We start from the raw sequence: 57671 nt of genomic DNA, 5'->3' as shown, positions 1-57671 counted from the left end.
CTCCCCGGCCGGGAGCGGGAGCCGCGCCCGCAGCAGGAGGCCACCGCCGAGGGCAGTCCCGATGGAGAGTTCGCCCCCCATGGCGGCCACGCGCTCGCGCATGCCGAGCAGGCCGAACCCGTCCGCCGCCGGTGCCGGCGCGCCCCGGCCGTCGTCCTCCACGGTGAGCGTGACGACATCGCCCGCCGGACCCGTCTCACGCGCAAGGGTCAGCCGCACGCTGGAGGCACCGGCGTGCTTCGCGGCATTGGTGATGGCCTCCTGCGCGATGCGGTAGAGGCCGGCAGCGAAGGCCGGCTCCAGCGGGTCGAGCCGGCCGGTCACATCCAGGCTGAAGCGGGTGGCTGCGCCGAGCCGGCCGCTCCAGCCTGAGACCAGCCCCTCAAGGCTGGCGACGAGGCCGAGTTCCTCCACCTCCGGTGGCCGCAGGCGCAGGAGCGCGCCGCGCAGGGCCTGCATCATGGATTGGGCGGTGCGGCCGATGCTTTGACACTCGGGAACCAGCGCCGGGCAATCGCGCGCCGCCGTCTGGCCGGCGAGGGCCGCCACCGCGCCGATGGCGGCGAGGCTCTGGCCGAATTCGTCGTGCAGTTCGCGGGCGAGGGACCGCCGCTCCTCGTCCTGCACCGCGATCAGCCGGCGGGTGAGGTTGCGGCTCTCGTCAAGCGCCGCCTGAAGCCGCGCCGCCAGCGCATTGAACACCTGCCCCACCGCCGACAGCTCGGCGAGATCGAAGGCCGGCATGCGGGCGGAGAGGTCGCCGCGCGTAAGCCGATCGAGCCCCTCGCCGATGACGCGGTTGGGCCTGAGCGCCCGCGCCAAAGCGAGATAGACCAGCGCGCACAGCACCAGCAGCATGGCCGCAACCAGCGCGGCGAGGCGGCTCACCTCGCGCCACGCCCGCCCCGCCTGCGTTTCCGGGGCGAGGGTGACGGTGACGAGGCCTTCCGTCGCCCCGCCCACCGCCACCATGCGCTCGGCCGTGCCCCGCGCGCCGAACAGGCGGTCATAAAGGCGCTGGAACAGCTCCGGCGTGCGCCCGTCGTCCGGCTCGGCGCCGCTGCACAGGCGCTGCAAGCCCTCGGCGCCGGCAGGGCGGAAGGCGATGCACAGGCCCGGCGCCATCAAGGCCGGCGCGAGGCGCTGGAGATCGGGGAACACCCCCGGCGCGCCGCGCACCCATTGCATCTGCTGGCGCTGGAACGCGAGATCGCGGGCCATCAGATCGGCGATGCGGGCCACCTGCGCCTCGCCCGCACGCGCGCCATCGAAGAGCAGCCAGCCCACCGCCCCGACGAGGCAAAGCGCCATCAGACCGGCGATCTGGAGAGTCAGCCGGAGCTTGAGGTCGAGCCGGGAACGGGTCATCGGTTCACTCGCAGGCGGGCACCGGGGCGGCCACGATGCCGGTGCAGGACCTTAGGGACGTGGGCGCGCGGGCGGAAGATCGCCGCCGCACGTCGGGAAATCTTCCCGGGCCCCAGCGTGAGGCCTTCTCTGGCCGGAGGGCGATGGCGGCGGCACGCTCAGGCCATCAGACCGGAGAAACGACCATGGCGCCGCGCCCCTTCCCGCTCCTGCCCGCCCTTGCCGTTCTCGGCACACTCGCGAGCGGCGCCGCCGCTGGCGGGGAGGCGCGCGGCGTGGCGATCATCGATTTCACCTACAGCGACTCCTCCGGCGAGCCGCGCGACCAGACCGCTGAGCATCAGGCGCGACTGAAGGCCTTCATGGCCGCCCTCGCCACCGACCTGTCCTCCGGCGGGCGGCTGCGCGTGGTGACGCCGGACTGCGATCCCGCCCCCTGCACGCTCACGGCCGGCGCGGTGCCGGAGCTGGCCGAGGCGGCGAAGCAGGCCGGCGCCGACCTGCTCGTGGTCGGCGGCATCCACAAGATGAGCACGCTGGTGCAGATGGCCAAGGTGGAGGTCGTCGCGGTGAACGCCGGCCGTGTGGTGTTCCAGAAGCTCTACACCTTCCGGGGCGACAATGACGAAGCATGGCGCCGCGCGGAATCCTTCATCGCCGGCCAGATCCTCACCGTGCCGCAGGATTGAGCCGCCGCCCCGGATGGCCCCGGCAGCCGTCCTTTGCGGCACGCGCCATGCTGCTCGGGCAGGAGATGTTCAAGCACTGCCTTGACCACTAATGTCCGCGGCTCTGCATTGGGAGGAGCCGATCGTGGAACTCAGACCGTTCAATTACAGCCTTCCACCTTCGCTTCGCACCTCGGCCGTGGCGGGTGCTCTGGTAGTGGGTGCGTTGCTTGTCTCGGCGGTGGCGCAGGCCGAGGTGCCGGCCAAGGTCGTCGAGCAGCTCGGCGCGCCGGCGTCGATCAGCACGGGCTTCGGGCCGCTGACCTTCAAGGACGGCGTGCCGACGGCCGAGACGGCCGAGAAGACCTACGACATCCTCGATTTCAATCAGGCGCTCGCCGCCTACAACAACAGCTTCCGCGGCGCCTCGGCGCTGGCCCTCGTCAAGGGCTTCGAGAGCATCGGCGCCAAGCCCGGCGATGTGGTCATCTTCTCGAAGCTGATGGATTCCCATTCGCTGTTCCTGACGGCCAACGCCGACACGGTCTACTACCTGACCGGACTCGACCTGAGCAAAGGCCCGGTCGTGGTCGAGCAGCCCTCCGACGCGGTGGGCACCATCAACGACATGTGGTTCTCGTGGATCATCGATATCGGCGGGCCGGGGCCGGATCGCGGGCTCGGCGGCAAGTACCTGATCGTCGGGCCGGACTATGATGGGCCCCTGCCGGAAGGCGGCTATTTCATCGGGCGCTCGAAGACGAACTTCGCGCTCTATGCGGCGCGGGCCTATCTGAAGGACAACGACCCCAAGCCCGCTGTCGAGAACATCAGGAAGACCATGAAGGTCTATCCCTACCAGCCGGGCGCCTACGGTTCGAGCCTCGCCCAGGCGCTGGACGGGAAGGTCCGCATCGCCCCCGAGCCCAAGCTCCCCGAGACCAAGTTCATCGAGGGCAGCGGACTGTCGTTCAACACGATCCCGCCCAGCGACATCGGCTTCTTCGAGCTGATCAACGAGAACGTCCAGATGCAGCCGGCGACCAGCTACGACGTGGAGCTGGCCGGCCAGCTCGCCGCCATCGGCATCGTCCACGGCAAGCCGTTCAATCCCGATGCGCGGATGAAGAAGATCCTGTCGGACGCGGCGGCCTTCGGGCAGGCGACCGGGCGGGCACTCAACTGGCGCTATGCGATGAAGCACCCGGACTGGGCCTATTACAAGGACTCCAGATGGGGCAGCATGCTGTGGCAGGGCGGCGCCTTCTTCGAGACGCCCCCGCCCGTCTTCGAGGCGGGCGTGTTCAAGCCCCTGCCGCCGACCGGCGCGCGGACGCTCGATTCCCGCACGGCCTTCTATTACGGCTACACGCTTGATTCCCCCGGCATGATCATGCGCGTACCGGGCATCGGCTCGCAGTATCTGATGAGCTTCCTCGATCCCGAGGGGAATCCCTTCGACGGCGCGAAGACCTACAAGGTGGTGCTGCCGCCGCACATCCCGGCGGCGGCCTTCTGGTCGCTCACGCTCTACGACAACCAGACCCGCTCGATGCTGCAGACGCCCCAGAACTATCCCCGCGCCGGCAGCCAGGGCTATCCCTCCCCAGCGGCCGAGGCGGCGGCGGACGGCACGACCACCATCTGGTTCGGGCCGACCCAGCCCCAGGGCGTCGCACGCGCCAACTGGATCCAGACCATGCCCGGCAAGGGCTGGTTCACCATCCTGCGCCTTTACAGCCCGCTGCCGTCCTTCTTCGACAAGAGCTGGCGGGTGGGCGAGATCGAGGCCGTGAAGTAACCACTTTGGCCCGGGGGCGCCCTGCCTCCCGGGCCGGTTTCCAGCCCACGGCGGTCTCAGCGCCCGCGCTGGTCCCAGCGGCCGCCCATGGTGTTGACGAGGTGGACGTAGTCGAACAGGTCGCTCAGCATGAAGTGCCGGTTCTCGATGGTGGTCATGTGCGCCACCGTGTGCGGATCGCCTTCGAGATAGCGGAAGGCCGTGGTGCGGAACTGCTCAGGCAGGGCCAGATTGAACGGCGAGGGCTGGGTCAGCATGCGGCAGATCTGGTCGAACAGCAGGCGGAAGCGCTCGTCCTCGGGGTCCATGTAGACGTCCCCGAAGTCCGCCTTGTAACGCCCGAAGAGCGCGAGATAGTCGTCGGCGTCCGGCTTTTGCTGCATCGGGCTTCCTCCCTTGGCTCCGCCAGGGCGCAAACAAGTTCGATGCCAGACGCCACCGCTTCGCACGCGAGGGACACCAGGTCGCGGCCTCTCGCGTACGCGTGCCTGTCGCTGGCCCCTGCCCCGTCCCGCGCATTCGGGGGCTTGGGTGAAAAGCGCTATGCTCCCCTGCGAGAAAATGCCATTGAGGATCAACCTGTCGGCAAGCTCGGGATGCGCCTTTGAATACCGCGTTGAGGGAGAGTGAGCGGCTCAAGGCGCTAGCCAGCTTCAACATGCTGGACAGCCCGAGGGAGCGGGATTTCGACGAGATCGCCGAATTGACCTCGCGCATCTGCGAAACGCCGATCGCCGTCGTGAACTTCATCTCCGACCATCGTCAGTTCTTCAAGGCCGAGGTGGGCCTGGGGGTCCGCGAGACGCCCCTGGACAGCTCGTTCTGCGCCAAGGCGATCCTGGAACAAGAGTTTCTTCTCGTTCCTGATGCGACCCAGGACCCGCGCTTTGCCTGCAATCCCCTGGTCACGGGGGAGCCGAACCTGCGGTTCTATGCAGGCGCGTTGCTGAAGACCACCGAAGGCCATGCCATCGGCACCCTGTGCGTCTTGGATTACCGGCCCCGGCAGCTTTCCCAGCTTCAGCAGGACACCCTCAAGGTGCTCGCCCGTCAGGTGATGCGGCAGCTGGAGCTCCGGCAGGCCCTGCGCGAGCGTGACGAAGCGCAGAAGCAGCAGGCCGTCCTGAATGCCGAGATCACCCACCGGATGAAGAATACGCTGGCCATGGTTCAGGCCATTGCGACCCAGACGCTCCGGGGCGTGCAGGAGCGCGATGCCGTCGAGGCCCTCTGCCGGCGGATCGCGGCCATGGGCATCGCGCACGACCAGTTGCTCCAGCAGGACTGGATGGCCGCCTCCATGATGAGCGTCGTGCGACCGATGCTCGAACTCCATGGGGACGACGGCCGCATCGCGACATCCGGCCCCGACATCGAACTCGGTCCGAAGACCACGCTCTCGCTCTCTTTGCTCCTTCACGAGCTGGCGACGAACGCGGCCAAGCATGGGGCGCTGTCCGTACCCGGCGGCAAGGTCGACCTGTCGTGGACGATCGACGAAGAGGCCGGCGAGCCGACGCTTCGGATGACCTGGCAGGAGTCGGGTGGCCCGATGGTGAACGAGCCCGGCCGGCGAAGCTTCGGATCTCTTCTGATCGAGATGGGACTGCTCGGGAAGGGCGGCGTCGTGAAGGAGTGGATGCCGTCCGGGCTGGTGGCGCGGTTCGAAGCGCGCATGGCGGACGTTCAAAGACGCTGAGACCGCCCGCGGACGAGTCGAGGCCGCGACGCGGCCGCCGCCTGAGCCTTACGAGAGCAACCGCCCCACCAGCACACCAGCTGCCGCAGCGGAAGCGGCGATGGTCAGCGTCTCCGCCGTGGCGCGCACGATGGAGCGCTTGCCCACGATGCCGCGCCCGACACCCAGCGCCACCAGCAGCGCCGTCGTCAGCAGCAGCGAGACGATCCGCGCCTGATCCATGGGCAGGAAGGCGAAGGGCAGCACCGGGGTGAATCCGGCGAACAGGTCCGAGACGAACATCCAGAAGGCATGCGAGGTCGGGCTGGCGCCGTCATCCGCCTCGTCGAGCTCGGAGCGCAGGCCGAGGGTGGCGCGCGGCGCACGCTTCAGCGCCTCCGCCACCTGCGCCACGTCCGCCGCCGCCATGCCGCCGCGGGTGAGGGCCGCCGCGACGGTCTCCACCTGCGCTGCGGCCTCCGTCGCATCCACCGGCCCGTTGCGCCGGGCGCGGCGGGCGTCACGCACCGATTCCGCATCGAGATAGCTGCCCGCCATCATGGAGACGGCTGCTGCCGCCGCACCAGTGGCGCCAGCGATCAGCACCGCGCGGGGATCGTTGGTGCTCATGGCCACGCCGAAGACGAGGCCGAAGATGGAGACGGTGCCGTCCTCCATGCCGAACACCACATCGCCGATGGACGCCTTGAGCGAGGCAACGACGCGCGACGGCAGCGACATGATGCGTTTCTCCAGCCCGATCCTGACAGCCTCGCTGCTCATGACACGGCCGGCAAGCTGACGAAAGGGCATTCCAATTCCTTGGGCATTCCTTTCCGGAATGAAAGCCGACTGAAAGCTGAAAGGGTTTATCCGTGTTGGTGTGGAGAAGCCGGCCGTCTCATAAGCGCCGCAGGTCCACCACCAGGAAACGCGGGCGCAGGGCGCCCTCACGGGAAGGGCATCACATGCTGAAATCCTCTGCTCGCATCCTTGCGCGCGGCCGCCTGAAGGCGCTCGCCGGTGCGGCCGCTATCGCCGCGAGCCTGCTCGGCCCGGCTGCCGCCCATGCCGAGAAGCTGACCATCATCGTCGGCGGCATGGAAAAGCAGATCTACCTGCCCGCCGCCCTCACCAATGCGCTCGGCTACTTCAAGGATGAAGGGCTTGAGGTGGAGCTCATCAACTCCCGCGCCGGTGTCGAGGCGGAAAACGAACTGCTCGCCGGCGCCGTGCAGGGCGTGGTGGGCTTCTACGACCACACCATCGATCTTCAGGCCAAGGGCAAGTTCATCACCTCCGTGGTGCAGTTCAGCCAGGCGCCCGGCGAAGTGCAGATGGTGGCGACCAAATACGCCGACCAGATCAAGTCGCCGGCCGACTTCAAGGGCCATACGCTGGGCGTGACTGGCCTCGGCTCCTCCACGGACTTCCTCACCCGCTATCTCGCCTTCAAGGGCGGCCTGAAGCCGGGCGACTATTCCCTGCTGCCGGTGGGCGCGGGCAATACCTTCATCGCCGCCATGAAGCAGGACCAGATCCAGTCCGGCATGACCACCGAGCCGACCATCGGCCAGCTGGTGAAGATGGGCGTCGCCAAGATCCTCATCGACATGCGCACGCCGGAGAAGACCGTTGCGGCCCTCGGCGGCCTCTATCCGGCCGCCTCCTTCTACGTGCAGGCGAGCTGGCTGGAGAGCCATCCCGCCGAGGCGCAGAAGCTCGCCAATGCCTTCGTGCGCACCATGCGCTTCATCGCCAGCCACTCGGCGGCGGAGATCGCGGAGAAGATGCCGAAGGACTATTACGTCGGCGACAAGGACCTCTACATTCAGGGTCTGGCCGAGGGTAAGGCGCAATTCACGCCGGACGGCCGCATGCCCGCCGGTGGTCCCGAGACGGTACTGAAGGTGCTGCAGGCCTTCTCCAAGAACGTGCAGGGCAAGGCCATCGACCTGTCCAAGACCTACACCACCACCTACGTGGACAACGCCGCCAAAACGCTCGGCAACTGAGCCTCGGCACCTGACGCTCGTCTGCTGACCCCGGCGCTGCGGCCTCGTCGCGGCGCCCCTCATCACACCCCGAAAGAATTGAGGTCGCCGCGCCCCGCGCCGGCGGCGGGAGGAAACGCATGTCCCTTCAGACCCTCGATCCCGCCCGCCCGGCGGTGATCCCCGGCGCGATCGCTGCCGCCGGCCTCGGCCCGGCCATCGAGCTCGACAACGTCACCCGCCGGTTCCTGACGCCCGACGGCAAGTCCATGACGGCGCTGCGGGACTTCAACATGAGCGTGGACCGCGGCGAGTTCGCCTGCGTGGTCGGCCCCACCGGCTGCGGCAAGTCCACCACGCTCAACCTCGTCACCGGCCTCGCCAAGCCCAGCGCCGGCGAGGTGCGGGTGATGGGCCAGCCGGTCAACGGCATCCACAAGGACGTGGGCTTCGTGTTCCAGGCGGATGCGCTGTTCCCCTGGCGCTCGGTGCTCGACAACGTGGCCGCCGGCCCGCTCTATCGCGGCCTGCCCAAGTCCGTGGCCTACGAGAAGGCGCGCGACTGGATCGCCCGCGTGGGCCTCGCCCGCTTCGAGAGCCATTATCCGCACCAGCTTTCCGGTGGCATGAGGAAGCGCGTGGCGCTGGCGCAGACCTTCATCAACGAGCCGAAGATCCTGCTGATGGACGAGCCCTTCTCGGCACTCGACGTGCAGACCCGCACCAACATGCAGGACGAGTTGCTCACCCTGTGGTCCGGCTCCGGCGCGTCCGTGGTGTTCGTCACCCACGACCTCGAAGAGGCCGTTGCCCTCGCCGACAAGGTGTATGTGCTCACCGCCGGCCCGGCCACGGTGAAGAGCGTCTACACCATCGACCTGCCGCGCCCGCGGGTGATGGCGGAAATCCGCTACGACGCCGCCTTCGTCGAACGCTGCCGCACCATCTGGGACGATCTGCGCGAAGAAGTGCAGATCGGCCAGCAGCGCACCCTCGACACCGGCCACTGAACGGGAGGAACGACCAATGACCATGCAGGCAGACGCCGCTTCCGCCCCCTTCGCCGCCGCCCGCGCGGTGCCCACCGAAGCCGAGATCGAGGCCAAGGCCCGCGCCCGGCTGAAGGCCCGCCGCGCCCTCGTCATCTCGCTGCGTATCGCCATTCTCGTCGCCGTGCTCGGCATCTGGGAAATCGGCGCCCTCACCGGCTTCATCGATCCGTTCTTCTTCGCCAGCCCCTCCGGCATCGCCGAGCAGATCTGGGTGTGGATGACGGAAGGCACCTCGCAGGGCCCGCTCTGGGTGCAGATCATGGTGACGCTGGAGGAAACCATCCTCGGCTTCTTCATCGGCGCCGTGGGCGGCATCGTGTGCGGCATCGTTCTCGGTCGCAACAAGCTCTTGGCGGACGTGTTCTCCATCTACATCAAGATCGCCAATTCCATCCCGCGCGTGGTGCTGGGCTCGATCTTCATCATCGCGCTGGGCCTCGGCATGGCGTCCAAGGTGGCGCTGGCGGTGGTGATGGTGTTCTTCGTGGTGTTCGCCAATGCCTTCCAGGGCGTGCGCGAGGCCGACCGCGCCATGATCGCCAACGCCCAGATCCTCGGCGCCTCGCCCTTCCAGATCACCACTTCGGTCATCATCCCCTCGGCCATGAGCTGGATCCTGGCCTCGCTCCACGTCTCCTTCGGCTTCGCGCTGGTGGGCGCGGTGGTGGGCGAATTCCTCGGCGCCAAACAGGGCGTGGGTCTCCTGATCGCCACCGCGCAGGGCGCGTTCAACGCCAACGGCGTGTTCGCGGCCATGATCATCCTCGCGGTGGTGGCGCTGGTGATGGAATTCCTCATCACGCTGGTGGAGAACCGTCTCGTGAAGTGGCGCCCGGTGCCCTACAGCGAGCAGAACTGAGGAAAAAGGCGAGAGACAGTGATTCAGTTGCTGGACACGTAGACGATGCTGCCATTCTGATCCCGCATGGACTATATATCGTGAAATGGAGCGTCAAATTTACGATAGCCATGCGGGGTTGGCAGTGGACAATCCGGAGTTATATATCAAAAATGCGTCAAAATTGGCACTTTCTGACGCTGCTTATTTCCTGTTAAAGTTCTGTCAAAACACCTACATATCGACTATAAATCGAAAAAAACTATCAACTATAGAATATAATAATAAATTATCCGTATCAAAATATCGCCGCTTTGCGAATTATATCACCAATTTTGCCATTGAATCTATTTTAGGCAGACAGAATAGGGATATCGCTAATACAGATATGGTTTTCGATTGGCTCAAACGAGCCCACCCTACCGAAAATTTTTCCACCCTGCAGGCAGCCATTCGTTCGGCGGTGAATTTTGATCGGGACTGCACCAGATGTTTTGAATATAAAAGTGGGAGCCTCACCATCGATGCAGAAAGTGCCGTTGAGAAAGCCGCCCAGCTGAATCCGGGGTTTGGCGAGGAGACGTTTCGCCTCGCAGTGCATTGGACGTGTATTGCCATGAAATAGTGGCGATCATCCCCCCGCCACCGGCAGCCGCATCTCCACCCTCAGCCCGCCGGCCGCCGCCGTGCCGAGCAAGAGCCTTCCGCCTGCCCCGTCCACCACCTCGCGCACGATGGAGAGGCCGATGCCGGAGCCCTCGCCCGGCGTGCCCGGCACCCGGTAGAAGCGCTCGAACACCTTGTCGCGCTCTTCCGGCGGAATACCCGGCCCCGAATCCTCCACCACCAGCACAGCCTCCTCCGCCGTCCCCTCCACAGTAACAGTCACGGTGCCGCCCTTCGGCGTGTAGCGCAAAGCGTTCTCCACGAGGTTCACCACCGCCTCGCGCATCATGGCGCCGTCGCCGCGCGTGACGGCGGGGGCGTTCACGTCGAGGCCGAGGTCGATGTCCCGCTCCACCGCGAGATAGGCGAGCCCCTCCAGCACCTGCCGGGCCGACTGGGCGAGGTCGATGTCTTCGTCGCGCGGGCGACGGCTGCCCGGCTCGGCGCGGGACAAGGTGAGGAGTTGGGCGGCGAGGCGTGCGAGGCGGCGGGTGCTCTCCTCCGCCCCGGCCAATGCCTCCGCGCGCTCGGCGGCCTCCCCGGTGCGGCGGGCGAAGGCCACCTGCGTCGAGAGCAGCGCCAGCGGCGTGCGCAACTGGTGCGCGGCATTGGCGACGAAACGGCGCTGCGCCGCCATCTGCCCGGCGACGCGGCCCATATAGGTGTTGAGCGCGGCCACCAGCGGGCGCAACTCGCTCTGCACGGCATGGTCCGGCAAAGGGGAGAGATCGTCCCGCCCCTTCTCCATCACCGCCTCGCGCAGGCGCATCAGCGGCGCCAGCCCCCGCCCGAGGCCGATGATGACCAGCACGCCGGCCGCCACCAGCAGGATGAGCTGCTGGCCGAAATTGCCCACCCATAATTCCCGCACCATGGCCGCATGTCCGGCAAGCGTGACACCCACCACGACCGTCACCCGCGCGCCATCGGTGGCGCCAACCAGCGGATAGGACAGGGCCGCGAGCCGGAGGTCGCTGCCGCGATAGCTGCCGGTGAAATGCACCGGCGCGCTCGCCTGCGGCGGCGGCTCGGGCAGCGGCAGATCGGGATAGCCGCTGAGCAGGCGGCCGGCGGCGGTGTCCACCCGGTAGAACACCCGGTCCCGGTGGCCGGTGTCGAACATCTCCAGCGCCACGGGCGGGACGATGGCGTCGATGACGCCCCGGTCGATGCGCACGTCCTCGGCGATGGCGCGGACGGAGGCATCGAGGGTGCGGTCGGTGACGAGATCGGCGGTGGCGCTCGCCTGCCGCCAGCTGGTGAAGACGTTCACCGCCACGAGGCCCGCCAGCGGCAGCAGTAGCCACCGCAGAAGCTGGAGGCGGAGGCTATCCATGCGCATGCTGCAACAGATAGCCGAGCCCGCGCAGGGTCACGATCCGCACGTCGGCCCCCTCCAGCTTCTTGCGCAGGCGGTGGACATAAATCTCGATGGCGCTGGGGTCGGCGAGATCGTCGAGGCCGAAGATGCTTTGTGAAAGCTGCGCCTTGCTCACCGTCTGCCCGGCCTTGATGAGCAGGGCCTCCAGCACCGCATGCTCGCGCGGAGTCAGCGCCAAAGGCTCCGCGCCGAGGCGGAACAGGCGGGTGTTGGTGTCGAAGGCGAGCGTGCCGCAGGTGATGACCGGGTCCGGCCGGCGCGCCGAGCGGCGGAGTTGCACGCGGATGCGCGCTTCCAGCTCGGCGATGTCGAAGGGCTTGGCGAGATAGTCATCCGCCCCCTCATCCAGCCCCGCCACCCGCCCGTCGAGGCTGGCATTGGCGGTGAGGATGATGACCGGCACCGCATTGGCGCGGCTGCGCAGGCGCTTCAGAAGCTGCATCCCGCCCATGCCGGGCAGGCCGAGGTCGAGGATGACGAGATCGTAGGTCTCCAGCGCCAGCGCCTGGTCCGCCGCCTCCCCGTCATTGAGCACGTCCACGACGAAATTGTCCCGCCGCAGGATCTTGGCGAGCCAGTCGGCAAGCTCGTGATTGTCCTCGACCAGCAGGAGACGCATGAAACGGGAGCCCGGCCGCCCCGGCGGCGACGTCCCAGTCTCGCCGTGCGGCTGGGGGCGATCAAGTGCGCGGCAGCAGCATTTCCTGTGTGCACTGCAACACCTTAACCAAGGCGGCGAACGCATCGGAATGGTGGCCGACAACCGCCAGCTAAGCGTTGCGCTTAGGCCGAATCGGGAGGTAACTTCCGCAAGGTTTTCACTCGTCCGTCCTGCAACCAAAGCTGCCCCGCCGTTCCGGGAGAGGTGCGCATGTCCCGCCTGCTTGCGACCAGCCTGCTCGCCTCGACCTCTCTGCTGGCGCTCGCGCTGGCCGGCCCGGTGGCCCGTGCCGGTGACTATGTGATCCCCTCGGGCACGGTGGTGGCCGCCCCGGTGGTGGTGAGCACCTCGACGCCCGGCGCGCCCTTCGGCAGCGTTATCAACCAGGGCGGCATCGTCTATTCCGAGACAGCGAAGAATTCGTCCTTCGCGCTGACCGTGGACGCCCCCTCGCTGACGAACGGCATCCTCAATGCCGGTACCATCAGCGTCACGCAATCCCTCACCAAGCTGAGCGTCGCCGCTGGCAGCACCCAGCCCAGCACCAGTGCCGAAACCAAGGGCATCCTGATTTACCCGGCTCCCTCGCCCACCCCGCTGTCCGGCAGCATCGAGAACAGCGGCAGCATCCAGGCGAGCCGCATCATCAATGCCGCTCCGGTCATCGGTAACGGCGACGTCGCCGTCAACGAATATGCCCAAGGCATTCACGTCGCGACGTATTTCGCCGGCGGCATCGTTAACACCAATAGCGGCGTTCTCGACATCTCCAACGATGTCACCGCCGTCTACAGCCCGGTCGCCGGCAATAGCTCGATGACGCTCACCACGAACGTCTCGGCGATCGGGGTGTTGTCGGTGAGCAGCGCCGCGGCAAACAGCATCGACAACGCCGGAACCATATCCGTCCGGGCGCGCGGGGGCATCACCGAGAAACTGGTGACATCCTCGGCTGCCTGGCTGCTGGCGGCCGCCACCGCCCGCGCCATCGGCGTCCAGATGAGCCAGCTCGGCGCCAACATGCCGCCCGGCGTCTCGGGTGCCACGCTGGCGAACTCCGGCATCATCGATGTGGTGGCCTCCATCACCCACACCACCAACTTCACGGTCGCCACCACCCTGAACATCCACCCGGCTCGGCTGGTGGAATCGAGCGCGGTCGTGCTCGCCTCGGGGATCAGCACCACAGAGGCGCAGATCACGAGCTTTCAGAACACCGGCACCATTACCGTCGAAGGCTCGGCCCTGAGCGTCTCGAAGGCGAGCGTCGCCGCCTACAACACCGCGGCCCTGCTCAACTACAATGATCCCAAGACCCCGCAGACCAACCCGGAAATGGGCTCGGTGGGCGGCTCGGTGACGGCCTATGGCGTCTCCTTCGCCAACGGCAGCCTGGGCGATCTCACCAACAGCGGCAGCATCGACGTGACCGGCGTGGCCGACACCACCACGAGCGCGTCCGCCTCCGCACTCGACAAGACCCGAGTCGCGCAGCAGAATTTCGCGGCCGTCACCCTCACCGGCATCAATGTGGCCGTCGACACCCTCACCGGCCCCATCGTGAACAGCGGCGTGGTGAACCTCTCGGCCACGGCCTCGCTCCAGAGCCAGTCGACAGCCAGCTCCGACGGAGCGCCGACGAAGAAAAAGGCCGAGGTGGCGGCGAGCGGCTATCTCTACACCCACCTCGCCGGCATCAGCGTGGTCGCCAGCGGATACGCCGCCAGCGACTACAGCGCCACGGTGCGCAATTCGGGCGTCATCAAGCTGACCTCGAAAGCCACCGGCTCGCAGTCCGGCCTCGCTTTGTCGGAGCGGGAGGCGGAAGCCAACGTCACCTACAGCGCCGGCGCGAACTTCCTCTCCGGCGCCCTGCTCTTCGCCACCAATTCCGCCGCGGGCGTCTATATCAGCGCGCCGAACGTGGCCGAGGTGACGAACTCCGGCGTCATCGACGTCTCCTCCACCTATGCCTCCAACCTTTCCGCCACCGCGGGCGGCGGCAGCAAGACGGCGACGGCAACGGCCACCTCCGGCCCCTCCTCCTTCAACAGCTTCGGCCTCAACATCACCGAGGTGGCGGGCGGCCCCTCCACCGGCACGGTCGCGACCACGGGCATCACCAATTCCGGCACCATCGCCCTCGCCTCCGCCGTGGCGCTGACCAACGTCGCCGCGGCGAACGCAAGTTCCTCCGACGGCGCGGCGGTGGCCTCGGCGCTCAGCCAGTCCACGGCGCTCAGCACCGTGCCCGGGCTCGACGGCGCCATCGCCGCCAGCTACGGCATCTATGCGAGCCTCGACGGGCTTGCCGGCAACCTCACCAATTCCGGCGTGATCTCGGTCGATCAGGCGCTCACCATCACCACCGTCGGCTCGGCCGCCGGCGCGAGCGCACAGGCCACCTCCGTCGCGGACGGGCTGTCGCTGGCCATGGGCATCCTCGCCTTGCCCGGCCAGGTCAGCGGATCGCTGGTGAATTCCGGCGCCATCACCGCCGTCGCTTCCGGCACATTCGGGGCGGTCGCGAGCACAACGGCGGGAAGTGGCGAGGCCGAGGCGAAGGCGGACGCCACGGGCATCGTGCTCGCCAGCGGCATCGTCGCGTCGACGGACGGATTGGCAGGATTTTCCAACAGCGCGACGGTGCTTTCCCAGGCGAGCGCCACCACCTCGGTCTCCGCCGTCTCCAGCGGCACCGGAGAGGTGAAGACATCGGCCCACGGCGTCGGCTCGGCGCTGGCGCTGGGCGTCATGCTGTCGGGCACGCAGAAGATCTCCGGCGACGTCACCAACACCTCCATCATCGGCGCGACCGCGCTGTCCAATGTCACGGCATCGGGCAAGGGCGGCACGGTTTCCAAGGACGCGACGGCCGTCTCCTCCGCCTTCGGCCTCTTCACCGCGGCCGGCGCGGGCATCGGCGGCGATCTCGTCAACACGGGCACCATCGGCGGCAGCGCCACCGCGAACGCCACCGCCAGCGGCGGCACGGCGGATGCCTCCGCCTTCGCCTATGGCCTTGCCCTCGATGCCACCGGCGGCGTCGGCGGCAGCATCGTCAATTCCGGCATCGTGGTCGCCACCGCATCGGCCGGAGCCACCGGGGCCAGCACCAGCGCAAAGGCCGTCGCCGTGGGCCTCCAGATCGCCTCCGGCACGGTGGGTGGCGCGCTCGCCAACACCGGCGCCATCGCCGCACAGGCGACGGGCACCGACGCCACCGCCATCGGCATCGCCATCGGTTCCACGATCGACGGCATGGCCCTGGGCGCGGCGCAGGTGACGACCCTCGACACCCTCAAGGTGGACACCGCCCTCGCCACCGCCGGTGCGGTGACGCTCACCGGCGGCCTCGTGAATACGGGCGGCATCACCGCCACCACCGGCGCCACGGGCAGCGCCACCGCCATCAAGGTGGCGGGCGGCAGCAACATCGGCACGCTCACCAATCGCGGCGGCATCTACGCCATCGAGGGCAACAACGCCGGCATCGCCATCGACCTGACCGGCGAGGGCTCCGCCACCCGCGTCCTGTTGCAGGATGGAACTGTTTTCGGCGACCTTGCGCTCTCCTCCACCTATGCCGACGCCATCACCTGGAGCGGCGGCACGCTGAACGGCGATGTGCTCGGCGGCGGGCTCGGCAGCCTCACGGTGCTGGCCGGGGCGGACACGAGCTTCGTCTATTCCGGCACGCTGGAGAGCCTCGCGAGCGTCAACGTCGGCGGCGACGGCACGCCGGTGAGCCTCGCCTTCATCGGCACGGCGGTGGGCATCGGCACCTTCGCCGTGAAGGACCAGGGCACGCTGATCCTCACCGCCGACAGCGCCATCGAAACCAAGTCCTACACCCAGGCCGCCGGCGGCACGCTGGGCGTCTATCTCTCCCCGCAATGGAGTGCAGCACCCATCGTCGCGACGAGTGCCGAACTCGACGGTACGGTGGCCGTGCTGGGGGCCACGGGTATCCGGGCGAAGACCACGAGCTACGATCTCGTCTCCTCGTCCGACATCTCCGGCTCCTTCGCCGACGTGACCACCCCCAACAGCCTGCTCTCCGCCGCCGTCACCTATGATGCGGACGGGGCGACGCTGGTGCTCACCCGCAACGCCACCACCTCCCTCGCCGGCCTCTCCCTCGCGGGTCGCTCGCTGGCGGCGGGCATCGATCTCAACTACCAGCGGCTGTCTCTCTCCTCGCCGCTGAGCCCGGTGCTGGACAGCTTCTACGTCGGCACCGACGGGCAGGTGGCGAACCTCCTCAACCAGATGTCCGGTGCGCCTCTGGCCGATGCGAAGACGGCCGGCATGGCGACCTTCGGCACCATCAACGGGCAGATCAGCCAGCAGCTCGCCGCCACCCGCGGCACAGGCGCCCTGCCCAGCGGCGGCAGCGCGCTCCTCTCCTATGGTGCGGGCGAGGTGAACCTCTCCGGCAACGCCTATGCCGCCACCGGTTCCGCGTCCGGAGCCTCCAGCCCCTGGACATCCCTTGCAGCGGCCGCACCGGCGCCGCAGAACGGCGTGTGGCTGCGCCCGTTCGGCAACTGGGGCAGCACTGACACCGGCAACGGCACGGTCTCCAGCTCCGGCGGCGGCGTGCTCGGCGGCATCGAGCGGGCGTTCGGCGACGATGCACGCGGCGGCGCCGTCTTCAGCTACCAGACGGCCAACCTGGGCTTCACCACCCCGGCCTCGGGATCGGTGGACCAGTGGACCGCCTCGCTCTATGCGGAAAAGCAGTGGGGCGCCTTCTACGCCAATCTGTTCGGCACCTACGGCTACCAGACCTACGACATGAGCCGCTCCATCGCGTACGGCGGCACGCTCTTCACCGCGCGCTCGAACTTTTCGGGCAATGCGGGCGCGGTGGTGGGCGAGGCGGGCTATGACTATGCCTATGCCCCCGGCGCCAAGCTTGAGCCCTATCTGCGCCTCGCCTATGCGGCGCTGAGCACCGACACCTTCGCCGAGCGCGGGGCCGGCGTGTTCAACCTGAACGTTGCCGCCGACACCACCCAGTCGCTGCAATCCACCCTCGGCCTGCGCGTCATCCAGCCTCTGTCGCTCTCGACCCTGCCGGTGACGCTGCGGCTGGAGGCGGGCTGGCAGCACGAATATCTCGACACGGGCGCGAGCCTCGGCGCCGCCTTCCTGTCCGACAGCACCATCGCCTTCAACATCCTGTCGGGCGGGCCGAGCGATCTGGCCCTCGCCGCGGCGGGGCTCTCCTTCGCGCTCACGGCCAATATCGACGGCTACCTCGAATATCGCGGCAGCTTCGGCGACGGCTATTCCAACAGCACGGCCTCCGCACAGCTTCGGCTGCGGTTCTGAAGCATGGTCGCGGATCGCGGCGGGCCGCTGCCGACGCTGGAGCGGGCGTGGGAACTCTACCGCGCCGGCGACCTGAGCGGTGCGGAGGCGGTGGCGCGGACCATCGTCCAGCGGGCCGTGCTTGGGCAGCAGGCGGCATTGGGCGAGGCGGCGCACCTCGTCGGCGTCATCCTCGCGCAGACTGGGCGGACGGAAGAGGCCGTCAGCTTCATGGCGCGGGCGGCCGACGCCGATCCCGGCCGGGCCTCCTACCACAGCAACCTGTGCGAGATGCGCCGCCAGACCGGCGACCGGCCCGGCGCCATCGCCGCCGGGCGCGCGGCGGTCGCGGCCGATCCCGCCTATGCGGCCGGGCACAACAATCTCGGCATCGCTTTGTTCGAGACCGGCGCGCTGGAAGAAGCCCTCGCCTGCTACGGCCGGGCCATCGGCCTGCGCCCCACCTTCGCCGAGGCCCACAACAACCTCGGCAACGCTCTGCGTGCCAAGGGCCTGCCGGGCGAGGCCATCGCCGCCTTCCGTGCCGCCCTGGCCCAGCGCGGGCATTATCCGGAAGCCTGGAACAACCTCGGCAACGTGCTGCGCGAGACGGGCGATTTCCGCGAGGCGGACGCCGCCTTCCACACCGCCATCGCCCAGCGGCGGGACTATGTGGAGCCCTACAATTCCCTCGCCTTGTCCCTGTTCGCGCAGGAGCGCAGCGAGGAGGCCTTCGCGGTGCTGGCGCTGGCCATTTCGGCGGCGCCCGAGCGGCCGGAGCCTGCCTTCTATCTGGCGCAGGGCCTGCTCAACGAGCGCAAGGCGGAGGGCGCGCGCTCGGCCTGCCAGCGGGCGTTGCGCGCCAACCCGCACCATGTGCCGACGCTGGTCCTCCTCGCCCGCATCCTGCGCGATCTGGAGCGCGGCGACGAGGCGATCGACGCCGCCCGCCGGGCGCTGGCCCTCGCTCCCGATGATCTCGACGCGCTGAACGTACTCGGCCTGCTGCTGATGGAAACCGGCGACCTGCGCGGCGCCTGCGCCCTATTCGAGCGGGCGCTGGCGAACGATCCCGCCTCGGTCAACAGCCGCATCAACCTCGTCGCGGCCCGCAAGGTGCGGCCGGACGAGGATATGGTGAAGGCGCTGGAGAGCGCGCTCTCAGCCGAGACCGGCGAAGCCGAGCGCATCCCGCTCCATTATGCCCTCGGCAAGGCCTACGACGACCTCGGTCGTCACGCCGAGGCCATGGACCAGTTCATCGCCGGCGCCCGGCTGAAGCGCGCGCAGCTGACCTATGACGAGCCCGCCGCGCTCGCCACCTTCGACCGCATCCGCGCCATCTTCACCCCCGCCTTCCTCGCCGAGCGGGCCGGCATGGGGGATGCGCACGCGCGGCCGATCTTCATCGTCGGCATGCCGCGCTCGGGCAGCACGCTGGTGGAGCAGATACTCGCCAGCCATCCCGCCATCCAGGGTGGCGGCGAGATGGACCTGTTCCACCGCGCGGTGAACCGCATCGACCAGGCATTCGGTGGCATGGTCCATTATCCCGAGCTGATGCATCTCATCGAGCGGCCGGAGATGGCCGAGATCACCTCCGCCTATCTCGACGCCCTCCCCGCCCTCGCACCCGGCAAGCGGCTGGTGGCGGACAAGATGCTGAACAACTACTTCTACCTCGGCCTCATCCACATCCTGTTCCCGCGCGCCGTCATCATCCATTGCCGGCGCGATCCGGTGGACACGGCCATCTCCTGCTTCTCCAAGCTGTTCCGCGACGACCTGCCCTACAGCTACGATTTCGCCGAACTCGCCCGCCACCATGCCGCCTATGCCGGGCTGATGGCGCACTGGGACGAGGTGCTGCCGGAAGGCACCATCCTGCCCATGGACTACGAGGCAGTGGTGGCCGACATCGAGGGCTCCGCCCGGCGCCTCATCGCCACCTGCGGGGAGGCATGGGACCCGGCCTGCCTGAAATTCCACGAGACGGAGCGGCCGGTGCGCACGGCCAGCATCACCCAGGTGCGCGAGCCGCTCTATGCCACCTCGGTCGGCCGCTGGCGGCGCTACGGACCCGCCATCCAGCCGCTGCTGGATGCGCTGGGGCGCTGAGACTTCAAGGCTTGTTCCGGCGCAGGAGCCGCATCTGCACCCGCGCGAAAACGCCGGAGGCGAGGCCCTGCAGGCGCGCGATGGCGGCAAGCTGCGCGGTCGGCGCGGACATGAAGCCCCCGCGCTCGGCGGTGCGGACGAGATGCGCCGCCACCACCTGCGGCGCGAGCGGCCGGCCTGAGCCGGCGAATGGCGCGATGGCGGCGGGACGCCGCGGACGCTCCTGGGCGAGCTGCGGCGTGTCCGTATCCGGCGGCACAGAGACCGTCACGCGGACGCCCGAGCCGGCCAGCTCAATGCGCAGCGCCTCGGCGAATCCGCGCACCGCGAACTTGGACGCGCAATAGCCGGCATAGCCCGCGACCCCGAACAGCCCGGCAGCGGAGGCGACCAGGGCGATGTGCCCCTGCCCCGCCGCCACCATGGATGGCGCTGCGGCACGCACCAGATTCGCGGTGCCGAGGAAATTGGTCTCCACCTGCGCGTGCGTGGCGGCCACGTCCTGCTCCAGGAAGAAGCCGGGCTCGACGATACCGGCGCTCGCCACAACCCAGAGCGGCGTTCCGTGCGCGGCGAGAAGGGCATCCACCAGCGCGGTACAGGCCGCAAAGTCGCGCACATCGAGCGCGTGCGCGACCACCGCGATTCCCTGCGCTTCCAGTTTCTCCCGCGCCCGGGCGAGGCGCGCCGGATCACGGCCGAGAATCGCAACCGTGCAACCACGGCTTCCCAGGATTTCCGCAATGCAAAAGCCGATGCCGCTCGACCCGCCGCTGATGATGGCGAGGGGCCGGTGCGTGCGGACCACCCCTGCTGCGACCAAGTGTTCCGACATGGAGAGCTTACCCTGTTACCATATTCCCTTAGGTCGCCGACAACACCGACGGCAGCGAGACACCTTGCAACTGCACGTCCCGACTGCGCAATTTTGCGGAACAACAATGACGTGTTGCAGTACCGCAACGCTCCCTTAAACGTTGTATGGCTAGGTCGCTGTGCAGAGCGAGGGGATGTATAACAGCCCTGCTCCTCCAGCGGCGGGACCGTAGCGCGTCAATGTTGTCGGCAAATAAATTTTTCGCCTCGCTGCTGCTCGCAGCCGCAACTTGCGGCTGCACGGCACTGCCTTCCTCCGGACCGTCCCGCGTCGAGATCGAGATGGCGCAGCCATCCGACGACCAGCGGTATCTGCTGGTAGACGTCGACGACCGCACCCTTTCGCTTCTGGCGCAGGAGCGCCCCGCCACCTTGGGCGGCCGCTTCGGCGATTATCGTCCCCCCACCCGCTACGTGGTCGGCGTCGGCGACGTCATCTCCGTCACCATCTGGGAGGCGGCGGCCGGCGGCCTGTTTTCCGGCCCGGTCATCGACCGGCTCGGCACCGGCTCTCGCAGCGCAGCCATCCCCGAACAGCAGGTGGCGCAGGACGGCTCCATTACCGTGCCTTATGCCGGGCGCATCCCGGTGGCCGGGCGCACCACGGCGCAGATCGAGGCCGCGGTGGTCGAAAAGCTGAGCGGCAAGGCCATCGAGCCGCAGGTGGTCGTGGTGGTCACGCGCAGCGTCAGCAACGCCGCGACCGTGCTTGGCGAGGCAACCACCGGCGCCATCGTCCCGCTCTCCCCGCGTGGCGATCGCGTGATGGACGTGATCGCGGCGGCCGGCGGCATCAAGATTCCCGCCCATGAGGTGTTCGTGCGCCTCAGCCGCGGCGGCAACACCGTGACCGTGCCCATGCAGGCTCTGCTCAACGATCCGAAGGAGGACGTCTACGTCCGCCCGCTGGACAAGATCGTGCTGATCCGCGACCCCCAGACCTTCACCGTGTTCGGCGCCGCCGGAAATCCGACCATCGTGCCGTTCGACGCGGTGGGCATCACGCTGGAAGAAGCGGTCGCCCGTGTCGGCGGCCTGATCGATTCCCGTGCCGATCCGTCCGGCGTCTACCTGATGCGCATCGAGCCGGCGCGCTTCGCCGCCCGCCTGCGGCCGGATTCCCAGCCCTTGGAGAGCAACGGCTATGTCCGCGTGATCTACCGCTGGAACATGCGCGATCCGAACTTCGTCTTCCTCGCCCGCAGCTTCAATATCCGCAACAAGGATGCGATCTACGTCGCCAACGCGCCGCTGGCGGACCTGCAGAAGGTCACCTCGCTGTTCAACTCCGTAGCCCAGCCCGTGGTCAGCACGGTCTCGGTGGCGGCGCAATAGGGCCGGCATGGTCTCCCCGGCGCATGCAACCCGGGAGAGCGGGCACCTGGACCGGCAGAATGGCTCCATTCTGTCCCGCGGGATGCTGCACGTCCGACCCGGACCGGCGCTGAAGACCCTTGTGAAGCGATTGGCACCGGGGCTGCAGCGGCGCGAAACCGCCGTTGCAGCCCCGCGTACCGGCTTGGTCCAGCCGCAGCCCGAAAGCGCCCTAGACCGGACGACAATCCTTCAGGCGCGGCTATCGCGCGGTCAGTTCGCCGCCCTAGGCTTCCTCGTCGGCGTTTTCGTGCCCACGCTGATCGCATTTGCGTATCTGTCGATCTTCGCGGTGCCGCAGTTCCTGTCCGAGGCGCGCCTCGTCGTCCGCGGGAACCTCGAGCAGGTGGCCGGCGGTGGTTCTCCGATCGGCGGCGTTCCGCAAGTTCCGAACAGTCAGGAAGCACAGGTTATCGTTGACTACCTGCGCAGCCGCACCCTGGTCGGCATCCTGCAACAACAGATGGATCTGCGCCGCATCTTCGCCTCCGCCGACCATGATCCCATATTCGGCCTGTCCCGTACGGCCAGCGAGGATCAGCTCGTCACTTACTGGAACCGGCAGGTCAAGGTGGCGCTCGAATCGACCTCGGGCGTCATCACCGTGAAGGTGAGCGCCTTCAGTCCCCAGAGCGCTGCCATGTTGGCCGCAGCCGTCATCCGGCAGGCCGAACAGGCTGCCAATGACCTCACCATCCGCAATCGCGGCGACCGGGTCGTCCAGGCTGGTATCGAGGAGCGCGCCGCATTCACGGATCTGGCTGTCGTGCGCAGCGAACTCGAAGCCTTCAGGAACACCCAGGGTACCCTCGACCCCCTGCGCAGCGCCGTTCAGTCCTATTCCGTGATCGCCCGCCTCAGGGACCAGCGGTCCGAGATCAATACCGACCTCAGTGCGGCTCGTATGCGCCTCGATGAGAACTCGCCGGTCGTGCGAGCCCTCAAGGAGCGGCTCAGGACGGTCGATGAGCAGATTAAGACGCTCGATTCCGAACTCCTGGGTTCCTCGTCCAGTGACGCCGGATCGACGGCGAACCTGATCGCCGGAGCTGAACTGGAGGTGCACCGCCGCTTGGCTGAGCAACGGCTTCGGCAGGCGGAACTGGAACTTATGGAAGCGCGGACCCAGGAAGCCCAGAAGCAGGTCTACATCCTGACATTCATGGCCCCCACCATGCCGGACGAGAAAATCTTCCCCTCGCCCCTGCTCCAGGCCAGCATCGTGTTCGCTGTCCTCGCCACGGCCTGGGCCGTGATTTCGCTCTACGTCGGCAGCATCTACGCCCGCACCCGGTGAGCCCTCTGCCAGTCCCGCCCGGCCGGATGGGACGATCAGGTTCCTGGCGGATCCGCCGATATCACCTCTGCGGGCGCTTCCTCAACGACGTCATCGGCGCGCCGAAAAGCGTCGCCGACGTCGGCATAGACCTCGGCATCCATGGCCAGAAGCTCCTGGGCGCTCGGCCAGTCGCGCACCAGATCGGCGAGTTCCCCCACCTGGCGTGACCAGACGAGCTGTGGAGGCGGCGGCAGGGCCACTCCCAACACGGCAGCGAGCGTCTCCCAATAGACATCGACCTCGTCAGAATGACCGACCACATCTATTTCTGACAGCGTCTGCAGAGCCTTTTCGACGGCTGACGGCTCCAGCTGATCGTCTGATGTCAGACATGTCAGCAAGCGCGTGAGAGGGCTGACCAAGAGCTTGCGCTGGGCCGATGTCAGTGTCCCAAGCCAGGTCTCCAGGTCGCTCATCTCCTCGACCGTCGCACCCGCCAGGCTGTCGAGCAGCGGACGCATGGCCTCCGTGAGCACGGAATAGGCAAGGTTGGGAGTCTTTACCGCCCAACGCAGCACGAGCAATTGTTCGGCAAGCTCCTCGAACGGATCACGGATCAGCACCGAGCAGGTGAAATTGACATGCCGGAGCAATGGCTCGTAGGAGCGGAAGAAGAGCCTGCCGGTGCAATAGACCGATGACGAGAAGGGCAGCGCGATGATTGATCGCGCGGCCTCCTCGGGCGTCCGTTCCAGCCGTGTGAACACCATGTGGAACAGGTTCTGCAGCGGCTCGTTGAGCGCCGCTTGCGGCAACAGACGGGTTTCGAGCCGGAACAGCTTGCCCTCGGCAGTCGCGCTCTTCGGACGGCGGCGATAGATACGGACGTTTGTGGCCTCGTCATGCAACTCCACATCGGGAATCTGCGCGAGCCCCGGAACATGCTGCTCGTCGATGTAGAAACCGCAGATGCCCGTGTCATGCAGCCCATGCTCACGTAACAGAGGCCGCAACACGGTCGCCGGGACAACGCGGCGCATTTCGCCCCCGGTGAAGATCTTCACATGGGGCGTGGCCGAAGGATGGTCGGGCATGATCCATCCCACGATGTGGGTACCGGCATCCTCGTCGATGCTGAAGCGCAAAATTCCACTCCGGATTGGACGTACCGCGCGGAAGACCGCGCCCTTCAGCGGCGATGATCGCGAACGACTGCGACAAGAATCATGACGTTGATCCAGATAATCCCGCAGAAGACGAACACGAAGAAGCCGGTCTGCCACCAGATCGGGCCGGCCGACGTCTCCGGCAGGCTTGGCGCGATGTAGACATTGATGAACGTACTCTGTGCCCGAGCCCGGCGTTCCGCCTCCTGCAGGCCTGCGAGGGTTATGGATTGCAGGGTCTCGGCAAACCGCACATCAAGTTCCGATTCCTCGTACGCGGCGAGCGCCGCCACGGCCGTGCTGCTGCCCCCTCCGGAAAGATTCGCCTTGAAGGTGGCGATCTCGCTTTCGATGGCACGGACCCGGTCCCGCAGGACCCCGAGCGTCGGTCCGTTGGGCACTGAGAGGCGCTCAAGCGCCCGGATCTCCCGGTCCGCAGCGATACGCTCCTGCTCAAGCCGGAGCAGGCTGATGCTCAAGGCATCCGCGGCCTGGGCGGGATCGACGGCCCGACGCTTGAGGCGCCATTGCTGCTGCCGCACCAGAGCCTCGGTATAGCGCTTCGTCGCGGCATCGAGCTGTTCCTTCGCGCGGAGAACCGCATCCATCCGCGACTGCGCCGCGAGCTTGTTCAGAACACCCTCGCCGTCCAGGAGAATACGGGCCGCCAAAGTTTGCGCGGCCTCCGGGCTGAACGCCTGGACGCGCAGCAGCACGACTTCCGACCGCCGGTCGACCGTCGCGGTAACATGCTTGCCCCAATAGCGCGCCAATTGCTCCACAGTTGCGTTGCTCCGGAGTGCCGACCAGAAATCGATATCCGGGCCGGTGAAGAACTGCCGCAGCCATCCATCAGCGTCGAGCTTCGCCACATAGTCGAGGCTCGTGACGTAATTGGCGAAAACAAACGGTCCCTGTGCCCGCGAGGCCCCGCCCAGGCCGCCGAGAAGCGCCGATAGGCCGCGCGCGACACTCGCGGCCGCCCCCTTCGCCTCATTGGTGTCCAGGCCATCATAGACCGGCGTGCCAAGGGATTCCCGAATGGCAAGCCGCGCCTCAGAGACGTAGACCGGACTGGCGATGATCGTGCAGTAGACCATGCTCGCCGCGGCTGGAACGATGACCATCACGAGGAAGGTCAGGCGCAGCAGCGCAAACCACCGCGACGAGGCCGTGGCCCCGCTACCATACGTCCGTGGAAGTCTACGCCAGCGCAGCCCAGGCTTGATAAACGGGCGCACCGCAAGGGCCCGGCTGCGCTCGATCAGCGCCCGGATCGGCGGTGCCGCAGGCAATCCAGCCATCCTTACCTCGCCCTGAGCACCACAACGTCCTGAAAGTCATGCAGCGCTCCGATCCCAATATCCACGAGGTCGAAGTGCCGTGTCCATTCCGCCCTTATGTAAGGCTCGGAGATGAATGTGATGCCGTAGTCATACGTGGCGCTCGACAAGTGCCCGCTCTGGCGAATGAATCCATAACAGGGTCCGTTTGCGAACCGGCGTTCCACCTCCTCGAGGCTGGGACGCGGGATGCACAGCATATCGAAAATCATCTCCTCCCCGAGTGCCCGATCCAGAGCGCGCTGGCCATGGATCGACAACATCAGGATGGCCCCGGGCGCGCACACCCTGGCCAGTTCGCCCAGATAGAAGCGGTGATCCGCTTCGGCAAGGTGGCTGAAGACGGAGATGGAAATCACAGCGTCGAAACTGTTGTCGGCGAGCGGCAATCGCTGGCGCGGCTCGGTCTTGATAGCCTTCACATGCCCAAGGTGGCCGTTCAGCCAGGCGACCAGATCGGCATCGATATCCACGCCCACATAGGTTCCCCGGAACCCATGAAACATCCGCGCAATACGACCCGCCCCGACGCCGAAATCCAGAACCGCACGGAAATCCTTCAGGGGAACCGGGCTCAGGGCGCTGAGCGAACGCAGGAAATGCACGCCATGGCTGGCGAAACCGAACGGATCGGTCAACCCGGAGGTCCGGTACATCAAAGGCTCCGGAGGGCACGGGGCGATGGTGCCCTCTGGCGCCCAAATACCATCGACGGGGAGGTTGAGGGCAAGCCAGCTTTCCAGATCGCCGTTGATGCCTTCGCTGCTCGGCGAACCCGCCGCGACCCTGTCGCCCTCAATCGAGATAGTCATGTGGCTTGCCTCTTCGCCTGGACGCTCTCGTAGAAGCGCACAACGTCGGCGGCCATATGGCGTGACGTGCGTTCATATTGCGTCAAGGCACTCATTGCCCGTGCCAGCCCCGGCTCCGCGGCAAAGCGGCCGATGACGCGGGTCAGAGCCGCGTCCGAACCTTGGGTGAACCCGAATCCGTTGCGCCCTTCCTCGATGAACTCGTTCATTCCCTCGACGTCCGAGATCACCACCGGCGTGTGGGTGGCGAGCGCCTGGAGAAGGATCAGCGGACTGTTCTCGACCCAGGTCGATGGGATGACGAGCACATCCATGGCGGCAAGCACCTCGGCGGTCCGCTCGACTGGAAATGTCCCGCGAAAGACGACCTCCAAGCCCTCTGCGAGCTGTCGAACCTCGCGCGCATAGGCGGGGTCCATGGTCTCGTCGCCATAGACGTCCAGTGAAAACTGCTTGGAATCAAGGCGCCTCATGGCGCACAAAAGGAGGTGGAGCCCCTTGTGACGGGCCAGTTGGCCGATGAAGCCAAGCCGAGTGCGGCCGGATGGGCCTGGGGGCTTGTCCGAGCGGTCGATATCGATCCCAAAGCGGCTAAGCTCCAGCGGCACCGTGAGGCCGCTGGCCCGGTAAGCGTTCATCAGGAAACGGGTCGGCGTCAGCGCCCCCGCGTAAGCGCCATAGGCAACCGAGAGGTGCCCCGGCCGCTCCTTCAATGCGGCGACGTTGGCGCGCCAGTTCGCGGGAGCAAGGCGAGGCATCCGAGCCACCGTCTCTGAAACGGCTATGCGCGCGATGCGGCGCCCAAAACCCGCCCGCGCTCCATCATGCGAGAAATAGGCGCAGGCCACGCAATTGGAGCGGCTGCGGTTCGGTCCAGCACAGCGCGTGCCGTCCACCGTGCTCAGCTTGTTGTTGAAGCAAAAGCCGAAAAAGTCCGTGAAGGTGGCAACGACTGGCTTCCCCGTGCCTCTCGCGACATCAAGCAAGGCGGATGTGTGGTTGAGCAGGTGACACACATGGATGATGTCCGGCTGGATCTCGTCCAGGAGCGTACGGTGTACCGTGGCCAGGTCCGGCAGGTGAAAAGTGTCCCGCAGTCCCCGATCTGGAAAACGATTGCGATCGAACCGGATCACTCTGACGCCATCGATCGCGTAACGCTGGATGAAATCCTCTTGCCGCGGCTCCCCCGCAAAGGTCGCCGTGACGACCACCGGCTCATGGCCGAGTGCCAGAAGCTCCCGCGCTAGAGTTCGGGTATAGCTTTCTGTCCCGTAGAAATGTTCTGGGTAGTAGCAATGGACGAATAGGGCGATCCGCATTCCAGTTCCAGATCTGCGCGAAGCTCCGCCAGTACAAGATCAATACCCAGATCCAGGTCGATCCTCGGCACCCAGCCGAGACGCTCGCTGGCACGGTGGATGTCGAGCGTGGAGGTGGAGACATCAAAGTGGCGCGGGGCCACGTGCTGCACCTCAAGGGTCCGGTTCAGCTTCTTCTCGAGTTTGCCAATGACCTCTTTGAGCGAGTGCCCCCTGCCCGACCCCACATTGATCGGACCCGTCACCCGCCGCGCGGCTCCCGCCGCGATGAGCGCACTTACGACGTCGTCGAGATGGACGTAATCACGAACGACCTCGCCACTTCCATAGAGCTGCAGCGCCTTCCCGCTCAACGCGGCGCGCGCAAACAGGGTGACTGCGCCGAGGCCCCTGCTCTCATGCTGGCGGGCCCCATAACAGTTGCCGATCCGTACAGACATGCCATCGACGCCGTACAGATCCCGATACATCTCGATGTAACGTTCCACCGTCAGCTTGGAGACGCCATAGGCGCTGATGGGCCGGGTGGGATGATCTTCGCTGATGGGAAGGTGCTCGGGGGTGCCATAGACGCTGCCACCCGACGAAGCGAACACGATACGAAGGCCAGGCACACCGCGTGCCGCCTCCAACATCCTGACGGTGCCCACCACGTTCTCCAGAACGTCCCGCGCGGGGTCGAGCACCGCGGTGGATGGAATGGACGACCAAGCCAGATGATAAAGGGTGGAAACCCCTTTCAGCAGGTCTCCCCAGCCATCGAAGGTGGCAAGGTCGACGCTCTTCCAAGACACGCCTCGCACGTTCGGCGCGTCCGCCACGCTTCGCGATGTGGCGATGATCTGCGTTTCACGTCTTGCAAGTTCCTGACACAGCCGGCGGCCGATCAGCCCCCCGCCTCCTACAACCAATGCCCCCATCACTGCCTCGCGGCGAGGCGCACCGCGCCTCGCAAATCGTGCGGAACGAAACGCTCCGACAACGCTAGTCCAGATGGGCGGACAGCAGAACCCGCGTGCGTCAGCCGCAGCTCTTCCCTCATCGACCCGCTGCCTTTTCACAACATTAGCGGGCACCACCACCACCCGCAACTCACAAAATCACCCACCAGGGTAAAGAGCGGGTAAAAGGCGACAGCTACGCGCAGGGGGTAATTCGGCTGGCTTGAAGCGCTTCCGCATACACGGTGCCATAGGCTTCGACCATGGTTTCGACGGCGAAGACGCCCGCCCTTTCACGGTTTCGGGCACCAAGCGCATCGACCTCCGCAGGATCGTTCAGCAGCCGAAGCAGGATGTCGGCGAGTTCGGCCCTGTCGGCACCAAGGGTCTGTGAGCCGCCGAGGATTTCCGGCAACGCGCCCACCTTAAAGCCGGCCACCGCATGCCCCATCGCCATGGCGAAGGGAGAGACCTGTCCAAAGCTCTCTCGCACAACGGGGGCTACGAAAATCCGGAACCGGCTGTAGATCTCTGGCAGGTCCCCATAGGGAACCGCGCCGGTGAACTCGAAATTCTGACGAACGCCGGCATCAATGACGCGACGGAGGAAAACCGGGAGCAGATCGCCGTTGCCGACGACGAGGATACGCGTGCGCGGCCGTCTGCGGGCGACGTCGATCATCGGGTCAAGGGAGTCTTCGCTCAGTTTGTCCCGGGTCAGCCGGTACACCATGCCGATCGTATCTTCCGCTTGTGGCGCGAAACGGCGGGGCGCAAAACGATCGAGATCAATGCCTGGATGAATCACCTTCCCATTGGTCACGTCTGGAGCGAAGGTGGCGCGGATATAATTCGACACGAAGAGATACTGCCCCACCCGCGGATCACGCAGCGGCTCGACGGGCGTGTTCACGTTCTGGACGAGGGCAGCCTGCGTCGCGCGGGCCGCGGCCAGCGCGCTGAGATACCAGGGCCGATCGCTCTCGCCCCAATAATGAATGTGGATGATGTCAGGCCGCACCCGCGCGTAGGCCGCGGCAAAGTCCTCCGCCGGCGATCCGAGTGGGACGACGTCCACCTCCATCCCCTCGTGCCGGCCGTGGGGCGGCAGGGCAGCGGTGAGAACCCGCATGTCGAACCGGTGGCCGAGCCTTTCCATCAGGTCCACGACGAGCTGGGTTGAACCGCCCACGAAAACATTCGGGATGACATGCAGCACCCGGGGCCGGTCAGGCAGGGCGGGTTGTTGCAGGCGCACGCGATAGACGACGGACCGCTGTCCGAAGACCAGGCGGGAAAAGTCCCGCATCAGGTTCCGGCCGGCCTTCCCCCAGCGGACTTGCGGCTGCCAGTGGCCCGCTTCATCCCGCCGCAGTTCCGTTCCCGTGGCAACGGCGAGCGTGCCCATCTCCTTCAGGAAGGCAAGGGATGGCCCCGGCTCGAAGATAAGCGTTCCGAGCCGCGCCAGCGGCAGCGGCAGGACCGGCGTCCGCTCCTGCCGGGCCTGCAATTGCTCGATCAAGTGCAAGAGCTGGTCAGAACGGACCTGCATGTCGGCCAGCTGCTGTCGGAGGTCGGCAATCTCTTTCGCGAGGCCGCCCGCTTCTGCTGCCGCAGCCTCGCCCTCCTGACCGGCCACGGTCGCTGGTACTCCTGTGGCAAGATCCATGGCGGCGGGCGGAACGGACAGGCATGGTTTCATAGCAGACGACGGGGTCCGATCGGTATGGCAATGTGTTTGGCGCGGGCAGCATCGCGGGGGAGCGACCTCGCAGGCGCGACATCCTATGGCACCGCTGGAGCACGCGCGCCCCATAAGGTAAGATAGACATGGCAAGCATCGGAATGCTAGTAGCGGCTCTGAAGCGCACTTGAAAGTTGAAGCTCCGACGGAGCGTTACCAGAGGGAGGAAGAGGCGGTGAGCCAACCCGTCTCGCCTACACAGAATTTATCTGTACGCGACGAGCTGACCGAATCGCTGGTGAAGCGCAATGCGCGGGTACGCGAGGAGTTGCGCCAGCGGGCTCGCGAGGCACGAAGGCGACAGCCTGTGGTGCGGCGGGCGGATGCCGGCTTCTGGGGCATCGAGGCGCTTGCCGCCATCCCCCAACGGCTGCCCCTGTGGCCGAGCTTCATCGTCCTCGTCCTTGTACCCACACTGCTCGCCAGCATCTATTTCGTCTTTATCGCCTCGCGACAGTACGTCTCGGAGGCGCGATTTGCGGTGCGCACATCGGAGCATTCCGGGCTGGAGGGAATCGGCGGATTGTCCGCCCTGCAAGGACTGGCCGAGGTTCAGGATTCGCTGATCATCTCCAACTTCGTGAAAAGCCTCGCCATGGTGGAGGCACTCGACGAGAAGGTCGGCCTGCGCCAATTGCTATCCAAGCCCGACATCGACTGGTTTTCCCGCTTCAATCCGTCTCGTCCTGTGGAGCGTTTGGAGCGCGCCTGGCGGGCACAGATGGACACCAGCATCGAGGGTACGTCCGGCATCATCACGGTGCGCGTCTGGGCATTCAGTCCCGAGGATACGCTTCGCATCACCCGGGCCATCGTGAGCCTGTCGGAAGACATGGTGAACAAGCTCGGAGAGCGCACCCGGAAGGACGCCATCGCCCAGAACCAAGCGGAATTGGAACGGGCGCAGGAGCGGCTGCGCAAGGCGCGTGCCGCCATGCGCGACCTGCGCAACGAGGTCGGCGTCATAGATCCGGTGCGGACCAATGAAGGTGTAGACAAGCTCATCAGCGAGCTTGAGAGCGACCTTACGCTCGTGGACCAGCAGATCGGCACCGCGCGGCGTACCCTGAGTCCCGACGCGCCGCAGTTCACCCTGCTGGATGCACGGCGCCAGGCGATCAAGGACAACATCACAACGCTGAAGGCGCGGCTGACCACCCGCACCGGTGCCGCCGGCGATACGCTCTCTGCCGTCATGACCCGCTACGACACGCTGGAGCTGGAACGGCAGATCGCCGAACGCCAGTACACGACCGCCGCCGAGGCGCTGGAGCAGGCGCGGGTGAACGCGGAACGTCGCGGCATGTATCTGGCAGCCTTCGTCAATCCGGTTCTCGCCCAGGAGGCCGACTACCCCAACCGCTTCTGGATGCCGGTGGCGGCAGCCGCGCTGTTCTGTGTGATCTGGCTCGTGATCCTCGCCGGGTTCGAGCTGGCGCGCCAGCTGAGGAGCTAGGCGCGACATGATCGTCATCGATCGCCTCACCAAAACCTATTGGACCCACTTTCAGCGCAAGACGGTGTTCTCGAACATCTCGGTTCGCCTCAACTCCAAGCTCAGCTACGGCCTGCTGGGACAGAACGGCGCGGGAAAGTCCACATTCCTCAAGATCATCGCGGGGACCGAGGCGCCCACCTCGGGTCGGGTCTACCGCTCGGTCCGCATGTCGTGGCCGCTGGGGTTCGCGGGCGGCTTCCACCCGATGATGACGGGGCGCGAGAACATCCGCTTCCTCGCCCGCGTCTATGATGCGGACATCACCGAGGTAACCGACTTCGTGGAGGATTTCTCGGAGCTGGGGCGCGACCTCGACCTGCCGGTGAAGACCTATTCCTCGGGCATGACCTCGCGCCTTGCCTTTGCCGTCTCCATGGCCATCGAGTTCGAATTCTATCTGGTGGACGAGATCACCGCGGTGGGCGACGCGCGCTTTCAGCTGAAATGCTCTCGCGCCTTCGCCGAGCGCCGGGCGCGGGCGGGCATGATCATGGCGTCCCATTCCACCGGCACCATCAAGGACTACTGCAATGCCGGGCTGGTCCTGCAACGCGGACGGCTGATGATGTTCGAGGACATCAACGACGCCATCGAGGTCCATCGCCAGCAGATGGAAGCCTGACCATGAGCGAAACGCAGGCCCGCCTCACGCGCTTTGCCGGCGAGAGCTGGTCCACCGCGCTTTCAATGCATGCGCGCGTGGTGGGCGCCCTCGTCATGCGCGACCTTCAGACGCGGTTCGGCTCCGGCTATGCCGGCTTCCTGCTCAGTCTGGTGATGCCCCTCGGTCATCTCGGCATCGCGCTGGCGATCCTGACGGTCATCGGCCGGATCCCCCCCATCGGCGGACGTCCCCTGACCTTCCTGATGACGGGCATCCTGCCTTTCGTGCTATGGTTCTACTGCCACCGCCAGATGATGCTATCGATCCAGCAGAACAAGCCCCTGCTCTATTTCCCCGGAGTCGATTTCTTCGACATCCTTTTTGCGCGAGCGACCGTCGAGATTGCGTCAGGAACGCTGGTGGTGGTCTCAATGATCTCCACGCTCGCCATTTTCGGCTACGATGTGAGCCCGGTTCATCTACCCGGCTTCACCTATGCACTTATAGCGGCTTGGTTCCTTGGCATCGCAACCGGGCTGATCTTTGCCTCGCTCGGGCTCCTTTGGATGCCGCTCATCATGGCTGGCAGTCTTCTGGGGCCGCTGTTCTGGATATCCTCCGGCGTGTTGTATCTTCCAACCAGCTTGCCAGAACGGCTGCAGACGATCCTTCAATATTTTCCGCTATGCCAGATCGTCGACGGCGTGCGAGTCGCCTATTTCGACGAATATCAAAGTTCGTTTTACGATCCTTCCCTTCTTTTTGTTATTGTCCTCGGCATGTCTTTTTTTGGCTTGGCTCTTGTGGTTGTCGCGCGGCGGATCGGATCCGCATAGAAATGAGCACCTCGTAACCAACCATAAATATACACAACGAACGAGGACTTGAATGACCAAGCCAACCTGCATGATCTATTCATTGGCATTCGGCGCGCCAAAGCCAATGCACCGGTTTATATTCTCCAATTGGGCGAGTGCCGACTTTGCCAATTTTCGCCTGTTTACAGACCAGGCGGAGAATTGGCGTGAAATGATTCACCCAGACACATCAAATATTGAAATAATCGACACTCAATTACTGGATTGGTTTCGTGCATTTTTCCCATACTTCCACGTTTCAAGCCATGCAGAGCTGATCGAAAAATACCCCGATTTTTTTCGTGAGCAATTGACTGGGTGGAACGCTTGCTGCCTCAAGCCTCTCTTCACTCGATTTGATAATACCCCGACGCCTGCGATCTGGGGGTGGGTCGATTATGACGTCCTCCTTAACCCCTCTGCGCTAGAGCGACACCTCATCGAAAACGAGGACAAAGACCTCCTTATGTTCCCTGAAGGGGGCGGCGTATGGGAGCAGTTCAAGCTTTTCCGTTCCAATGTCGACGTGACGGACTTGTGCCAGCGCATAATCGACGCCCCTCGACCCGACCCTGCACCGCTCGATGTAATGGTATCCTACCAAATTCGAGGACTTGGCAGCCCAATGGATGATATCGCCCAAAATATGGTCGCATCACATTGGAAGTATTCTGATTGCGGCGACTTTCCGGAAAATAAATTTGGCGTCATTATTGACAATAACATGAAACTGACGAGCGACGATGGACGCGAAATATTATTTTTCATCGCCGACACAGAGACGAAATATTACACAGAAAATGATGTAAAAAAAATAAGCGAGCAATTAGACAAAGAAATGCAATATAAATTCGATTATGTACCCGCACCTTAGTATCAACACAGGTTTGGCACAAGGCATCGCCTTGCCATGCCGAATCTCAGGGAACAGATTTAAATGGCGAAGGTCCTGATTGTAGGTGCAGGCTTTGCGGGCGCCGCTCATGCGCGCGAGATTGCTGAAGCCGGCCACTCCGTCGAGGTCATCGACACGCGGCCCCATATCGGCGGCAATTGCTTCGACAGCGTCGATGAGACCGGTGTGCGCATCCACCGCTACGGGCCGCATCTTTTCCACACCTCCAACCAGCGGGTCGTGGACTGGCTCTCGCGCTTCACCGAATGGCTGACCTACGAACATCGCGTCGTCGCCCGCCTTCCGGATGGCCGGCTCGTGCCCATGCCGGTCAATCTCGATACCGTCAACGCACTGTTCGGCCTCTCACTCTCCACCCCCGAGGAAGTCGCCGGCCAGCTTGCCGCCGTGAGCGTTCCGCGCGATCCGGTGGTGAATGCGGAAGACCACCTCTTCTCCACGATCGGGCCCGAGCTGACCAACCTCTTCTTCCGCCCTTACACCAAGAAGATGTGGGACATGGACCTGACGGAGATGGACGCCGCCGTGGTCCGCCGGCTGCAGATCCGCACCACCCGCGAGGCTGGCTATTTCACCAACGACACCTTCCAGGCCATGCCGAAAGACGGCTACACCGCCATCTTCGAGCGCATCCTTGATCATCCGGCCATCACCGTGAGGCTCGGCGTGCCCTTCAGCCACGCCATGCTGGACGGCTACGATCATTGCTTCAACAGCATGGCGATCGATGAATTCTTCGGCTTCGCCCATGGCGAGTTGCCGTATCGCTCCATTCGCTTCCACACCACCAGCATTCCGACCGCCGAGGCATCGCCTCACGTCACCATCAATTATACGGATGCCGGTCCCTATACCCGCGAGACGTGGTGGCACAACATTCCGGGCCATCTGGAGGCCTCCGGCCCGCGCGTGCTGCGCACCGTCGAAGAGCCGTGCGACTACCACGACAACAATCACGAGCGCTATTATCCGGTGAAGACTCACGATGGCCGCTTCGATCGGCTCTATCGCGAGTACGAGGCCGAGGCGTCCAAGCTGCCCCACGTCACCTTCATCGGCCGCTGCGGCACCTACCAGTATTTGGACATGCACCAGGTCATCAACCAGTCGCTCCTCAGCGCGGGCCGGTGGATCGCCGCGCAGCCGGCATAGGGGTTAGGTTCCTCGCTGACCCGGCGCGCCAAATTTGGCGCGTCAGCCCGCTGTCCGGGAGAGGTGGCCGAGGCACTTCACCGGCCGGTCTCCGAGCAGGATCCAACAAGCGCTGTCAACGGACGGTACGTCCGCCGCCGGCAGCACAGCGGAAAACCCCCAGCCGATAGTCGGATCAAGACCGAACGTGCCGGCCACGTCTGCGCGGGGAAACCTCTCGCAGGCGATCGTTCGCGTCCCAACTCGGAGGAAAGCGGCCCCACCCATTGCCGCTGGCCCCTTGAGCCAACCTCGCAGCTCAATCGCGCCCCCCAAGGGTGTGACCCGATACACGCCGTCCGCATGGGTGGCGCCCGAGACGATCTCCAGTCGGGCATCCACCTCCTCGTCACGGGTCGGATGATGCAGCCCAAGCAGAATCTTGATCAGCGTGAGGCGCGACGACAGCCGGCTCTCAAGCACATGCACCCTGTTGCCGAGAATTGCCGCGTCGAAACGGGCGCGATCGACTTCCGCCGCCACCTCGCTTTTCTCGCGGGCGGCAACCCGAACGCGATCATTCAGGTTGCGGATGAGCACACCATACTCGATCAGCCGCCGCCGGAACGCACGGATCGTTGCATCATGACCGTTCATTGCGCTGCCGCCTCGATCTGACCCGGCTCTTCGACGCCGAACAGCCGCAGCACAGCTCCCCGGTGCACCTCCGCCGCATGTTTCTGCCGCAGTCGCTCCTGAGCAGCGAGTGCCAGCCTGCGCCGCCGCTCCGGCTCCTCCGCCAGCGCGATCAGCGCATCGGCATACTCTGCCGCCAGCGCCGCATCGTCGGGCCCCGATGGCAGAAGAATGCCGGTTTCGCCGTCGACCACGAACTCCGCAATGCCCCCGACGTGCGGAGCGACGGAAGGCAGGCCCCAGGCTGCGGCCTCCAGCAGGACGTTTGGAAGTCCGTCGAACACGCTGGTGTAGAGAAAGGCGAAATGCTCGGAATTCACCACATCCGCGAAGCGCGCGAACGGGCCCCCATAAGCGATGTTGGGCCTGCCGGCGAACATCGCGGCATCAAAATCAGTCCCGTCGCCACGGACGTCGATCACGATGTCCGATGCCCGAGCGGCAAGCGAATCCGCGATGGCGGCGATCAATTCCGGCCGCTTCTGCGCCACGAGTCGCGAAGCCCAGAGCACCCTCCGACCCACGCCAGCCCGCGGTTCCGACCGAACCGGCTGGGGTGCATAGATCACCGCATAGCGATCGGCGTAGGCGCCGAGCCTGCGCACATCGGCTTCGACCACGCTGCCATTGTCGCTGACGATGCGGAAGAGATGCTCGACATGCGCATCGACGAAGGAAAAGCCCCAGGGCGCCGTCACCTGTTCGCCCTTCACATAGGAGCACTCGTCACAGAAGCGGTAGAAGATCGTTCTGCGTCCGCCGAGAACGGGCGCATAGGCTGAGAAAAAACGCTCCGCATAAACCGACTGGCGCAGATGGATCGTGGCATCGCCATAGGCTTCGATCAGACGCAGGGTTATGAGATCGACGAAGCGGTCTTCAAGATCAGGCCAGATGGCCTTGAAATCGACCACCTCGCACTCAGGCGGCAGGCACTCCATGTTCAGATTGGGGTCAGCCTCCCCGAGCAGCACCAGAATTTTCCGCGCCGGATCGCCTTCGAGAAGCGCCCGCATCACATCCCCAATGTACTTCTCCGCCCCGCCATGGCGCAGGAAGGGAAACAGGAAGATATCGGTGAACGTGGCCGCTCCGATGAGACGGCAAATTTCGAAGTATGCGGCCCCGACCTCGGCGTTGGACCACTCAAGGGCAGTGAAATAGGCGGACTGGTCAATCACGGAAGGATTGACAGCCGGCTCGATGGCATTGGCGGCGAGGATGAATTCGCAGAAGACGGGATTGTCGCTCAGGGGCAGGTGGATCGCCGGACGCAAGGCCGGACGCCTGTCCGCGGCACAATATGTGTCGTAGGCGCCCGCCATCACGTCGAGGAACACGTCCGGGCGAAAGAGCAGTGTCGGCGGTGTCTGGCGTACCGATTTCGCATTCGCCTCATTGAGAAGGCTCCCCCTCCTCTTCCGGTAAAACAGCGCTGTATTGCGAACGACATGGAGGTCCATTCCCCGCGCCACCGCTTCGGCGTTGAAATGCCAGTCCTCGTAGGCATAGCCGCTGCTCACGCGCGCATCTGCATAAGGATGCGCGAGGAAATAGGAGCGCGGACCGAATACGCGCGACACGTAAGGATGGGCGGCAAGGAAAGTTAGCTTGATCTCATCGTCCAACGAATAATACTGGCCGATAAAATCCTGTGCACCAAAGCCGATGAGCAACTCAGGGAACATCAGCGTTCGCTCGCCCGCCACGCTCGCCTGGGCCAGCATCTCGGACAGCATGTTGATCGAAACGAGATCGTCGCCATCAGCCGTGGCAATGAAGGTTCCATGTGCGGCACGGACGCCTGAATTGCGTGCCGGACCGAGCGAACGATGCTCCGTCACCACATGCTCGATGGCCACGAACCCCTTGAATGGATAGGTCCGCGCGATCGTGCTCGTCAGTGGATCGGTCTCGTCATGCACGACGACGAGTTCGCAGCGATACCCGAGATCGCCGGCGTAGAGGGCAGCTGCATCGAGCGAGGCTAGGCTGCGCGTCAACAGATGGCGCTCGCCATGCACAGTCAACACGATGGAGCAATCGAACGGCGCGACGCCCTCCCGGAGAAAGCTCATATGACCCGGCCCCCGACCACACCCCAACCAACCCTGTTGATTGACCGTTGGTCACCATACGAGGCGCCCAACGTACAACTCGGGAGAGATATACCGGTGAGGTTGCAGCCGCAATCAACCAGCAGCCTCCGACATCCCCGCGCGGGGCGCGGCGACGGTCTTCCCGACCGCTGGACGTGCCTGCCCATGAGGCGCATTGCGTGGTAGCATGCTGCGCCCATCCGCCGCAGATCATTCCGTCGCCTTGACGGAACGGGCGAAACCTAAGAAGTCTACAACCCCATTCCGAGACCGGTTCGTCGATGACGCAAGTTGCCGTGCAAGCATAGCGCTGATGCAAGTGCCCAGAGGATGTCTGATAGTTCGGACATGTGTAGAGGCAAAAAGACGCCAGGTTGCAACAGTTATAATTTTGCCAAACAACCATGCGACGGTGAGGTCATTCCAGAGATCTGAAGCGGGGATATTACATTGAACGCCTGGTACTTCACTTTCGAATATCCGCCCGATTTTGGAGGCGGCCTTTCGGAATACATGCGCCAGATTACAAATCTATATCTCAAGAACGAGACCCATTCCCTCGCAATATTTGCCATTTCCCATTCGATCGATGGACTTTATCAAGAGGAATGGCTAGCCGACAACATTATCCTGATTCGCATCAATCCCAGGAAGTCGTGGCATGGGGATGAGATTGGCGAATGGGTTTCGACCTCGCTTCAGTTCTCCCGGATAGCCGAACTTCTCGCCTCCCGGGCGGGCGGTCTGTTCGCGCGCCTCGGACGTCCGTCGTTTCTCGAATTCGCCGACGGCTTCGGCATCGGCTACGTCACGATCCAAAATCGGCTGTGCCTCAACAGATATCTCAAAGACATCCCGATTGTCGTCACGGCGCACACACCGACCTATTTCATCGACCGACTCGATCAAAGGCCGATCTATCGCCTGCCCGCCTATTGGCACGGCACCATGGAGCGATGGTGCATGCTTGCGTGTGACGGGCTCGTCTCACCCTCGCAGGCTCTGCTCGATGAATTGAAGCCCGATCTGCTCACCGACTTGCCTCGGCATACGGTGATTCCCAATCCATATGAGCTCCCGCCGCCCGGGGCCGCCCCCGGCCCCAGGATAGAATACGATCACGTCTATATCGCCTCGCGCCTGACCTACTGGAAGGGCATCGAACATGCGATTCGCGGCATGTCCCTGCTCTGGGACCAGGGCGTTCGCACGCCGCTGAAGATCTACGGATCAGACACCCATTTCAGTCCGTCTGGTGGGTCCTATCTCACTTTCCTGCAGTCCCGTTTCTCCCGATATTTTTCGGACGGGCTGATCATTTACGAAGGGCTGCGACCGCGATCCTATATTGAGCAGCAGGCGCGCACCGCCTATGCCCAATTGCACCCTTCGGTATTCGATAATTTCCCTTATTCCCTGCTTCAGGCCATGGGGGCCGGGCAAGTCTGCATCGCCGGCAAGCGCGGCGGCATTCGCGAAATTGCGCAGGACAGGAAGTCAATCTACCTCTGCGATGTGGAGAACCCGCGCAGTGTGGCCGACGCCGTCTCCCAAGTGATCAAGCTTAAGCCCGCGGCGAGGGCCGCCGTTGGCGCTGCCGCAAGGGCAGCAGTCGCCGAGCATTGCGACCCCCAGAAATTCTTCGCTGCCAAGAGCGCCTTCGTCGAGACACTCTCGACGAGCCGCACACACTTCCCGTTCTCGCTGCCGTCAGATGTATCCGGGCGTGCGAGCCACAGCCAGATTGAAGGGGACGGCCCGCGACTGTCGGTTGTCATCCCCTATTTCAACATGCACGAGTTCATCGACGAGACCATTGCCAGCATCCGGAAAAGCCATCTTGAGGATTGCGAGATCATTCTCGTGAATGACGGCAGCACCAGCCCCGACGCGCTCGCCAAGCTTGACGGCCTCCATCGGCGCCACGGGCTCGGACCCGAAGTCCTCCGCATCTTCAACGTTCCCAACGGCGGCGTCGCGGCGGCCCGCAATTTTGGCGCAGGCCACGCCAAGGGCCGCTACCTGACGCTGCTGGACGCTGACGATCTCGTTTCGCCCGCCTACTACGAGCAAGCGACTGCAATCCTCGACCATTACGAGAACGTCGCATTCGTGGGATGTTGGATCGAGGATTTCAATGAGTCCGGCAGGATCCGGCATTGGGCCACATCGAATGCCGAGCCGCCCCTTCAAATCGTGATGAATCAGACGAACTGCCAATCTCTTGTCTATCGTCGGGAAGTCTTCATCGAATTCGGGCAGCATGACCCGGATTTGAGAATGTTCCTTGATGACTGGGAAGGCGTAATCAAGCTGATCGCCAACGGCCAGTACGGAATAATGATCCCGAAGGCCCTGTTTGAATACCGCATCCGGAGCAATTCGATCTTCCGGACCAAGGTCAATCTGTGGGACCTCAATTTCGAGAAAATCACCTCGAAACACAAGGCTCTCTACGACCGCTGGGGCGCCGAGCTGGTCGCCTTTCTCAATGCGAACGGTCCCAACAATTTCTACCATGTCGCTGGCAAGCCCAGCACGCTCCAAAAGTGATCCAGGCCCTTGCGGCCCGGGGGGATCGGGGCACGGGACCAAGCCCCCTTCCTGCCTTGTCGCTTAATTCGGGTGCCCGGCATGTCCCGGCCCCTCTCATCCGGACCCGATACGGGACATCCGAGCCAGCATGAATATTGGAAGGAAAGCTTCCGTGAGTGCGATTGACGCCAAGACCCTGTTCGCCGCCTCCTTTATGAACGGGCTCGCCCTGGTCGGGGACAAGCCTCGCTTTTTCCGTCAAGGGATCGATCTCACCCCTAACGTCCGGGTTGAGTTCGACGCCCAGCCGGGCCGCGAATCGGGCATCCTGATCTCGCGCAAGTCCTTCAATGGCAACGTGTTCATTGAGATCGAGCCCCGCAAGCTGGAAGACGCGAACTGGCTGACGATCGAAATCACCCTCGATATCGACGATGTTCGGGAGACTTCGACTTTCGTCTCAATCCTGGATGCCTTCTCCGTCAAATCCGTTTCGGTCTTTTCCGTCCTGAGAGTCACATATCCCGATGGGCGGTGGGTGGATTTCTCTTCCGCCGAGCTGGAGTTCAATGCCACATCCACGACCCACGCCTTCCCGGTCGTTCTCTCCCAGAAGATTCAGGACGCCCTGGCAGGAGCGTCCGGCGCAAAGCTGATCTTCTTCATCGAGAGCCGCTCGACCGTATTCGGCATCTCCGAGGTTAGAACGATAGGCATCCTGCGGGACGCGAAGCTGCTCGCGATGAGAGCGAGCAGCGATTTGTTGACCCAGCTAGAGAACCGGACGCTTGAAGGTGCCCATCGGGCGGAGCTTTCGACCGAAGCCTTGACGATAGATGCCGCAACCCGGCGCGAGGTCGCGTGCTACGCCGAAGTCGCCCCGAATGTCTGCTTCAGCTTCGGCCCTGCCGCGGAGGAGGCAGTTGCCCTCTTGAAGATGGACGACAACATCGTCGTCGATCTGACGGGATGCGCGGATTCGGACTGGCGGACGATCGAGTTCCTGTTCCATCCGACGTCCGTCGGTGCCTGCAGGGGGCTCTTGATTGATATCCAGTCCAGCTATCTTCCGCAGCCTTCGGAGGCCATCCTCGAGGGGGTCTTCCGGATATTCGTCGAGGATGGCTACCAAGATATCAGCCTTGGAGGCATAGCCATCGACACGAATGGCACAAGGACGCAACAGGCCTACCCGCTCGATCTCACGGCCTTCCAATCCAACAGGTGCCGCCTGATCCTGTTCGTGCCCCCCACGTACGCCAGCCTCCTTTTCAAGTCCCTTGCCGTGACCCTGTTGCAGGTCAAGTGACAGACACGCGGAGGCTTGAAGCGGAAATCCGCAAGCCTCCGCCTGATGGCATCAGCAATCCGACCAGAAAGGCGCCCCGTTCAGACGGTCGCCACCTGAGGGGATTGCTGCGCCTTCCCCCGTCCGAGCCGCCGCTCCCAGGCGAGTGCGTGGCGAACGATGGTGGGCAAATCGTCAAGCAGAGGCTCCCAGCCCAGTTCGTCACGAATGCGCTGCGCGCCTGCTACAAGCGTCGCCGGATCGCCGGAGCGCCGTGGAGAGATCTTCACGGGGAAATCCACCCCGGACACCTGCTTGACCACTTCAACGACGTCCCGCACCGAATAACCGCGGCCGTAGCCGCAATTAAGCGTCAGGTTTTGCCCCCCCGCGCGCAGCGCATTGAGCGCGGCCACATGGGCGCGGGCCAGGTCCGAAACATGGATGTAGTCCCTGATGCAGGTTCCATCGGGCGTGGCATAGTCGGTGCCGAATATCTCCAGCCCGGCCCGCTCGCCAGTTGCCACCTGGCTCGCCACCTTGATGAGGTGGGTGGCCTGGCGGGAGGACTGGCCGGCGCGGCCCTCCGGGTCAGCCCCCGCGACGTTGAAATAGCGAAGCACCGTGTATTGGAGGCCGTGGGCCCGGGCGGTGTCTGCCAGCATCCACTCGCTCATCAGCTTCGAGCGTCCGTAGGGATTGATGGGGGCTGCCGGATGATCCTCCGAAATCACACCCGCGCCAGGGTCGCCATAGACCGCAGCCGTAGATGAGAAAATAATGCGCTTCACCCCAGCGGCCACAGCGGCTGCGAACAGGCTGCGGGTCTTGGCCGTGTTGCCGAGATAATAGCCAAGCGGATCGGAAACCGAATCTGGAACGACGATCTTTGCCGCAAAATGAATGATTTCCGTGATTCCGTATTCGGCGACGAGGCGCGCAACGAGCGCAGCATCACTCACGTCGCCCACCACCAGCCGGGCGGCTGGATGCAAGGAATCTGCGAAGCCGGTCGAGAGATCGTCGAGAACGACGACGTCCTCGGCACGGTCGACCAAAGCGAGGACGACATGGCTTCCGATATAACCGGCTCCGCCGGTAACAAGAATGGACATTCCTAACCCACAGCACCAAGGATCAACCAACGCGCGCATTCTTGCCCGACTCACGCTGGGTCGCAAGGAGGGCTCCCATGCCAGCGTCCTTGTAGCGGTTTTCCCAGCACCCAGCACCACCGACCGCCGTCATATCAACCGGTGGCAATGCGTTAATCTCCTGTCCCACGGCTTTGGACGACAGATGACACGAAGGGAGCGGGAGAGAATTTTTATGTCTCCTACGTATAAAGTGGGATATGGATTTTCTTTTTCCATTAAAAATCGGAACATACAGAAGTATTTCTTGAATTTTGACCCACTATTTCGTCATTTTTAATTATCACACAAAACTAAAATAAGGATGAAAAGGCTGGATTCACGAACGTTGCAGCCCAACCTGGCACGTCAGATCGCCCTCATTGATTGCATCCGGTTTTTTCTCGACCTGACGGGCTTCGCACGTTATAGCTGACCCACGGGCGATGCGAGGGAGTTCATGCTCAGGTCAGGGCAGAGTACTTCGGCGTCACACGAGGCCGCATCGGGCGGAGCCGCAAGAGACAAGGCTGCATCGGGGCTATTCGCGCCGAAGCGCCGGAGTGCGCGCACCAAACCGGTGGTTCTGTCGTCTGTGGAAAATTGCATCTCCATGACGCTGGAATCTGCCCAAGCATGGCTGCGTACCCGAGCCCTCAGACCGTTTTTGACCTTTCGATAATTGGGCATGCCTGCCGCCTCCCCGGGGCCAATGACATGGCAGGGCTGTGGTCGCAGTTGATGGCCGGCACGTCCGCCGTCAGCGACCTTCCCCAAGGTCGCTGGCCAGTGGACCGGGGGCAGCACCCCCGTAAGAGCGAGCCGGGTTTCTCCTATACGTTCGCCGGCGGCTACATCGACGACCCGTTCGCTTTCGACCCCAGCGTCTTTGGCATCTCCCCGCGCGAAGCACAGCAGATTGATCCGCAGCAGCGTCTTCTGCTCGAAGTTGTGTGGGAAGCCCTGGAAGATGCCGGGCTCTCACCTTCCGCAACGGCACGTGAGCCCATCGGCGTTTATGTGGGCGCGTCGAACGTCGACTACCAGACGGCCGCATCGGGTGATCCCGCGGCCATGGAAAGCCATTTCATGACAGGGAATTCCCTGTCCATCATCTCTAACCGCGTCTCCTACATCTTCGATTGGCGAGGCCCGAGCTTCACCGTCGATTCGGCATGCTCGTCCTCCTTCGTCGCCCTTGCCCAGGCGGCCAAGGCGCTGCGTGCGGGAGAGATCGATACGGCCGTCGTGGCAGGTGTGAACCTGCTGCTGTCGCCGGCGCCCTATATCGGCTTCTCCCGTGCATCCATGCTGTCGCCCACGGGGCGCTGTCGCCCCTTTTCCGCAGGAGCGGACGGCTATGTGCGCTCGGAAGGCGCCATCGCCATCGTGCTGCGCCGATCAGACGTCGCGCGGGCCGCGGGCAACCGTTCCCATGCCACCATCGTAGGGGCGGGTGTCAATTCGGACGGCCGCACGTCCGGCATCTCGTTGCCTTCGGTCGAAGGCCAGAGGAGCCTGATCGCCCGCATCTATGAAGACCTCGGCATCGACGGCAGTGCGCTGGCATTCGTCGAGGCCCATGGTACGGGTACGCCGGTCGGCGACCCCATCGAGGCGGAAGCCATCGGCAGCGCCCTGCGTCATGGCCGTTCCACGCCCCTGCCCGTCGGCTCGGTGAAGTCCAATATCGGCCACCTCGAATGCGTGTCGGGCCTGGCCGGCCTGGCCAAGGCGACGCTGGCGGTCAAGCACGGCCTGTATCCGCGCACGCTCCATCTCGATGGACTCAATCCCAATATCGCATTCGACGCCCTGAACCTTGCGCCGGCTGCGGCGCACGTGCCGCTCGACCTGCAGAAAACGCCCTTTGCCGGTGTCTGCAACTACGGCTTCGGCGGCACCAATGCTCACGTCGTCCTCAAGGCAGCGGCTCCGGCGCCAGCGCCATCCGAACCCGCATCCGACGCGCGACTTCTTGTGGTCTCCGCCAAGTCCCAGGAAGCCCTTCGTGCCCTTGCGGAAAGCTATGCGTCGCTCCTCGATCAGGAGACCGCGCCGGCTGCCACCATCGCCGGCGGTGCACGCTATCAGAGAGAGTTGTTCGACACCCGCTTGGCCGTCCCCGTCGGCCCGGGACCGGACGTGGCGACCCAACTGCGCAGCTTCGCGCGCGGTGAAAAGACAGAGATCGCGGTCGGCAAGGCGCCCGCGCGGTCCGGCAAGGTGGCGTTCCTCTATAGCGGCAATGGCAGCCAGTGGGTCGGCATGGGTCGCGCGGCACTTGCCCGAAACGACGCTTTCCGCACGCACTTCGCGGCTGTCGATGCGGCCTATCAAAAGGTCGCTGGCTGGTCGCTGGCGGAAACCCTGGCCTCGCCTGCCCTCGCCACCCAGATCGAGAAGACCTCGGTCGCCCAGCCCCTGATCTTCGCCATCCAGATTGCCCTTACGGCAGCCCTTGGCGAAGAAGGCATCAAGCCGGACGTCGTGCTTGGTCACAGCGTGGGCGAGGTGGCGGCGGCCATGGTCTCGGGCGCTCTCGACCTCGAAGCGGCGATCCACCTCATTCACCACCGCAGCCTGCGGCAGGAGATGGTTGCAGGTCGCGGCCGGATGCTCGCGCTCGCGACGTGCGAGGAGCAGGCCGAGGCGTTCCTCGCCTCCCTCGGCCGCCAGGATCTGAACATCGCCGCCGTCAATGGCCCCCGCTCCGTCACCCTGTCCGGCACCACCGAGGCCATCGCGTTGGCGGAAAAGTCCGCGCGCCTGCAGCGGATCGCGACCGTCTCCATCGGCGTGGATTATCCGTTCCATTCGGTGCTGCTCCATGTGGCGCAGCAGGGCATTCTCGATGACCTCAAGTCGTTGAGGCCCGGCGAGACGCGCACGGATTTCGTCTCTACCGTCACAGGTGGCCCGTTGGCCGGCACCGCCCTCGATGCCACCTATTGGTGGCATAATATCCGGGAGCCGGTGCGCTTCTCGGATGCGGTGGTCGCAGCCGGCCGGCTCGGCGCCACGCATTTCATCGAGATCGGCCCGCGCCCCATCCTCACCGGCGCAGCCACAGAGACGCTCCGGCAGGCGGAACTGCCGTCTGAGTGCATCTCCAGCCTGTCCGAGCGCGACGACACCGCTGCGGGCGATCCGGTGCGCGCCATCGCGGCGCAGGCCTTCGTGCGCGGCATGGAGATCGACTCCGCGCGGGCGTTCGGACCACCGACCGCCACGCCCCTTCCGTTGCCGCATTACCCCTGGCAGCGTCAGCGCTTCGTGATGGCCAACACCACGGAGGCGCTTGAGCTTTACGGCCGCATGTTCGGTGCTGCCCCGTCTCATCCGTTGCTCGGGCGCCGGGTGAGCCAGAACGTGCCGGAATGGCGCGGCTTTGCCGACCACGAGATCGCCCCCTATCTCGCCGACCATCGCGTGGAAGGCGAGGTGGTGGTCCCGGCGGCCGCCATCGCCGAGATGATGCTGGCCGTGGGACGTGAAATCCACGGCGACGTACCGATGGAGCTGCGCGACTTCGACGTGCTGCGCGCTCTCTCCGTGCCCGAGGGCACGATGCGCGAGATTTCCACCCGCTTCGACGAGACCACGCAGACCTGCTCGGTCTGGGCGCGCCGTCGTCTCAGCGGCGCGGAGTTCCTGCTGCACGCCATCGGGCGGGTGGTGCCGGCCACCGGAACGCCGGTGCTCCAGCCAGACCCCGACCCGGCCCGCCTTCGTTACTCCGACGCCGCTGATGTCTACGCGGCCGCGACCAGCTGCGGCCTCAACTACGGGCCCAGCTTCCAGCGCGCCGTGGCGGTGGAACGCGACGGTGACAGCGGCATCACCACCCTCGCCGCCGGCACCCTGCCGCTGGGGCTGTTCACCGACCGGCACATGATCGATCCGGCCGCGCTCGACGCCTCGCTGCACGCGCTCTTTCTCGACGCGCATGTGGTGGACGGGGAGACCCGCACCAATCTCCCGGTCCGCATCCGCTCGCTCCGCCTCTGGCAGCCCGGCGTGGCGATCGCCAAATCCGTCACCCACCGGACCCACGAAAGCCGGTTCACCACCTCCGTCGACATCACCCTCCATGCCGCCGACGACAGCGTGGTCGCGGACGTGCGGGGACTGGTGCTGCGCGAGGTCGTGCTCTCCCGGCGCAGTGACGAGGAGCGGCGTTTCCGCGTCACTTACGACGCGCTGAGGCAGGCATCGGCCACGCCTGCGGGCGCGGTCGATCTCGCGGGCGTGCCTGCCGAGCCGCTGGATGCCTTCCTGCTGCTGCGCGGCTTTGTGCGTTCCCTCGTGCGCGAGACCATCGTCGCGCTGGCGGGGGGGCTCGATGTCGTGCCCGCACGCCTCATCGCCGTCGGTCGACTGGCGGCCGAGGCGGAGGGACGCCTCACCGCGCTCATGGACCAGTTCGCGGCGACCGGCCTGGCCGAGCGAACCGCGGAAGGCTGGCTCATCACTACGGCCGAGTTGCCGCCGTCAGATCTGCTCTTTCGTACGCTGGCCGAGCGTTATCCCGAGGCCAATGCAGAAGTCCGGCTCGCGGCCCAGCTGAAGGCGACGCTGGCACCGCACCTCGCGCAGGGCGCTTCTCTGGAGCTTCCGCCTTCGCTCGCCGACCTCGTCGCCGAGGACGGCATCGCTTTCTCTGCCGGCCTCGGGGCGGTCCGGGCGGCGGTGGAGGAGCGCATTGCAGCCTGCGCCCCCGTGCGTCCGCACATCCTGCTGCCGCGTCCCTGGACCGCCGGCCTGGTGCGCACGCTCCTCCCCTTCGTCCGCGAAGGCCTTGTCCAGGTGACTTTGGCCGGGGCGGACGCAGCCGGCTTCGAGAAGGTGACGTCGCGCACAGGAGCCGGTGATCTCTTCTTCCTCGACACCGCAGCCGCGGGCGGGGACGAGGCTCCCGACTTCGCTCCGGTCGATCTCGTGGCGGGGCTCGCGGCCCAGGCGCCCTTCGGCGGCGATCCGGCCGAGGCTGCGCGCATCGGCGCAATCGCCGCAGGTGCCCGGTGCCTCGTCGCCGAGCCCCCCTTCGACGGGCTCCTCGACGTCCTCGTTTCCCCGCAGCCGGCCGGCGCACAGCGAGGACAGATCGAGGTCCTTCTCGCGCACATGAACTGCGCGCCGGTAGAGGCGATCTCGCTCGCCGACGGCCTCTCCACGGCATTCAGCGGCCCTGTTGCGGCCCATTCGGACGGGCGGATGGCCGGTCCCGTTCTGGTCCTCGGCGGTAGCGGCACGGATGCGTTCGCCCAAGCGCTGACGCGCGATGGCGACACCATCATCGACGACCTGATCCTTCCTTCCGTTGAGCGGTCCGAAGCACACGGGACGGTCATTTTCCCCGTCGCGTTCGAGCCCGCCTGGGCACCCAGGGCCGCGCTGGTGCAAAGGCTGCTCGACCTCAAGCGCGTGCTGGAATGGGCGAATGCGAGCACGGGCAAGCTGACCCTTTGGCTCGTGACGGCCGGCGGCCGCCAGCTCGCCAGTGAGACCGTCGATCCCGCCGCCGTGGCCATCTCGGCCTTCTACCGCGTAGCGCTCAACGAGCATCCAGGCCTCGATCTGCGCCTCGTCGACGTAGATGCATTCGACGCCGAGGCCGCCCGCCGCGTGCGCGAGATCGTTGATCTCGACAGTGCCGAGGCCGAGCGTGTCTCCCGCACGGATGGCGAGTTCGGCGTGCGCGTCCTGCGCGGCGAAGCCATCGCCCGGGAAAAGGTGTCAGACACCCGGCGGGTTCAGCTCGACGTGCCCCAGCAGGGCGCCGTCAGCTCCATGGAATGGGTGATGCGCGATCGCGTTGCGCCTCAGGGCGACGAGGTCGAAATCGAGGTGGCAGCGACCGGCCTCAATTTCCGCGACGTGATGCTGGCGCTCGGTGCGCTCGACGACGATATCCTCGGCCCTGGCCTCACCAGCGCCTCGCTCGGCTTTGAATGCGCCGGGACGGTGGTCCGTGTGGGTCCGCAGGTTAGCCATCTCGTCGTGGGAGACCGGGTGATGGGCTTTGCCCCGGACGCCTTTGCCTCCCACGTCACGGTGCCCGGCTGGTTCGCCTTCAAGGTGCCGGATGGTGTTTCGGAGGTGGCCGCGGCCAGCATTCCGGTGGCCTTTGCCACGGCGTGGTATGGCCTCGTCGAATGTGCGCGCCTGCGCGCCAACGAGACGGTGCTCGTCCACGGCGCCGCCGGTGGCGTCGGTCTTGCCGCCGTCGAGATCGCTCTTGCACGCGGCGCACGCGTGATCGCCACCGCAGGCACGCCCGAGAAGGCGGCTCTGCTCAAGGGTCTGGGCGTCGCCGCGGTCTACAATTCCCGGGACGTTGATTTCGCAGCGGAGATCGAACGCGACTTCGGCAAGGTGGACGTGGTGCTGAATTCGCTGGCCGGTGAAGCCATGACGGCCAGCCTGCAGCTGGTGAAGCCGTTCGGCCGCTTCGTGGAACTCGGCAAGCGCGACTTCCTCGCCAACACCAGCATCGGACTGCGGCCATTCGCCCGCAATCTCAGCTATTTCGGCGTGGACCTCGACCAGCTTCTGGCACACGACCCGGAACGCGCCAAGGCCATGATGCAGGACATCAATGCCGCCTTTGCGTCCGGCGCGCTCCGACCCATCCCATATCGGCTGATGGACGGGGACGAAGTGGAGGAAGCCTTCCGCCAGATGCAGGCAGCGCGCCACGTGGGCAAGATTGTCGTGCGTCCCCCGATGCATGGCAGGGTGCGTCCGCAGATGCCCGCGCTCGCGCTGCGCGAAGGCGTCCATCTCGTGCTGGGCGGCAATGGCGGCTTCGGGCTTGAGACGGCCCTGTGGCTGGCGGCCCAGACCGCCGGCACGGTGGCCATCGCCTCGCGCTCTGGCGTGCGCGCGGCCGGCGATCTTTCCCGCATCGAGGCGGCCCGCGCGGCCGGCGCGCGGATCGTTGTCGAGCAGGCGGATGCCCGCGACGAGGCGGCGCTTGAGGCTCTGGTGGAGCGGCTCGTCGCCGCGCACGGCCCGCTTCGCAGCGTGGTCCACACCGCCATGGTGCTGCGCGACGGCGCCATTCCCAACCTTGATGCGGAGAGCCTCGACGCCGTTCTGGCGCCGAAGGTCGATGGCGTTCTGACCCTCGACCGGATCACCGAGAGGCATCCGGTCGACCATTTCGTCGTCTACTCCTCCGCCTCGGCCATGATCGGCAGTCCCGGCCAGGGCGCCTATGTCGCGGCCAACGCCTTCCTGGAAGGCGTGGTGCGCAACCGCCGCGCGCGCGGGCTTCCGGGCCTTGCGGTCGCCTGGGGTGCCATCTCCGACGCCGGCGTCATCGCCAAGGACCAGGAACTCGGCCAGAGGCTGACGCGGGCCACCGGCGTCGCCGGCATCGCCTCCGCCGAGGCGCTCGGCTTCCTCGGCCGGCTGATGGCGCAGGGCATGGCGGCGGATGTGGTGAACGTCTATGCGCAGGTGAACCGCACCGCCATCGCCAGCCAGCTGCCGGTGCTGCGCACGCCCACCTTCCCCCGCCTGTTCTCTTCCGCGGCCGATGGGGCAGCGGGGAGCGGCGAGGATCTGATGGAGCAGATCGCCGGTCTCGGCGATGCGGAGGCGCGCGTGCTTCTGCGCGAGGTGCTGGGCCGCGAGGTCGCCGGCATCCTGCGCCTGCCGCCGGACGCGGTGACGGGTTCGGCGGCGCTGTCCGAACTCGGCATGGATTCGCTGATGGCTCTGGAGTTGCGCCTGACGCTGGAGAAGAAGTTCGGCTTCGAGCTGCCCCTGCTCTCCATCGGCAGCGGACGCACGCTGGACGATCTGGCGGCCGTCGCATTGTCGAGCCTCAGGACGCCCGAGAACGCCGAACCTGCCGAGACAGCCGCCTCGGCTGTGGTTCTGGCTCCCGAGGAAGCCGCTCTTGCGGCCCGGCACGGCGTGCGGCTCGACGCGGAGTCCATCGAGGCCCTGACTGAGATGGCCGCGGCATCGCCGCGCGACACTGCGGGGACAGGTTCGTGAGGCCCGTGCCATGAGCGGGCGTCGCGGACTGTCGGACGAGGCTCTCGCGCACCTGCTGGGCGAGATGCGTGCGGGCACGGCGGCGCCAGCGCCCGCTCCCTCCCCCGCCTTCGTGGATCGGGACGGGCTGCTCTCATTCGAGAGCCTGCCGCGCTACAAGGAACTGACGGCGCAGCAAGCGGCGGCTGACATGCTGGGGCTGAAGAACCCCTACCACCGGCTGCACGAGGGACGATCCGGTGCCACCGCTCGCATCGACGGGCGCGAGGTCGTCAATTTCGCGAGCTACGATTATCTCGGCCTCAATGGCGATCCGCGCATCACCCGCGCCGTAGCCGCCGCGGTCGAGACGTGGGGCACAAGCGTCTCCGGCAGCCGCCTGTCGTCGGGTGAGCGTCCGGCGCATCTGGCGCTGGAGCGGGCGCTGGCCGACGTCTACGGGGCGCAGGATGCGGTCGCGTTCGTGAGCGGCCACGCCACCGCCATCGCCGCCCTTCCGACGCTGATGGGCCCGAAGGATCTCGTCGTCACCGACGCCTTCATGCACAACAGCGTGGTGCTCGGCGCCCAGTATTCGCCGGCCACCCGCCGCAGCTTCCCGCACAACGATCTCGATGCGCTGGAGACCATGCTGGGTCGCGAGCGCCACCGCTTCGAGCGGGTGCTGGTCGTCAGCGAGGGACTGTTCTCCATGGATGGCGACGGGCCGGACCTCGCCCGGCTGGTTGCCTTGAAGGAGCGGTTCGGCTTCTGGCTGATGATCGACGACGCGCACGGCCTCGGGGTGCTCGGCGCGACCGGACGCGGCATCGCCGAGCATGCGGGCGTCGATCCGCGGGCCGTGGATATCTGGTTCGGCACGCTGTCAAAGTCGCTGGTGAGCTGCGGCGGCTATATCGCCGGGCCGGCGGCGATGGTGAGCTATCTCAAGGCCTTCGCGCCAGGCATGGTCTACAGCGTCGGCCTGCCGGTGCCGGTGGCCGAAGCCGCGCGCACGGCGCTGGGCCTGGTGCTGGAGGAGCAGGAGCGCGTGCAGCGGCTCCAGGCCAACAGCCGGGCCTTCCGCGATGGTGCGGCCGCGCTCGGCCTCGACGTGGGGCCGTCCTGGGGTGCGGGCATCGTGCCGATCATGGTGGGCGAGACGATCCGGACCGTGATCCTCGCCCAGCGCCTGCTGGAACGCGGCATCAACGCGTTCCCGGTGCTGCCGCCGGGGGTGCCGGAACGCTCGGCGCGGCTGCGCTTCTTCCTCTCCGCATCGCATCGGCCAGAGCAGATCGACGCGGCGCTGACTGCGCTTTCTGAAGAGGCCACTGCGCTGGGCCTGATCAAGGATCGACCGCGCTGAGCGCATCGATCCACGCGGCGAAGGCGCGGTCCCAGTCAAGAAGCGGACGCTCCGCCAGTGCCCCCGCGCGAAGGACACTGCGAGCCGCCGCGTCCTCCACCAATCGTGCGGTGCCTGCGACGAAGCCGGGCACATCTCCGGGCCTGAACAACAGGCCGTTGACGCTGTTGCGCACCTGCCCGGGCAGGCCGCCGGCCTCAAGCGCGAGCACGGGAACTCCGCTCGCGAGGGCCTCGTAGACGGCAAGGCTGGCGTTCTCGAAGCGCGACAAGGTGGCGTAAAGATCGCTGTTGGCGAGAAGGACGCCAATCTCCGCGCGCGGCACCGGCCCGGCGAGGAAACCGCAGGGCAGCGCCGCGACCAGTTGCTCGACCTCCCCCCGCAGGGCGCCATCGCCGGCGACCACCACCGCCAGCGCATCGCCCAGCCTCTCGGCGAGCGCCGGCAGCACCCGCCGCCAGTCCGCCCAGCCCTTGTCGGCGGTCAGCCGGCCGGCGATCAGCATCACCGCCCGGCCATCGAGATCGGGACGGCCCCAGCGCGCGCGCCAGTAGCCGGGACGGCGCAGATCGGGACGGAAGTCCTGTGTATCCGTCCCGTTGAACCGGCCGGCGAGGCCGTTCGCGAGGCCGACACGTTGGAGCCGTGCAAGGGTGGCCGCGCTTGGGACAAGGGTGGCGTCGTAGCGATTGTAAAGCCGCGCCACCGCCCGCCAGAACGCCGCGCGCAGGGGGGCATAAAGACCGTAACGGCTGCCACCACCACCCAGATAGTCGGCGAAATTGGTGTGGAAGAAGGCGACCAGCGGCACGCGGTGGCGCCGCGCGAAGGCGTGGGCGGGAAGGCGGCGCAGGCCCAGGGCGAGACGCTCGGGCTCATCCACGTGAATGAGGTCGGGTCGGAAAGCGGCAAGCGCCCGGTCGATCTCGCCCCCGGCTTCCGGCACCACGTTGCGGTCCGACGCCGCCGCACCGAAGGGCGCACTCGGCAATCCCGCAAAGGTGACGGCCGGCGACAGACCGGCGGGTCGTGCGCCGTCCGCAGCTGCGGGCGCCAGCAGCAGCACCTCGTCGCTCCGCGCCACCAGCCGGCGAACGCGGGCATCGACGCTGACGGTGACACCATCGAGCACCGGCAGAACGCCGGAGGCGAGGATGGCGATCCTCATGCCGGCCTCCTCAAGCGGGGACCGGACTGGTGTCTGCCGGAACGGCGCCGAAGGCGCGGTACATGGCGAGAAGGTCGAGCGCCATGTCGCGCTCGGTGCGCTCGTAGGAAGTCGTCCGGCTGAGGGCCGCAGCGAGGCCGGGCTCGTCCACGAAGCGTTGGAGCACCAGAGCCAGCGCCTCGGCGTCGCCGCGCGGGAAGGAGAAGCCGTTGACGCCCTCCTCCACGAACTCGGTCATGCCCGGCACGTCGGAAACGATGACCGGCGTGTGCGTGGCGAGGGCCTTCAGCAGGGTCAGCGGTGCATTCTCGAACCAGGTGGAGGGCATGACCAGCACGTCCACCTCTGCCAGCAATCCTGCCATCTCCGCTTCCGGAAAGGTGCCGCGGAACCGCGCCGGCAAGGGCGGGACCGTCTGCTCGGCCACCGCGCGCAGATCGCGGGCATAGGCCGGTGACAGGCTCTCCGACCCCCAGATATCGACGGTGAAGGCATCGCGCGGCAGGGCCCGCAACGCCTGGAGCAGCAGGTGCGGCCCCTTGTGATAGGCGAGCTGGCCGATGAAGCCGAAGCGAACCGGACGGGCGGGCGCGACGGGCTTTGGCGTGCGGTCGATTTCGACGCCGAACGGCGAGCGGAACAGCGGCGGCCCCGCCCCATAGGCATCAAACAGCTCGGCAAGGAACGCGCTGGGCGCAAAGGCCGCCCGGCAATGGGCAAAAGCAACGCGCAGCACGTGCGCCCGGTCGCGAACAGCCCGCGCGTCGCGTCCGAGCGAGAACGGCAGCACGGGCGCGAGCGTGGCGGCCGTCACGGCGGCAGCGGAACGGACGGCGGGCTGCGCCAGAATGCGCCAGAATACGCTGTCCGGCCGCTCGGCCGACCGCGCGAGAAGGCCGCAGGACAGGCAATTGCTGCGGATCGCATTCGGCCCATGACACAGGCCGCCATCCGGCAGCTCCAGCCGGGTGGTGATGCAGAGATTGAAAAAGTCCGTCAGCGTCGCAAATGTCGGGATGCCCAGCCGCGCGGTCACATGCGGCAGAACAGCAGTGAAATTGGCGAGGTGACAGATGTGCACCACGTCCGGCGCGAGCGTGTGCAGGATGCGTTCGAGGAGCGGAGCAAGGCCGGGATGGTCGTAATCCTCACGGGCCGAGCGGGAGGGAGTCCGGTTGCGGTCGATCCGCACCACCGGAATGCCCTCGACTTCGTAGCGTACGATCTCCTCCGCCTGCTCGGGCTCGCCGGCCGACCGCGCGGTCACGACGGTAGGGGCATGTCCCAGCGCCTTGAACTGGCGCGCCAGCGCGAGCGTGTAGGCCTCGGTGCCGTAGACGTGGTCCGGATAGAAGGCGTGCACGAACAGTGCGACGCGCAATGGCCGCAGCGAGAGTCTCGGAACATCCTGCGGCACGCCGCGCATCGAATCTGAACCTCCTGCGATGCCAGCGATTGGCTTACTCTGCGTTGTGATAGCCGTGCAACCGATGTGAGATGACAACGTGTTACGGGGCCGCAACCACCCGAGGTAGACATTCGGCACGTTTTTGTTGCACCGCGAAAGGGAATGAGCGAAGGGATTGCAGACGGCTGGAGGTCAGCGCGAGCGGCGCCCGGGCGATCCTGCACGCCTGATCGCGGATTCCAGCCGCATCCAGGCCGAACTCGGCTGGCGGCCACGGTTCGACGATCTCGAGGTCATCGTCCGCTCGGCTCTGGACTGGGAAGAGACTCTGGCGCGCCGGCAGCTTCAGCCGGCCTGAGGCCTCAAGTGCCCTTCCTAGCCGCGGACGGCAGCCTCGCATAAACTGCGGCAGGCGCCCATTGATGCGCTGGCTGGATCGGGAGCGGCATGTTCGACGCGGTCATCATCGGCGGCGGTCCGGCCGGGGCGTCGTGCGCGCTCTGGCTGAAGATGCTCGGCTTCCGGCCCTGCATCGTCGAGCGCCGGCAGGTGCTGGGCGGGCTGGGAAACGACAATCCCTATCCCAACCAGTGGATCGCCCCCATCCGCGACAAGACCGGCATCGAGATTGCCGCCGAGGTCGACCGCCACCTGCGCGACCACGACATCGTCTGCCGCACCGGCGAGGCGGTGACGGAGCTGGAGGTGGTGCCCGGCGGCTTTCGCATCACCACCGCCACCGGCGAGATGGTGATGGGGCGCGCCTGCGTCCTCGCCACCGGCGTGCGGCCGGTGAAAGGGGGCTTCACCGCCTCCGAGAATGTCATCATCGGCCCCGGCCAGATCCTGTTCAATGCGGACTTCGAGGGGCGCTCGGTCGCCATCCTCGGTGGCGGCGACAATGCGTTCGAGAACTACATCTTCGTGCGCAAGCGCGGCGCCGCCCGCGTCACGCTCTTCGCCCGCACCATAAGGGCGCGGCGCGAGTTCCTGGAGAAGGTGCCACCGGCGGACGTCTGCATCGGCCCCTATCCGGTGGAGCCGGACGTGCCGGCGGTGGCGGGCGAGCGGTTCGAGCGGTTCCTCGTGCTCTATGGCTGGGAGCCCTATCTGCCCTACGCGCGCCACCTGAGCCTCGCGCGGGATGCGCGCGGCTTCGTGGAGACCAGCCTCGATTGCGAAACCTCGGTGCCCAACCTCTACGCCATCGGCGAGATCGCGCAGCGGATGCATCCGTGCTGCGTCACCTCCATGGCTGACGGGGTGGTGGCCGCCAAGGCCATCCAGCGCACGCTGGAGCAGGACGCCGTCGCCCGCTTCGCTGAACGCGTGCGCCGCGCCGCAGCCGATGCGGCACCCACATCCGTGCACAAGCCGCGCATCAAGTAGACGCCCTCAGGAGGCGGCCACCGTCGCCCTGCCCGCGAGAGAGAGACGCTCACGGGCACCGGAAACTGCAAGACACGATGCCTCGGGCGCGGAGAGGGCAGCCGCGATCTCGGGCCGGCGCAGGAGCGCGGCCGATGCCTCATAGGCCGCACCGACCGACGCGAGCATGGGCGCCTGCGTCACCTCCGCCACCACGCGAGCGGGTCGCGGCGAGAAGACGACGATCCGGTCGGCGAGGCGCACCGCCTCGGTCACGTCGTGGGTGACGAACAGCACCGCCGCCCCTGCCCCTTCCACCTCGGCCCGCAGCAGCGCCTGGAGATCGTGGCGCAGGCCCACGTCGAGGGCAGAGAACGGCTCGTCCATCAGAACGAGATCCGGCGAGAGAGCGAAGGCGCGGGCGATGGCGACCCGCTGCATCATGCCGCCCGAGAGCTGGGCAGGGCGCTTGTCCAGATCCCGCACCGAAAAGCCGAGGCGCAGCAGGATCGCCTCGGCGATGGCGCGGCGTTCGGCCTTGCCCATTCCCGCCGCCTTGAGGCCGAAGGCGGCATTGTCGCGCGCATCGGCCCAGGGCAGCAGGCGCGGGTCCTGAAACACCATGGCCACGCGGCGAAAGCCGTTCTCGACCCGTCCGGCGGTCGCCCGCTCGACCCCGGCAGCGAGGCGCAAAAGACTGGTCTTGCCGCATCCCGACGGCCCGAGCAGAACCACCAGCTCGCCCGCGCCGATATGAAGGTCGATCCCGGCGATGATCTCGGCCTCGCCGAACCTCAGCCCCAGGCCGCTCAGGGACAGCATCCTCATGCCTCCACCGAGACGGGTGCCGGATGCCCTCTCCCCGCCCTTCGACGCCGCAACGGCGCTAGGAGCAGGGCATCCGCGAGGATCAGTGCGGCGATCGCGAGGACGATCCACGCCATGGTTTCCGGCAGGTCGAAGTGGGAGCGCGCGGTGGCGATGCCGCCGCCCACCCCGTCCGCGCCGCTCAACACCTCCGCCATCACCGCTACCTTGAAGGAGAAGGCCAGCGCGGTGGCGACGGCCGGGATGAGGAAGTCCGCCAGCGCCGGCAGGACCAGATCGGTGAAGCGCATGAGGGCCGGCGCGCGATAGAGCTGCGCCATCTCGGCGAGCGCGCGGTCGCGGCTTCGGACACCCTGGAGCGTGGCGATGAACAGGATGGG

The 57671-nt window shown here is 65.8% G+C and carries 40 protein-coding genes and 1 pseudogene (2 of these 41 only partly in view); 22 read left to right on the top strand and 19 right to left on the bottom strand.

Annotated features, from left to right (window positions below; all coding sequences use genetic code 11):
• Positions 1-1368, bottom strand: the 5' portion of a protein-coding gene (locus A37E_RS0119985; protein ID WP_029558243.1) for a sensor histidine kinase. The gene continues 12 nt to the left of window position 1, outside the view; 1368 of the gene's 1380 nt are visible here — the first part of the coding sequence; it begins with the start codon at positions 1366-1368; its stop codon lies beyond the left edge, outside the window.
• 185 nt (positions 1369-1553) lie between these two features.
• Between A37E_RS0119985 and A37E_RS0119980 the strand changes: the two genes are divergently transcribed.
• Positions 1554-2057, top strand: coding sequence for a DUF2380 domain-containing protein (locus A37E_RS0119980; protein ID WP_029558242.1), 504 nt, complete (start codon positions 1554-1556; stop codon positions 2055-2057).
• Positions 2058-2181: 124 nt separating this feature from the next.
• Entirely contained in the window at positions 2182-3837 is a 1656-nt protein-coding gene (locus A37E_RS0119975; protein WP_245279388.1) for a DUF1254 domain-containing protein, read from the top strand.
• 56 nt (positions 3838-3893) lie between these two features.
• Here A37E_RS0119975 and A37E_RS0119970 read toward each other — a convergent pair whose 3' ends face one another.
• A complete protein-coding gene (locus A37E_RS0119970; protein WP_024279377.1) occupies positions 3894-4220 on the bottom strand; it encodes a hypothetical protein in 327 nt (108 codons plus the stop codon).
• Between the two features lie 221 nt (positions 4221-4441).
• Here A37E_RS0119970 and A37E_RS0119965 point away from each other — a divergent pair, with 221 nt between their 5' ends.
• Positions 4442-5536: an HWE histidine kinase domain-containing protein gene (locus A37E_RS0119965; protein WP_245279387.1), complete on the top strand. Its 1095-nt coding sequence runs from the start codon at positions 4442-4444 to the stop codon at positions 5534-5536.
• A 48-nt stretch (positions 5537-5584) separates the two neighbouring features.
• Here the strand turns inward: A37E_RS0119965 and A37E_RS26125 are convergent, their stop codons facing one another.
• Positions 5585-6256 carry a VIT1/CCC1 transporter family protein gene (locus A37E_RS26125; protein WP_029558239.1) on the bottom strand — a complete coding sequence of 224 codons (672 nt, stop codon included), beginning with the start codon at positions 6254-6256 and terminating at the stop codon, positions 5585-5587.
• Between the two features lie 227 nt (positions 6257-6483).
• On the opposite strand from A37E_RS26125, the gene A37E_RS0119955 reads away from it, so the two are divergent.
• The 4 genes from A37E_RS0119955 to A37E_RS27075 all read left to right on the top strand — a co-directional run bounded on the left by A37E_RS0119955 (position 6484) and on the right by A37E_RS27075 (position 10024).
• Positions 6484-7530 (top strand): ABC transporter substrate-binding protein, encoded by a 1047-nt coding sequence (locus A37E_RS0119955; protein ID WP_051679206.1) that lies wholly within the window; start codon positions 6484-6486, stop codon positions 7528-7530.
• A gap of 119 nt (positions 7531-7649) precedes the next feature.
• Positions 7650-8519, top strand: a complete 870-nt coding sequence (locus A37E_RS0119950; RefSeq protein WP_245279386.1) for an ABC transporter ATP-binding protein — start codon at positions 7650-7652, stop codon at positions 8517-8519.
• A gap of 22 nt (positions 8520-8541) precedes the next feature.
• Positions 8542-9420, top strand: coding sequence for an ABC transporter permease (locus A37E_RS0119945; RefSeq protein ID WP_038194778.1), 879 nt, complete (start codon positions 8542-8544; stop codon positions 9418-9420).
• 85 nt (positions 9421-9505) lie between these two features.
• Complete coding sequence (locus A37E_RS27075) at positions 9506-10024, top strand: hypothetical protein (RefSeq protein WP_156026391.1); 519 nt, start codon at positions 9506-9508, stop codon at positions 10022-10024.
• 6 nt (positions 10025-10030) lie between these two features.
• Here the strand turns inward: A37E_RS27075 and A37E_RS0119940 are convergent, their stop codons facing one another.
• Positions 10031-11407 (bottom strand): sensor histidine kinase, encoded by a 1377-nt coding sequence (locus tag A37E_RS0119940; protein ID WP_029558235.1) that lies wholly within the window; start codon positions 11405-11407, stop codon positions 10031-10033.
• A complete protein-coding gene (locus A37E_RS0119935) occupies positions 11394-12065 on the bottom strand; it encodes a response regulator (protein WP_029558234.1) in 672 nt (223 codons plus the stop codon). The genes A37E_RS0119940 and A37E_RS0119935 overlap by 14 nt, the downstream gene beginning before the upstream one ends.
• A 252-nt stretch (positions 12066-12317) precedes the next feature.
• Between A37E_RS0119935 and A37E_RS0119930 the strand changes: the two genes are divergently transcribed.
• Together A37E_RS0119930 and A37E_RS0119925 are read left to right on the top strand one after the other, a co-directional pair.
• Complete coding sequence (locus A37E_RS0119930) at positions 12318-17447, top strand: autotransporter outer membrane beta-barrel domain-containing protein (protein ID WP_029558232.1); 5130 nt, start codon at positions 12318-12320, stop codon at positions 17445-17447.
• A 3-nt stretch (positions 17448-17450) separates the two neighbouring features.
• Positions 17451-19544 carry a tetratricopeptide repeat-containing sulfotransferase family protein gene (locus tag A37E_RS0119925; RefSeq protein ID WP_051679205.1) on the top strand — a complete coding sequence of 698 codons (2094 nt, stop codon included), beginning with the start codon at positions 17451-17453 and terminating at the stop codon, positions 19542-19544.
• A gap of 4 nt (positions 19545-19548) precedes the next feature.
• On the opposite strand, the gene A37E_RS0119920 is transcribed toward A37E_RS0119925, so the two are convergent.
• Positions 19549-20379 carry an SDR family NAD(P)-dependent oxidoreductase gene (locus tag A37E_RS0119920; RefSeq protein ID WP_081837697.1) on the bottom strand — a complete coding sequence of 277 codons (831 nt, stop codon included), beginning with the start codon at positions 20377-20379 and terminating at the stop codon, positions 19549-19551.
• A 323-nt stretch (positions 20380-20702) separates the two neighbouring features.
• Here A37E_RS0119920 and A37E_RS0119915 point away from each other — a divergent pair, with 323 nt between their 5' ends.
• Positions 20703-21755 (top strand): polysaccharide biosynthesis/export family protein, encoded by a 1053-nt coding sequence (locus A37E_RS0119915; protein WP_245279385.1) that lies wholly within the window; start codon positions 20703-20705, stop codon positions 21753-21755.
• A 7-nt stretch (positions 21756-21762) separates the two neighbouring features.
• Positions 21763-23091 (top strand): hypothetical protein, encoded by a 1329-nt coding sequence (locus A37E_RS0119910; protein ID WP_029558226.1) that lies wholly within the window; start codon positions 21763-21765, stop codon positions 23089-23091.
• 35 nt (positions 23092-23126) lie between these two features.
• Here A37E_RS0119910 and A37E_RS0119905 read toward each other — a convergent pair whose 3' ends face one another.
• The 6 genes from A37E_RS0119905 to A37E_RS0119880 all read right to left on the bottom strand — a co-directional run bounded on the left by A37E_RS0119905 (position 23127) and on the right by A37E_RS0119880 (position 30296).
• Positions 23127-24218, bottom strand: coding sequence for a hypothetical protein (locus A37E_RS0119905; protein WP_029558225.1), 1092 nt, complete (start codon positions 24216-24218; stop codon positions 23127-23129).
• Positions 24219-24262: 44 nt separating this feature from the next.
• Entirely contained in the window at positions 24263-25543 is a 1281-nt protein-coding gene (locus A37E_RS0119900; RefSeq protein WP_029558223.1) for a hypothetical protein, read from the bottom strand.
• A gap of 2 nt (positions 25544-25545) precedes the next feature.
• Positions 25546-26394, bottom strand: a complete 849-nt coding sequence (locus A37E_RS26120) for a class I SAM-dependent methyltransferase (protein WP_051679203.1) — start codon at positions 26392-26394, stop codon at positions 25546-25548.
• Positions 26391-27716, bottom strand: coding sequence for a glycosyltransferase family 4 protein (locus A37E_RS0119890; protein ID WP_029558221.1), 1326 nt, complete (start codon positions 27714-27716; stop codon positions 26391-26393). Before A37E_RS0119890 ends, A37E_RS26120 begins: the two co-directional genes overlap by 4 nt.
• The gene (locus A37E_RS0119885; RefSeq protein WP_051679201.1) at positions 27641-28636 is read right to left on the bottom strand and encodes an NAD-dependent epimerase/dehydratase family protein; all 996 of its coding nucleotides are present in this window, start codon (positions 28634-28636) and stop codon (positions 27641-27643) included. Before A37E_RS0119885 ends, A37E_RS0119890 begins: the two co-directional genes overlap by 76 nt.
• 217 nt (positions 28637-28853) lie before the next feature.
• On the bottom strand, positions 28854-30296 hold the full coding sequence (locus tag A37E_RS0119880) for a glycosyltransferase family 4 protein (RefSeq protein ID WP_038193433.1): 1443 nt from the start codon (positions 30294-30296) through the stop codon (positions 28854-28856).
• 280 nt (positions 30297-30576) lie between these two features.
• Here A37E_RS0119880 and A37E_RS0119875 point away from each other — a divergent pair, with 280 nt between their 5' ends.
• The 5 genes from A37E_RS0119875 (at position 30577) to A37E_RS0119855 (ending at position 35428) form a co-directional block, all read left to right on the top strand.
• Positions 30577-31857 (top strand): hypothetical protein, encoded by a 1281-nt coding sequence (locus A37E_RS0119875; protein WP_156026390.1) that lies wholly within the window; start codon positions 30577-30579, stop codon positions 31855-31857.
• Between the two features lie 7 nt (positions 31858-31864).
• Positions 31865-32521, top strand: coding sequence for an ABC transporter ATP-binding protein (locus tag A37E_RS0119870; RefSeq protein ID WP_029558217.1), 657 nt, complete (start codon positions 31865-31867; stop codon positions 32519-32521).
• A 2-nt stretch (positions 32522-32523) separates the two neighbouring features.
• Positions 32524-33339 carry an ABC transporter permease gene (locus A37E_RS0119865; protein ID WP_029558216.1) on the top strand — a complete coding sequence of 272 codons (816 nt, stop codon included), beginning with the start codon at positions 32524-32526 and terminating at the stop codon, positions 33337-33339.
• A 52-nt stretch (positions 33340-33391) separates the two neighbouring features.
• Positions 33392-34234: a hypothetical protein gene (locus A37E_RS27070; protein WP_156026389.1), complete on the top strand. Its 843-nt coding sequence runs from the start codon at positions 33392-33394 to the stop codon at positions 34232-34234.
• Between the two features lie 63 nt (positions 34235-34297).
• A complete protein-coding gene (locus A37E_RS0119855; protein WP_029558214.1) occupies positions 34298-35428 on the top strand; it encodes a UDP-galactopyranose mutase in 1131 nt (376 codons plus the stop codon).
• Positions 35429-35470: 42 nt separating this feature from the next.
• On the opposite strand, the gene A37E_RS0119850 is transcribed toward A37E_RS0119855, so the two are convergent.
• Complete coding sequence (locus A37E_RS0119850; protein ID WP_029558213.1) at positions 35471-36064, bottom strand: hypothetical protein; 594 nt, start codon at positions 36062-36064, stop codon at positions 35471-35473.
• On the bottom strand, positions 36061-38181 hold the full coding sequence (locus tag A37E_RS26115) for a glycosyltransferase (RefSeq protein ID WP_051679200.1): 2121 nt from the start codon (positions 38179-38181) through the stop codon (positions 36061-36063). Before A37E_RS26115 ends, A37E_RS0119850 begins: the two co-directional genes overlap by 4 nt.
• Before the next feature lie 471 nt (positions 38182-38652).
• Here A37E_RS26115 and A37E_RS0119840 point away from each other — a divergent pair, with 471 nt between their 5' ends.
• Positions 38653-40755: a glycosyltransferase gene (locus A37E_RS0119840; protein ID WP_029558211.1), complete on the top strand. Its 2103-nt coding sequence runs from the start codon at positions 38653-38655 to the stop codon at positions 40753-40755.
• A gap of 154 nt (positions 40756-40909) precedes the next feature.
• Positions 40910-42046: a hypothetical protein gene (locus tag A37E_RS0119835; RefSeq protein WP_029558210.1), complete on the top strand. Its 1137-nt coding sequence runs from the start codon at positions 40910-40912 to the stop codon at positions 42044-42046.
• Between the two features lie 80 nt (positions 42047-42126).
• Here the strand turns inward: A37E_RS0119835 and galE are convergent, their stop codons facing one another.
• A complete protein-coding gene (gene galE, locus A37E_RS0119830; protein WP_029558209.1) occupies positions 42127-43140 on the bottom strand; it encodes a UDP-glucose 4-epimerase GalE in 1014 nt (337 codons plus the stop codon).
• A 654-nt stretch (positions 43141-43794) separates the two neighbouring features.
• On the opposite strand from galE, the gene A37E_RS0119825 reads away from it, so the two are divergent.
• The gene (locus A37E_RS0119825; protein WP_081837694.1) at positions 43795-51171 is read left to right on the top strand and encodes a type I polyketide synthase; all 7377 of its coding nucleotides are present in this window, start codon (positions 43795-43797) and stop codon (positions 51169-51171) included.
• 10 nt (positions 51172-51181) lie between these two features.
• Positions 51182-52519: an aminotransferase class I/II-fold pyridoxal phosphate-dependent enzyme gene (locus tag A37E_RS0119820; protein WP_029558207.1), complete on the top strand. Its 1338-nt coding sequence runs from the start codon at positions 51182-51184 to the stop codon at positions 52517-52519.
• Here the strand turns inward: A37E_RS0119820 and A37E_RS0119815 are convergent.
• On the bottom strand, positions 52500-53687 hold the full coding sequence (locus tag A37E_RS0119815) for a glycosyltransferase (RefSeq protein WP_029558206.1): 1188 nt from the start codon (positions 53685-53687) through the stop codon (positions 52500-52502). The genes A37E_RS0119820 and A37E_RS0119815 overlap by 20 nt on opposite strands.
• 10 nt (positions 53688-53697) lie before the next feature.
• Positions 53698-55113: a glycosyltransferase gene (locus tag A37E_RS0119810; protein ID WP_051679198.1), complete on the bottom strand. Its 1416-nt coding sequence runs from the start codon at positions 55111-55113 to the stop codon at positions 53698-53700.
• A 184-nt stretch (positions 55114-55297) separates the two neighbouring features.
• Between A37E_RS0119810 and A37E_RS0119805 the strand changes: the two are divergent.
• Both A37E_RS0119805 and A37E_RS0119800 read left to right on the top strand, forming a co-directional pair.
• Positions 55298-55453, top strand: a pseudogene (locus A37E_RS0119805) (UDP-glucose 4-epimerase GalE); the annotation flags it as partial.
• A gap of 89 nt (positions 55454-55542) precedes the next feature.
• Positions 55543-56484: an NAD(P)/FAD-dependent oxidoreductase gene (locus A37E_RS0119800; RefSeq protein WP_051679197.1), complete on the top strand. Its 942-nt coding sequence runs from the start codon at positions 55543-55545 to the stop codon at positions 56482-56484.
• Between the two features lie 6 nt (positions 56485-56490).
• Here A37E_RS0119800 and A37E_RS0119795 read toward each other — a convergent pair whose 3' ends face one another.
• Complete coding sequence (locus A37E_RS0119795; protein ID WP_038193428.1) at positions 56491-57285, bottom strand: ATP-binding cassette domain-containing protein; 795 nt, start codon at positions 57283-57285, stop codon at positions 56491-56493.
• A gap of 2 nt (positions 57286-57287) precedes the next feature.
• Positions 57288-57671: the end of an ABC transporter permease subunit gene (locus A37E_RS0119790; RefSeq protein WP_038193425.1), read on the bottom strand. It continues 414 nt past the right edge of the window; only the last 384 of its 798 coding nucleotides appear in the window; its start codon lies beyond the right edge, outside the window — the gene reads right to left on this strand; it ends in the stop codon at positions 57288-57290.

Source organism: Xanthobacter sp. 91 (genome assembly GCF_000702385.1).
GTDB classification, from domain to species: Bacteria; Pseudomonadota; Alphaproteobacteria; order Rhizobiales; family Xanthobacteraceae; genus Xanthobacter; species Xanthobacter aminoxidans.
The sequence above is the reverse complement of the archived record's forward strand: the minus strand, read 5'-3'. Positions and strand labels throughout refer to the sequence as shown.

Excerpts from the sequence above, each read along its gene's own strand:
- A37E_RS0119980 (WP_029558242.1), top strand. The coding sequence starts at position 1,554 with ATGGCGCCGCGCCCCTTCCCGCTCCTGCCCGCCCTTGCCGTTCTCGGC.
- A37E_RS0119970 (WP_024279377.1), bottom strand. The coding sequence starts at position 4,220 with ATGCAGCAAAAGCCGGACGCCGACGACTATCTCGCGCTCTTCGGGCGT.
- A37E_RS26125 (WP_029558239.1), bottom strand. The coding sequence starts at position 6,256 with ATGTCGCTGCCGTCGCGCGTCGTTGCCTCGCTCAAGGCGTCCATCGGC.
- A37E_RS0119955 (WP_051679206.1), top strand. The coding sequence starts at position 6,484 with ATGCTGAAATCCTCTGCTCGCATCCTTGCGCGCGGCCGCCTGAAGGCG.
- A37E_RS0119950 (WP_245279386.1), top strand. The coding sequence starts at position 7,650 with ATGTCCCTTCAGACCCTCGATCCCGCCCGCCCGGCGGTGATCCCCGGC.
- A37E_RS0119945 (WP_038194778.1), top strand. The coding sequence starts at position 8,542 with ATGCAGGCAGACGCCGCTTCCGCCCCCTTCGCCGCCGCCCGCGCGGTG.
- A37E_RS27075 (WP_156026391.1), top strand. The coding sequence starts at position 9,506 with ATGGAGCGTCAAATTTACGATAGCCATGCGGGGTTGGCAGTGGACAAT.
- A37E_RS0119940 (WP_029558235.1), bottom strand. The coding sequence starts at position 11,407 with ATGCGCATGGATAGCCTCCGCCTCCAGCTTCTGCGGTGGCTACTGCTG.
- A37E_RS0119935 (WP_029558234.1), bottom strand. The coding sequence starts at position 12,065 with ATGCGTCTCCTGCTGGTCGAGGACAATCACGAGCTTGCCGACTGGCTC.
- A37E_RS0119930 (WP_029558232.1), top strand. The coding sequence starts at position 12,318 with ATGTCCCGCCTGCTTGCGACCAGCCTGCTCGCCTCGACCTCTCTGCTG.
- A37E_RS0119925 (WP_051679205.1), top strand. The coding sequence starts at position 17,451 with ATGGTCGCGGATCGCGGCGGGCCGCTGCCGACGCTGGAGCGGGCGTGG.
- A37E_RS0119920 (WP_081837697.1), bottom strand. The coding sequence starts at position 20,379 with ATGTCGGAACACTTGGTCGCAGCAGGGGTGGTCCGCACGCACCGGCCC.
- A37E_RS0119915 (WP_245279385.1), top strand. The coding sequence starts at position 20,703 with ATGGCGCAGCCATCCGACGACCAGCGGTATCTGCTGGTAGACGTCGAC.
- A37E_RS0119910 (WP_029558226.1), top strand. The coding sequence starts at position 21,763 with ATGGTCTCCCCGGCGCATGCAACCCGGGAGAGCGGGCACCTGGACCGG.
- A37E_RS0119900 (WP_029558223.1), bottom strand. The coding sequence starts at position 25,543 with ATGGCTGGATTGCCTGCGGCACCGCCGATCCGGGCGCTGATCGAGCGC.
- A37E_RS26120 (WP_051679203.1), bottom strand. The coding sequence starts at position 26,394 with ATGACTATCTCGATTGAGGGCGACAGGGTCGCGGCGGGTTCGCCGAGC.
- A37E_RS0119890 (WP_029558221.1), bottom strand. The coding sequence starts at position 27,716 with ATGCGGATCGCCCTATTCGTCCATTGCTACTACCCAGAACATTTCTAC.
- A37E_RS0119885 (WP_051679201.1), bottom strand. The coding sequence starts at position 28,636 with ATGGGGGCATTGGTTGTAGGAGGCGGGGGGCTGATCGGCCGCCGGCTG.
- A37E_RS0119870 (WP_029558217.1), top strand. The coding sequence starts at position 31,865 with ATGATCGTCATCGATCGCCTCACCAAAACCTATTGGACCCACTTTCAG.
- A37E_RS0119865 (WP_029558216.1), top strand. The coding sequence starts at position 32,524 with ATGAGCGAAACGCAGGCCCGCCTCACGCGCTTTGCCGGCGAGAGCTGG.
- A37E_RS27070 (WP_156026389.1), top strand. The coding sequence starts at position 33,392 with ATGACCAAGCCAACCTGCATGATCTATTCATTGGCATTCGGCGCGCCA.
- A37E_RS0119855 (WP_029558214.1), top strand. The coding sequence starts at position 34,298 with ATGGCGAAGGTCCTGATTGTAGGTGCAGGCTTTGCGGGCGCCGCTCAT.
- A37E_RS0119850 (WP_029558213.1), bottom strand. The coding sequence starts at position 36,064 with ATGAACGGTCATGATGCAACGATCCGTGCGTTCCGGCGGCGGCTGATC.
- A37E_RS26115 (WP_051679200.1), bottom strand. The coding sequence starts at position 38,181 with ATGAGCTTTCTCCGGGAGGGCGTCGCGCCGTTCGATTGCTCCATCGTG.
- galE (WP_029558209.1), bottom strand. The coding sequence starts at position 43,140 with ATGTCCATTCTTGTTACCGGCGGAGCCGGTTATATCGGAAGCCATGTC.
- A37E_RS0119825 (WP_081837694.1), top strand. The coding sequence starts at position 43,795 with ATGGCTGCGTACCCGAGCCCTCAGACCGTTTTTGACCTTTCGATAATT.
- A37E_RS0119820 (WP_029558207.1), top strand. The coding sequence starts at position 51,182 with ATGAGCGGGCGTCGCGGACTGTCGGACGAGGCTCTCGCGCACCTGCTG.
- A37E_RS0119815 (WP_029558206.1), bottom strand. The coding sequence starts at position 53,687 with ATGAGGATCGCCATCCTCGCCTCCGGCGTTCTGCCGGTGCTCGATGGT.
- A37E_RS0119810 (WP_051679198.1), bottom strand. The coding sequence starts at position 55,113 with ATGCGCGGCGTGCCGCAGGATGTTCCGAGACTCTCGCTGCGGCCATTG.
- A37E_RS0119800 (WP_051679197.1), top strand. The coding sequence starts at position 55,543 with ATGTTCGACGCGGTCATCATCGGCGGCGGTCCGGCCGGGGCGTCGTGC.
- A37E_RS0119795 (WP_038193428.1), bottom strand. The coding sequence starts at position 57,285 with ATGCTGTCCCTGAGCGGCCTGGGGCTGAGGTTCGGCGAGGCCGAGATC.